This window comes from Spirabiliibacterium falconis, from assembly GCF_014885015.1.
Classification (GTDB): domain Bacteria; phylum Pseudomonadota; class Gammaproteobacteria; order Enterobacterales; family Pasteurellaceae; genus Spirabiliibacterium; species Spirabiliibacterium falconis.
In genome coordinates, this window is sequence record NZ_JABMIJ010000012.1 from 1 (window position 1) to 57,671 (window position 57,671).

General features: G+C 42.6%; 54 protein-coding genes, 6 tRNA genes and 2 other RNA genes (1 of these 62 running past the window's edge). 23 read left to right on the top strand and 39 right to left on the bottom strand.

The window, feature by feature from the left end; all coding sequences use genetic code 11:
* Positions 1–18 precede the first annotated feature (18 nt).
* The 3 genes from thrC to thrA are packed head-to-tail and all read right to left on the bottom strand — an operon-like array spanning position 19 to position 4,708.
* Positions 19–1,296 carry a threonine synthase gene (gene thrC / locus HPC40_RS07250; RefSeq protein WP_208118835.1) on the bottom strand — a complete coding sequence of 426 codons (1,278 nt, stop codon included), beginning with the start codon at positions 1,294–1,296 and terminating at the stop codon, positions 19–21.
* A gap of 8 nt (positions 1,297–1,304) precedes the next feature.
* On the bottom strand, positions 1,305–2,249 hold the full coding sequence (gene thrB / locus HPC40_RS07255; protein WP_208118836.1) for a homoserine kinase: 945 nt from the start codon (positions 2,247–2,249) through the stop codon (positions 1,305–1,307).
* On the bottom strand, positions 2,249–4,708 hold the full coding sequence (thrA, locus tag HPC40_RS07260; protein WP_208118837.1) for a bifunctional aspartate kinase/homoserine dehydrogenase I: 2,460 nt from the start codon (positions 4,706–4,708) through the stop codon (positions 2,249–2,251). The genes thrB and thrA overlap by 1 nt, the downstream gene beginning before the upstream one ends.
* Before the next feature lie 377 nt (positions 4,709–5,085).
* Between thrA and HPC40_RS07265 the strand changes: the two genes are divergently transcribed.
* Both HPC40_RS07265 and putP read left to right on the top strand, forming a co-directional pair.
* Positions 5,086–5,787: a YggS family pyridoxal phosphate-dependent enzyme gene (locus HPC40_RS07265; protein WP_208118838.1), complete on the top strand. Its 702-nt coding sequence runs from the start codon at positions 5,086–5,088 to the stop codon at positions 5,785–5,787.
* An 11-nt stretch (positions 5,788–5,798) separates the two neighbouring features.
* The gene (putP, locus tag HPC40_RS07270) at positions 5,799–7,301 is read left to right on the top strand and encodes a sodium/proline symporter PutP (RefSeq protein WP_208118839.1); all 1,503 of its coding nucleotides are present in this window, start codon (positions 5,799–5,801) and stop codon (positions 7,299–7,301) included.
* A gap of 62 nt (positions 7,302–7,363) precedes the next feature.
* On the opposite strand, the gene HPC40_RS07275 is transcribed toward putP, so the two are convergent.
* The 6 genes from HPC40_RS07275 to nagB form a co-directional block, all read right to left on the bottom strand.
* Positions 7,364–7,448, bottom strand: a tRNA-Leu gene (locus HPC40_RS07275).
* A 23-nt stretch (positions 7,449–7,471) separates the two neighbouring features.
* Positions 7,472–7,546 (bottom strand) — tRNA-Gln (locus HPC40_RS07280).
* Between the two features lie 26 nt (positions 7,547–7,572).
* A tRNA-Gln gene (locus HPC40_RS07285) sits at positions 7,573–7,647 on the bottom strand.
* 24 nt (positions 7,648–7,671) lie between these two features.
* Positions 7,672–7,756: transfer RNA gene (locus HPC40_RS07290), tRNA-Leu, on the bottom strand.
* 4 nt (positions 7,757–7,760) lie between these two features.
* Positions 7,761–7,837: transfer RNA gene (locus HPC40_RS07295), tRNA-Met, on the bottom strand.
* A gap of 188 nt (positions 7,838–8,025) precedes the next feature.
* Complete coding sequence (gene nagB, locus HPC40_RS07300; RefSeq protein WP_208118840.1) at positions 8,026–8,841, bottom strand: glucosamine-6-phosphate deaminase; 816 nt, start codon at positions 8,839–8,841, stop codon at positions 8,026–8,028.
* Positions 8,842–9,043: 202 nt separating this feature from the next.
* Between nagB and HPC40_RS07305 the strand changes: the two genes are divergently transcribed.
* From HPC40_RS07305 to HPC40_RS07325, 5 genes are all read left to right on the top strand, one after another.
* On the top strand, positions 9,044–9,445 hold the full coding sequence (locus tag HPC40_RS07305) for an NUDIX hydrolase (RefSeq protein WP_208118841.1): 402 nt from the start codon (positions 9,044–9,046) through the stop codon (positions 9,443–9,445).
* 87 nt (positions 9,446–9,532) lie between these two features.
* Positions 9,533–10,270: a pyruvate formate lyase 1-activating protein gene (gene pflA / locus HPC40_RS07310; protein ID WP_235972356.1), complete on the top strand. Its 738-nt coding sequence runs from the start codon at positions 9,533–9,535 to the stop codon at positions 10,268–10,270.
* 183 nt (positions 10,271–10,453) lie between these two features.
* On the top strand, positions 10,454–11,743 hold the full coding sequence (hflK, locus tag HPC40_RS07315; protein WP_208118842.1) for an FtsH protease activity modulator HflK: 1,290 nt from the start codon (positions 10,454–10,456) through the stop codon (positions 11,741–11,743).
* Entirely contained in the window at positions 11,743–12,633 is an 891-nt protein-coding gene (hflC, locus tag HPC40_RS07320; protein ID WP_208118843.1) for a protease modulator HflC, read from the top strand. The genes hflK and hflC overlap by 1 nt, the downstream gene beginning before the upstream one ends.
* Before the next feature lie 133 nt (positions 12,634–12,766).
* The gene (locus HPC40_RS07325; protein ID WP_208118844.1) at positions 12,767–14,065 is read left to right on the top strand and encodes an adenylosuccinate synthase; all 1,299 of its coding nucleotides are present in this window, start codon (positions 12,767–12,769) and stop codon (positions 14,063–14,065) included.
* A 97-nt stretch (positions 14,066–14,162) separates the two neighbouring features.
* Here the strand turns inward: HPC40_RS07325 and nanQ are convergent, their stop codons facing one another.
* Both nanQ and HPC40_RS07335 read right to left on the bottom strand, forming a co-directional pair.
* Positions 14,163–14,636, bottom strand: coding sequence for an N-acetylneuraminate anomerase (nanQ, locus tag HPC40_RS07330; RefSeq protein ID WP_208118845.1), 474 nt, complete (start codon positions 14,634–14,636; stop codon positions 14,163–14,165).
* Positions 14,633–15,526, bottom strand: a complete 894-nt coding sequence (locus tag HPC40_RS07335) for an N-acetylmannosamine kinase (protein WP_208118846.1) — start codon at positions 15,524–15,526, stop codon at positions 14,633–14,635. Before HPC40_RS07335 ends, nanQ begins: the two co-directional genes overlap by 4 nt.
* Before the next feature lie 350 nt (positions 15,527–15,876).
* On the opposite strand from HPC40_RS07335, the gene HPC40_RS07340 reads away from it, so the two are divergent.
* Positions 15,877–17,307 carry an alanine/glycine:cation symporter family protein gene (locus tag HPC40_RS07340; RefSeq protein WP_208118847.1) on the top strand — a complete coding sequence of 477 codons (1,431 nt, stop codon included), beginning with the start codon at positions 15,877–15,879 and terminating at the stop codon, positions 17,305–17,307.
* A 35-nt stretch (positions 17,308–17,342) separates the two neighbouring features.
* Here HPC40_RS07340 and HPC40_RS07345 read toward each other — a convergent pair.
* The 4 genes from HPC40_RS07345 to rpsU all read right to left on the bottom strand — a co-directional run bounded on the left by HPC40_RS07345 (position 17,343) and on the right by rpsU (position 21,558).
* Positions 17,343–17,419: transfer RNA gene (locus HPC40_RS07345), tRNA-Ile, on the bottom strand.
* Positions 17,420–17,544: 125 nt separating this feature from the next.
* Positions 17,545–19,401 carry an RNA polymerase sigma factor RpoD gene (gene rpoD / locus HPC40_RS07350; RefSeq protein ID WP_208118848.1) on the bottom strand — a complete coding sequence of 619 codons (1,857 nt, stop codon included), beginning with the start codon at positions 19,399–19,401 and terminating at the stop codon, positions 17,545–17,547.
* Between the two features lie 77 nt (positions 19,402–19,478).
* Positions 19,479–21,233, bottom strand: coding sequence for a DNA primase (gene dnaG, locus HPC40_RS07355; RefSeq protein ID WP_208118849.1), 1,755 nt, complete (start codon positions 21,231–21,233; stop codon positions 19,479–19,481).
* Positions 21,234–21,342: 109 nt separating this feature from the next.
* A complete protein-coding gene (gene rpsU, locus HPC40_RS07360) occupies positions 21,343–21,558 on the bottom strand; it encodes a 30S ribosomal protein S21 (RefSeq protein WP_013745715.1) in 216 nt (71 codons plus the stop codon).
* 213 nt (positions 21,559–21,771) lie between these two features.
* Between rpsU and tsaD the strand changes: the two genes are divergently transcribed.
* Positions 21,772–22,785 (top strand): tRNA (adenosine(37)-N6)-threonylcarbamoyltransferase complex transferase subunit TsaD, encoded by a 1,014-nt coding sequence (gene tsaD, locus HPC40_RS07365; protein WP_208118850.1) that lies wholly within the window; start codon positions 21,772–21,774, stop codon positions 22,783–22,785.
* A 17-nt stretch (positions 22,786–22,802) separates the two neighbouring features.
* Positions 22,803–23,309, top strand: coding sequence for a DUF308 domain-containing protein (locus HPC40_RS07370; RefSeq protein ID WP_208118851.1), 507 nt, complete (start codon positions 22,803–22,805; stop codon positions 23,307–23,309).
* A 23-nt stretch (positions 23,310–23,332) separates the two neighbouring features.
* On the opposite strand, the gene plsY is transcribed toward HPC40_RS07370, so the two are convergent.
* A complete protein-coding gene (gene plsY, locus HPC40_RS07375; RefSeq protein WP_208118852.1) occupies positions 23,333–23,947 on the bottom strand; it encodes a glycerol-3-phosphate 1-O-acyltransferase PlsY in 615 nt (204 codons plus the stop codon).
* A 95-nt stretch (positions 23,948–24,042) separates the two neighbouring features.
* On the opposite strand from plsY, the gene folB reads away from it, so the two are divergent.
* Positions 24,043–24,399 carry a dihydroneopterin aldolase gene (gene folB, locus HPC40_RS07380; RefSeq protein WP_208118853.1) on the top strand — a complete coding sequence of 119 codons (357 nt, stop codon included), beginning with the start codon at positions 24,043–24,045 and terminating at the stop codon, positions 24,397–24,399.
* On the opposite strand, the gene HPC40_RS07385 is transcribed toward folB, so the two are convergent.
* Positions 24,394–25,104: an HAD-IA family hydrolase gene (locus HPC40_RS07385; RefSeq protein ID WP_208118854.1), complete on the bottom strand. Its 711-nt coding sequence runs from the start codon at positions 25,102–25,104 to the stop codon at positions 24,394–24,396. The genes folB and HPC40_RS07385 overlap by 6 nt on opposite strands.
* 138 nt (positions 25,105–25,242) lie before the next feature.
* Positions 25,243–26,661 (bottom strand): aspartate ammonia-lyase, encoded by a 1,419-nt coding sequence (gene aspA / locus HPC40_RS07390; RefSeq protein ID WP_208118855.1) that lies wholly within the window; start codon positions 26,659–26,661, stop codon positions 25,243–25,245.
* A gap of 180 nt (positions 26,662–26,841) precedes the next feature.
* On the opposite strand from aspA, the gene HPC40_RS07395 reads away from it, so the two are divergent.
* The 3 genes from HPC40_RS07395 (at position 26,842) to groL (ending at position 29,387) form a co-directional block, all read left to right on the top strand.
* Positions 26,842–27,312 (top strand): FxsA family protein, encoded by a 471-nt coding sequence (locus tag HPC40_RS07395; RefSeq protein WP_208118856.1) that lies wholly within the window; start codon positions 26,842–26,844, stop codon positions 27,310–27,312.
* Positions 27,313–27,418: 106 nt separating this feature from the next.
* Complete coding sequence (locus HPC40_RS07400; RefSeq protein ID WP_208118857.1) at positions 27,419–27,709, top strand: co-chaperone GroES; 291 nt, start codon at positions 27,419–27,421, stop codon at positions 27,707–27,709.
* A gap of 34 nt (positions 27,710–27,743) precedes the next feature.
* Positions 27,744–29,387: a chaperonin GroEL gene (gene groL, locus HPC40_RS07405; protein WP_208118858.1), complete on the top strand. Its 1,644-nt coding sequence runs from the start codon at positions 27,744–27,746 to the stop codon at positions 29,385–29,387.
* Between the two features lie 46 nt (positions 29,388–29,433).
* On the opposite strand, the gene HPC40_RS07410 is transcribed toward groL, so the two are convergent.
* Genes HPC40_RS07410 through HPC40_RS07420 form a run of 3 tightly spaced genes read right to left on the bottom strand, consistent with a single transcriptional unit; the run spans position 29,434 to position 32,275 of the window.
* Complete coding sequence (locus tag HPC40_RS07410) at positions 29,434–30,714, bottom strand: TRAP transporter large permease (protein ID WP_208118859.1); 1,281 nt, start codon at positions 30,712–30,714, stop codon at positions 29,434–29,436.
* Positions 30,711–31,238: a TRAP transporter small permease gene (locus HPC40_RS07415; protein WP_208118860.1), complete on the bottom strand. Its 528-nt coding sequence runs from the start codon at positions 31,236–31,238 to the stop codon at positions 30,711–30,713. The genes HPC40_RS07410 and HPC40_RS07415 overlap by 4 nt, the downstream gene beginning before the upstream one ends.
* 41 nt (positions 31,239–31,279) lie before the next feature.
* Positions 31,280–32,275 carry a TRAP transporter substrate-binding protein gene (locus HPC40_RS07420; RefSeq protein ID WP_208118861.1) on the bottom strand — a complete coding sequence of 332 codons (996 nt, stop codon included), beginning with the start codon at positions 32,273–32,275 and terminating at the stop codon, positions 31,280–31,282.
* A 238-nt stretch (positions 32,276–32,513) separates the two neighbouring features.
* Between HPC40_RS07420 and HPC40_RS07425 the strand changes: the two genes are divergently transcribed.
* The 3 genes from HPC40_RS07425 to HPC40_RS07435 are packed head-to-tail and all read left to right on the top strand — an operon-like array spanning position 32,514 to position 35,167.
* Positions 32,514–33,653 (top strand): cupin domain-containing protein, encoded by a 1,140-nt coding sequence (locus HPC40_RS07425; protein WP_208118862.1) that lies wholly within the window; start codon positions 32,514–32,516, stop codon positions 33,651–33,653.
* Positions 33,654–33,655: 2 nt separating this feature from the next.
* Complete coding sequence (locus HPC40_RS07430) at positions 33,656–34,462, top strand: HpcH/HpaI aldolase family protein (RefSeq protein ID WP_208118863.1); 807 nt, start codon at positions 33,656–33,658, stop codon at positions 34,460–34,462.
* Positions 34,463–34,465: 3 nt separating this feature from the next.
* The gene (locus tag HPC40_RS07435; protein WP_208118864.1) at positions 34,466–35,167 is read left to right on the top strand and encodes an alpha/beta fold hydrolase; all 702 of its coding nucleotides are present in this window, start codon (positions 34,466–34,468) and stop codon (positions 35,165–35,167) included.
* Between the two features lie 35 nt (positions 35,168–35,202).
* On the opposite strand, the gene HPC40_RS07440 is transcribed toward HPC40_RS07435, so the two are convergent.
* Together HPC40_RS07440 and HPC40_RS07445 are read right to left on the bottom strand one after the other, a co-directional pair.
* Positions 35,203–35,793, bottom strand: coding sequence for an FMN-dependent NADH-azoreductase (locus tag HPC40_RS07440; protein ID WP_235972357.1), 591 nt, complete (start codon positions 35,791–35,793; stop codon positions 35,203–35,205).
* Between the two features lie 8 nt (positions 35,794–35,801).
* On the bottom strand, positions 35,802–36,197 hold the full coding sequence (locus tag HPC40_RS07445) for a DoxX family protein (RefSeq protein WP_208118865.1): 396 nt from the start codon (positions 36,195–36,197) through the stop codon (positions 35,802–35,804).
* 106 nt (positions 36,198–36,303) lie between these two features.
* Between HPC40_RS07445 and HPC40_RS07450 the strand changes: the two genes are divergently transcribed.
* Complete coding sequence (locus HPC40_RS07450; protein WP_208118866.1) at positions 36,304–37,137, top strand: LysR family transcriptional regulator; 834 nt, start codon at positions 36,304–36,306, stop codon at positions 37,135–37,137.
* 34 nt (positions 37,138–37,171) lie between these two features.
* Here the strand turns inward: HPC40_RS07450 and HPC40_RS07455 are convergent, their stop codons facing one another.
* The 15 genes from HPC40_RS07455 to ffs all read right to left on the bottom strand — a co-directional run bounded on the left by HPC40_RS07455 (position 37,172) and on the right by ffs (position 53,641).
* Entirely contained in the window at positions 37,172–37,387 is a 216-nt protein-coding gene (locus HPC40_RS07455; RefSeq protein ID WP_235972358.1) for a DUF1107 family protein, read from the bottom strand.
* Between the two features lie 151 nt (positions 37,388–37,538).
* Positions 37,539–38,621, bottom strand: a complete 1,083-nt coding sequence (gene aroG / locus HPC40_RS07460) for a 3-deoxy-7-phosphoheptulonate synthase AroG (protein ID WP_208118867.1) — start codon at positions 38,619–38,621, stop codon at positions 37,539–37,541.
* A gap of 12 nt (positions 38,622–38,633) precedes the next feature.
* A complete protein-coding gene (gene lolE, locus HPC40_RS07465; RefSeq protein ID WP_208118868.1) occupies positions 38,634–39,893 on the bottom strand; it encodes a lipoprotein-releasing ABC transporter permease subunit LolE in 1,260 nt (419 codons plus the stop codon).
* Complete coding sequence (gene lolD / locus HPC40_RS07470) at positions 39,890–40,597, bottom strand: lipoprotein-releasing ABC transporter ATP-binding protein LolD (RefSeq protein WP_208118869.1); 708 nt, start codon at positions 40,595–40,597, stop codon at positions 39,890–39,892. The genes lolE and lolD overlap by 4 nt, the downstream gene beginning before the upstream one ends.
* On the bottom strand, positions 40,590–41,780 hold the full coding sequence (locus HPC40_RS07475) for a lipoprotein-releasing ABC transporter permease subunit (RefSeq protein WP_208118870.1): 1,191 nt from the start codon (positions 41,778–41,780) through the stop codon (positions 40,590–40,592). Before HPC40_RS07475 ends, lolD begins: the two co-directional genes overlap by 8 nt.
* Entirely contained in the window at positions 41,780–42,733 is a 954-nt protein-coding gene (locus tag HPC40_RS07480) for a 2-hydroxyacid dehydrogenase (protein ID WP_208118871.1), read from the bottom strand. The genes HPC40_RS07475 and HPC40_RS07480 overlap by 1 nt, the downstream gene beginning before the upstream one ends.
* Positions 42,734–42,750: 17 nt before the next feature.
* Positions 42,751–43,569, bottom strand: coding sequence for a SirB1 family protein (locus HPC40_RS07485; protein WP_208118872.1), 819 nt, complete (start codon positions 43,567–43,569; stop codon positions 42,751–42,753).
* 2 nt (positions 43,570–43,571) lie between these two features.
* On the bottom strand, positions 43,572–44,456 hold the full coding sequence (gene prmC, locus HPC40_RS07490) for a peptide chain release factor N(5)-glutamine methyltransferase (protein ID WP_208118873.1): 885 nt from the start codon (positions 44,454–44,456) through the stop codon (positions 43,572–43,574).
* Between the two features lie 34 nt (positions 44,457–44,490).
* Positions 44,491–45,573 (bottom strand): peptide chain release factor 1, encoded by a 1,083-nt coding sequence (gene prfA / locus HPC40_RS07495; protein ID WP_208118874.1) that lies wholly within the window; start codon positions 45,571–45,573, stop codon positions 44,491–44,493.
* Between the two features lie 81 nt (positions 45,574–45,654).
* Entirely contained in the window at positions 45,655–46,971 is a 1,317-nt protein-coding gene (gene hemA / locus HPC40_RS07500) for a glutamyl-tRNA reductase (RefSeq protein ID WP_208118875.1), read from the bottom strand.
* 90 nt (positions 46,972–47,061) lie between these two features.
* Positions 47,062–48,498 carry an efflux transporter outer membrane subunit gene (locus HPC40_RS07505; protein ID WP_208118876.1) on the bottom strand — a complete coding sequence of 479 codons (1,437 nt, stop codon included), beginning with the start codon at positions 48,496–48,498 and terminating at the stop codon, positions 47,062–47,064.
* Between the two features lie 8 nt (positions 48,499–48,506).
* Entirely contained in the window at positions 48,507–49,634 is a 1,128-nt protein-coding gene (locus HPC40_RS07510) for an ABC transporter permease (protein ID WP_208118877.1), read from the bottom strand.
* A gap of 1 nt (position 49,635) precedes the next feature.
* Entirely contained in the window at positions 49,636–52,383 is a 2,748-nt protein-coding gene (rbbA, locus tag HPC40_RS07515; protein ID WP_208118878.1) for a ribosome-associated ATPase/putative transporter RbbA, read from the bottom strand.
* 24 nt (positions 52,384–52,407) lie between these two features.
* Positions 52,408–53,376, bottom strand: a complete 969-nt coding sequence (locus HPC40_RS07520; protein WP_208118879.1) for an HlyD family secretion protein — start codon at positions 53,374–53,376, stop codon at positions 52,408–52,410.
* Between the two features lie 172 nt (positions 53,377–53,548).
* An RNA gene (gene ffs, locus HPC40_RS07525) (signal recognition particle sRNA small type) lies at positions 53,549–53,641 on the bottom strand.
* A gap of 160 nt (positions 53,642–53,801) precedes the next feature.
* Between ffs and tesB the strand changes: the two genes are divergently transcribed.
* Positions 53,802–54,668, top strand: coding sequence for an acyl-CoA thioesterase II (gene tesB, locus HPC40_RS07530; protein WP_208118880.1), 867 nt, complete (start codon positions 53,802–53,804; stop codon positions 54,666–54,668).
* A gap of 46 nt (positions 54,669–54,714) precedes the next feature.
* Here tesB and rnpB read toward each other — a convergent pair.
* Positions 54,715–55,092, bottom strand: an RNA gene (rnpB, locus tag HPC40_RS07535) — RNase P RNA component class A.
* 148 nt (positions 55,093–55,240) lie between these two features.
* Here rnpB and HPC40_RS07540 point away from each other — a divergent pair.
* The 4 genes from HPC40_RS07540 to fumC all read left to right on the top strand — a co-directional run.
* On the top strand, positions 55,241–56,173 hold the full coding sequence (locus HPC40_RS07540) for a KpsF/GutQ family sugar-phosphate isomerase (protein WP_208118881.1): 933 nt from the start codon (positions 55,241–55,243) through the stop codon (positions 56,171–56,173).
* Between the two features lie 10 nt (positions 56,174–56,183).
* Positions 56,184–56,726, top strand: a complete 543-nt coding sequence (locus tag HPC40_RS07545; RefSeq protein ID WP_208118882.1) for a KdsC family phosphatase — start codon at positions 56,184–56,186, stop codon at positions 56,724–56,726.
* Between the two features lie 130 nt (positions 56,727–56,856).
* On the top strand, positions 56,857–57,402 hold the full coding sequence (locus HPC40_RS07550) for a carboxymuconolactone decarboxylase family protein (protein ID WP_208118883.1): 546 nt from the start codon (positions 56,857–56,859) through the stop codon (positions 57,400–57,402).
* Between the two features lie 164 nt (positions 57,403–57,566).
* Positions 57,567–57,671, top strand: partial view of a class II fumarate hydratase gene (fumC, locus tag HPC40_RS07555; RefSeq protein WP_208118884.1) — the start only. The gene runs 1,290 nt beyond the window's last position; only the first 105 of its 1,395 coding nucleotides appear in the window; its start codon is at positions 57,567–57,569; its stop codon lies beyond the right edge, outside the window.

Here is a 57,671-nt window from a genome sequence, read left to right on the forward strand (position 1 = left end):
GGTCTGACCGCACTTTTATTACGCATCAAGCAAAAATCTACGCAACGTTGCGAAATCGTTCGCCATCTCGACACTCAACAAAGGCAATTTGTTGTGTTTATCAAGTGCCTCTGGCAGTGGTAAATCAAGGGATAAAATGCGATCCACACTTTCTTTAAATTTAGCAGGATGTGCGGTACAGAGAAAAATGCCCGTTTCATCGGCTGCCAGATCATCACGCAATGCTTGGTAAGCAATGGCACCATGAGGCTCGCACACATAGCCCAGTGTTTGCATATCGCAAAGTGCGGTTTCAGTTTGTGCGTCATTTTTCGCTGTCGCATGCAACGAACTCAACGCCCAATTATTGCGTTTAAATAACTCTTCAACCCTTGGCCAGTTATTTGGACGGCTCACATCCATTGCGTTGGACAGTGTTGCCACGGTTGGATTAGGCGACCAGTTGCCACTTTGCAAATAACGTGGCACGGTGTCGTTGGCGTTGGTTGATGCCACAAAACGTTTGATAGGCAAGCCAAGCGTTTTCGCAATCAGCCCTGCGGTCAAGTTACCAAAATTACCACTGGGTACGCTAACCACAACATTTTGGCGTTTATCTAACGGCAGCTGTGCAACAGCTTCAAAATAGTAACACACCTGTGCAAGCAAACGGCTAATATTGATAGAATTAGCCGAGTTTAGCCCGATCTCCTCCCGCAATTCTTTATCATCAAAGGCTTGTTTCACTAATGCCTGGCAATCATCAAAATCACCTTGAATCGCAACTGTACGAATATTATCGCCTAATGTGCAAAATAATTTTTCTTGCAATGGGCTGATTTTGCCTTTCGGATACAAAATAACCACATCAATGTTGTCAAGCCCATGAAACGCATGCGCCACTGCGGCTCCCGTATCGCCCGAGGTCGCCGTCAAAATTGTGATTTTGCCGTTTTTCCGTACCGCTGCCAATGTGCGCGCCATAAAACGCCCGCCGAAATCTTTAAAGGCCAGTGTCGGCCCATGAAACAATTCTAGGGCATAAATATCGTCACTGACGTGTACTAATGGCGCAGGGAAATTAAATGCCTGTGCGATGATGTCATTAAGCACCGCACTTGGCAATTCATCACCAATCAACGCACTTAAAATGCGTTGGCTACGCTCAATGAGTGGCAGTGCAAGCAATTGGTCAATGTTGTCAAAGTGCGGTAAGTTTTCAGGGAAAAATAGCCCTTGATCCTTACCTAAACCTTGTTGCACAGCTTGCGCAAAACTGACTTGTTCATCGGGGTGTTTAATATTGTATAATTTCATAGTTTTCCTTAATCGATTACCCGTGCGCCTTGCATATCCAGCTGGCAAATATGCACGAAACCTTCATTATTTTGTAGATACTCTTTTTCTAAAAATTGGCTCACTTTGGTGGCTGTGAGCAAATCTGGCGTAATAGCAAACATGGTCGGACCAGAGCCTGAAATGCCGCTGGCAAGTGCGCCCAAATCACGACAGCCTTGTTTAACGAAAGCATAATTTGGCAATAATTGCTCACGGTAAGGTTCTGCAATCACATCTTTCATCATTAATGCCGCCAAATTCTCTTGCCCTGTGTGGCAAGCATGCACGAAACTGCCAAGATAACGCCCGTGATCAATCACATCTTGGCGGCTATAACTTTTTGGCAAAATGGCACGTGCCTCGGCGGTTGATACTTCAATGCCAGGATACGCCAACACCCAATACCACTGTTCAAAAAATGGCAAACTTTGGCTGATATTGCCGAGTGATTGCACCATTAATTGCATACCACCTAAAAAGCAAGGCGCAACGTTGTCATAATGAACAGAGCCTGAAATGCGTCCTTCAAGTTCGCCCATCATCTCCAATAATTCCATTTTAGAAAATGGTTGTTGATGAAATTCATTCAATGCCACCAATGCGGCAACAATCGAACACGCACTTGAGCCAAGCCCAGAGCCGATCGGCATATTTTTCTCAAGTGTTAAGCGCAATGACCGCACTTTGCGATTTTGCAACGCTAAACGCTCACTAAATAGCACATAGGCTTGATACACAATATTTTTTTGCGGCTCTTTGGGTAATTTACGGACAAAATAGCCCGCACTTTCAAGTTCAAAACCTGAAGTAATTTCTTCAATTTGCACCACATCGCCGAGTAACGCCCCATCAATGGGGGATACCGCCGCCCCAAGGGTATCAAACCCAACGCTGACATTGGCACTTGATGCGGGGGCATAAATGCGTAACATTAGTTTGCCCCTCCATTTTGTACGGTGCGCAGAATATCTGCAAAAATTCCTGCTGCGGTTACATCGTTGCCCGCACCATAGCCACGCAACAATAATGGGATCGGGTTGTAGTAACGAGAATAGAACGCCAACGCATTTTCGCCATTTTTAACTTTATACAATGGGTCATCACCATCAACCGCAACAATTGACACCTTGCATTTGCCATTTTCTAGCCGTCCAACATAACGAAGCACCTGCCCTTTTTCTTGCGCTGACCGCACTTTTTGTGCAAAGGCGTCATCAAGCTGTGGCAACTTCTGTAAAAACGTATCCACATCGTCCCCTTCGGCAAAGCCTGCTGGCAATACACCTTCCACCTCTACATCACTTAATTCCATATCTAAACCCGATTCACGGGCTAAAATTAACAACTTTCGTGCCACATCACTGCCTGACAAATCATCACGCGGATCAGGCTCAGTAAACCCCTTTTCTTTCGCGAGTTTAGTGGCCTCAGATAGCGTCATCCCCTCTTCTAACTTACCAAAAATAAATGATAACGAACCGGACAAAATGCCATCAAATCGCTGAATTTCATCCCCTGCGGCAAGCAATTTTTGTAAGTTATCAATCACGGGTAACCCTGCCCCCACATTGGTGTCGTACATAAATTGGCGATGATGACGTGCTGCAACATCACGCAATTGGTGATAGTACGCCATATTAGAGGTGTTCGCCTTTTTATTTGGTGTCACCACATGAAATCCGCCTGCCAGTAAGTCAGCGTAAGCATCGGCAATGGCTTGGCTTGAGGTACAATCCACAAACACAGGATTAACAAGGTGGTTTTCTTTGATAAAGTGAATTAAACGCTCAAGGGATAACACATCTTGTGCATTATCAAGCTGGGTGCGCCAATTGGTCAGATTGAGCGGTTTTGAACTCAGTAACAATTTTTGTGAATTTGCCAATGCAAACACGTTTAAGGCAATATTTTTTTGCTCAAGATAACGTTGTTGACGTTCAATTTGATCGACTAATTCACCACCGACCCCGCCTGTGCCCACGATAAATACATCAAGTTCACGATACTGCGAAAATAGCGCACGATGTGTAGCACGCACGGCTTGTACTGATTTCTCCTGCGGTACAACCACGGAAATAGAACGTTCAGATGAACCTTGTGCAATAGCAACAATATTAATGCTCGCCTTAGAAAGTGCGGTGAAAAAGCGGGCTGCGATGCCTTTTGCTTTTTTCATGCCATCCCCAACAACGGATACAATCGACAAATCACTGATAATATCTAACGGTTCTAGTTTTTTATGCGAAAGCTCTTGTGCAAATTCTAACTCAAGTGCGGTTTTGGCTTGTGATTCAAGTTTGCTCGGCACACAAAAACTAATGCTATATTCCGATGAGGATTGCGTGATCAAAATCACTGAAATGCCCGCTTTCGACATCGTGGAGAAAACCCGTGCTGCCATGCCAACCATGCCTTGCATGCCTGGTCCTGAAATATTGAACATGCTTACATTATCAAGGTTGGTGATCCCTTTTACTTGCAGATAATCTGATTGTACATCATTATTAATATACGTCCCAGGCGCGTGAGGATTCGCCGTATTTTTAATCACACATGGGATATTGGTTCGCACTAATGGACCAATCGTACGGGGGTGAATGACTTTCGCCCCAAAATAGGCAAGCTCCATCGCCTCTTGATAGCTTAAGCTGTCCAACAATTTCGCATCTGGCACCAAGCGAGGATCGCAAGTGAACACTCCATCTACGTCTGTCCAAATCTCACAAACATCGGCTTCTAAACACGCTGCTAACACGGCGGCTGAATAATCTGAGCCATTGCGCCCTAATAACACTAATTCGCCGTCTTCATTGCGTGCAGTAAAGCCCGCCATTAATACAATATGCTGTTTTGGAATAGAGCCCGCATCCACTAAGGCTTTTGATTGACTAATACTGACTGATGACTCAAGGTAAGAGCCTTGTGCAATTAATTTTTCCGCAGGATCAATTTGTGTTACCTGATAGCCTTTTGCCTCAAACCACGCACGCATCATCGCAATCGAGAGTTTTTCACCACGACATAAAATCGTGGCATTTATGCGATCTGGGCATTCTCTGTGTTGCTTGATGTCATCTAAAATGCTGTGTAATTGCTGAAATTCGGTATTGATGGTGTTTAAAAGTGCGGTTTTATCTAATTTTGGATTGGCTTGATGAAGACCATTGATGATAACGTGGAAGATATGTTGTGCACTGTGGAAGTCATCTTCAAAATCCTCGCCTTGACATGCCTTATCTACCAACGCCACAAGAAAATTGGTGATTTTGGCTGGAGCCGACAACACCCCCGCCGCCTGATCAGCCAAATGGGCTTGCTCAATCAACTCAGCCGCCTGCAAAAATCGTTCAGGGTTGGCAAGAGATGTTCCACCAAATTTAAGCACTCGCATAGTCTACTCCTTCAAGCTTGTTATTTTTCAATTTTATCAAATCATAAAAAAACCCGCACTATGTTGTGCGGGTTTTGCTAAATTTTATCAATGCTAGCCCGCCACCGAACAGATGGTAATAATAGTCATGGTGATAGGCATTAAAAATTGTTGCATTGCATTGTCATATTGTGTTTTCGATAGCATAGATTTACAAAATTCTTCTATCCTTGTCAACAAAAAAGTGATGACGTGTTTTATTTTCTCAATTTCATTTTTATTTTGATAAAAATCGCCCAAATAAAATCACTTTCTTGCAATTTTTATGCCGTTTTTGATGACATTTCTACGACAACTCGCTATGCTTTATCCTTTTCATGCAACTATCTCATTAAAATATGTCAATCAGCGAGAACATCGCCCACATTCAAGGGCAAATCCAACAGGTGTGTCAGCATACTGACCGCACTTTAGGTTCTGTTACATTACTTGCGGTGAGTAAAACCCAACCTGTGAGTGCCATTCAAGCGGCTATTAACGCTGGGCAAACGGCGTTTGGTGAAAATTATGTGCAAGAAGGTGTGGAGAAAATTCAATATTTTCAAGGGCAATCAGTCCCGCTTGAGTGGCATTTTATTGGTCCACTCCAATCAAATAAAACCCGTTTAGTCGCAGAACATTTTGACTGGGTCGAAAGTGTTGATCGTGAAAAAATTGCACAACGTTTAAGTGAACAACGTCCTGCAACAATGCCTGATCTCAATGTTCTTATTCAAGTAAATATCAGTCATGAACGCTCAAAATCAGGCATAGCCCCTTGCGATGTGCTCGATTTTGCCCAAAAAATAGTAACATTACCGCGAATCACTCTGCGGGGATTAATGGCGATCCCAGCCCCAGTAACAACACGCACTGAACAAAATCCCTTTGCCCAGATGAAAACGCTTTTTACCCAGTTACAAACCGCACTTCCTGACTGTGCGATTGACACACTTTCAATGGGTATGAGTGATGACATGCAAGATGCCATTAAATATGGCTCAACCCAAGTTCGGATTGGCACAGCCATTTTCGGTGCTCGCCACTATACTACTAAGTAGGAGTTGTTAAAATGTTTGGTTTTGACCCAACCATTATTACCTTTGTCGTTTATATTGTCGGCATGCTACTCATCGGCGTGCTGGCCTATCGCTACACGCAGAACCTCTCCGATTATATCCTCGGTGGACGCAAGCTCGGTGGATTTGTTACAGGCATGTCTGCGGGTGCATCCGATATGTCAGGCTGGTTATTAATGGGACTACCAGGCGCAATTTATGCCGCTGGCTTAGTCAAAGCATGGATTGCCATTGGTTTAACCTTAGGGGCGTATTTAAACTGGTATTTCGTTTCAGGGCGATTGCGTATTTTCACCGAATGCTATGACAATGCACTCACCTTGCCTGAATATTTTCAAGCACGCTTTGGCACAAAGCACAAATGGCTCAAAATCATTGCTGCTACCACCATTTTGGTTTTCTTTACGATCTACTGTGCTTCCGGTGTCGTGGCAGGAGCGCGATTATTTGAAAACCTATTTAGCACCCCCTATGCAACCGCACTTTGGTATGGTGCACTGGCAACCATTGCCTACACGTTTATCGGCGGTTTTTTAGCCGTTAGCTGGACAGACACCGTACAAGCAACCTTGATGGTTCTTGCTCTCATTATCACTCCGATTATCGTGCTATATAGCATTGGGGGCAGCGAACGCTTACCTGATATTATCGCTCACGCTGGCAATGCGAGTGGCAAAAATTTTACCGACATGTTTACTGACACATCACTTATTGGTCTTCTAAGCCTTTCTGCATGGGGGCTTGGCTATTTCGGTCAACCGCATATTCTAGCCCGTTTTATGGCAGCTGATAGTGTCAAGTCTCTCACCAGTGCACGGCGTATTGGTATTGCATGGATGATTTTCTGCCTGATTGGCGCGGTGGCAATCGGCTTTTTCGGCATTGCTTATTTCTACGTCAATCCAAACGAAGCTCAGGTAGTAAACGCCAACAGTGAGCAGATTTTCATTGAACTGGCGCGTAACTTATTCAACCCTTGGATTGCAGGCATATTACTCTCCGCAATTCTCGCCGCTGTAATGAGTACATTAAGTTGCCAATTATTAATCAGCTCCAGTGCAATTACCGAAGATTTCTACCGTGGTTTTATCCGCCCGAATGCCAGCGAAAAAGAACTGGTCTGGCTCGGTCGAGCAATGGTGCTATTCATTGCCGTCATCGCCATCATCATTGCCCACGATCCCAATAGCCAAGTCCTAAACTTAGTAGAACACGCATGGGCTGGCTTTGGCTGTGCTTTTGGTCCAATCGTCTTATTCTCCCTCTTTTGGAAACGCACTAATGCTACAGGGGCCATAGCAGGAATGCTGACTGGCGCACTCATTGTGATTTTTTGGAAAGTTATATTCCCTGATAGCCAAATTTATGAAATGATTCCTGGCTTTATTGGCTCTAGCCTTGCGATTATCGTAGCGTCGCTTATCACGCCGAAACCACAAGATGCAATAACACAACGCTATCAACGCGCCAAAACCACTTATAAAGCAAGCCTATAACGACAAAGTGCGGTCTTATTAACCGCACTTTTATTTTTATTTCAATGTGTCTTATCACACAGTGGTGCGGACGGTGGGACTCGAACCCACACACCTCGCGGCTCTAAAACCTGAATCTAGCGCGTCTACCAGTTTCGCCACGTCCGCAATATCAAATAAAAAGAGAATAATGGCTGGGGTACTAGGATTCGAACCTAGGAATGCTGAGATCAAAACCCAGTGCCTTACCGCTTGGCGATACCCCAATCGAAAATAGTTAGAAATGTAAAGATGGCTGGGGTACTAGGATTCGAACCTAGGAATGCTGAGATCAAAACCCAGTGCCTTACCGCTTGGCGATACCCCACCTGTTGAATACGATTAAGATGAATGGTGCGGGAAGAGGGACTTGAACCCACACACCTCTCGGCGCCAGAACCTAAATCTGGTGCGTCTACCAATTTCGCCATTCCCGCAGTTTGGTGGCTATGACGGGATTCGAACCTGTGACCCCAACATTATGAGTGTTGTGCTCTAACCAACTGAGCTACATAGCCAAAAACGCTTGAACATCTCATCGTTTTGCGGACGCCATTATGCTAAGTTAGGTTCGATTCGTCAACCTCTTTTTATGAATTTTTCTAAATTTTTATTTATTCGGATACAGATTAACCAGTTTAAAGCTATTTTCGATCTAAAACAACATTTTTTGCGCAAAATCTGATTGCATTTTATACAAAAAAGATCAAAGTGCGGTCTGCTGCATCCGCTTAATTTCATCAGCCTCTAAATTGGTGAAATATTTCACCGTTTTCACTTTCAATTCTTGTGTGGCTGGTTCATCACACACAATAATTGCTTTGGCGTGCATTTGTAATGCACTGATTGTCCACAGATGATTCACGGCACCTTCCACACCTGCTTGTAATGCGAGGGCTTTGCTGTGTCCTGTCACTAAAATCATAACTTCTTCTGCGTCCATCAATGTTTGTACGCCAATAGTGAGTGCATATTTTGGCACTTTATTGATGTCATTATCAAAAAAACGTGAATTGGCGATTAACGTGTCTTCGTTAAGCGTTTTAATTCTGGTGCGCGATGTCAGTGATGAACCTGGCTCATTAAATGCAATATGTCCATCACTACCCACGCCCCCCATAAAGAGATGGATTTTACCATAAGCACGAATTTTCTCTTCGTATAAGCGACATTCAGTAAGATGATCTGGATTATTACCATTGAGAATATTGACATTTTCCTTTGGAATATCAATGTGACTGAAAAAATTCTTCCACATAAATGTATGATAACTTTCAGGATGATCTTCAGGCAATCCCACGTATTCATCCATATTAAACGTAACAACATTTTGAAAGCTCACTTTGCCTTGTTGATACCGTTTTATGAGTGCTTCGTAGGTTTTTAATGGCGTGCCGCCTGTTGGTAATCCCAATACAAATGGACGCTCTGGGGTTGGGTTAAAGGCATTAATTTTATTCACAATATAGTCAGCAGACCACCAACAAACTTGCTCAGCGGTTTGTAAAGGGAGTAATCGCATACATTATCTCCATAGCAATATTTATTGTAACGTAGTTAATCACTTTTACCGTTTGGACTCAAGCAGATACTCAAACGAAATAATCATATTGTGATATAGCTCAAACCTTCTTTTTCTTGCATAACAAACTCATATTTTAGTTTGCAATGACAAGGTGTCTTCCTTAAAATCATACATAATCAATACTGAAGAGTGATCACTTATGGCTGGCAATATTGATAAATTGGCATTAATTGTGCTTGAAAACCGCAAATTATTAGTCACCCTTTCCCATCATAAATCCGCCTACTATCTCCCTGGCGGCAAGCGTGAAATGGGTGAAAGTGATGAGCAAGCCCTTATTCGTGAAATCCAAGAAGAGCTTGATGTCGCCTTAATCCCTGATAGTTTGCGCTATGTACACACATTTTCTGCACAAGCTGATGGTAAACCTGAGGGCACGTTAGTGGTTATGACCTGCTATCAAGGTAAATTTGAAGGCTTGCCTAAAGCAAGCAACGAAATTGCAAAATTGAGTTGGATAACGTCTGCTGATCGCTCCCAATGCTCAAAAGCGGCTGCGTTGGTTGTCGATTATCTGCATCAAAAACACCTCATTGATTAATCAAAAGTGCGGTTTGGCAAATTGAACTATCGCCATAGACCGCACTTTGCGTTAAAATGCAGCTTATTTTTTTATGTTGGACAGATTATGACTATCGGGCGTATTCATTCTTTTGAATCTTGTGGCACTGTGGACGGTCCTGGGATTCGCTTTATTCTTTTCTTGCAAGGCTGCCTTATGCGTTGCAAATATTGCCACAACCGCGATACGTGGGACCTCGATGGCGGACGCGAAATTACCGTTGAAGAGTTAATGAAAGAAGTGGTAACGTATCGCCACTTTATGAATGCGTCTGGCGGTGGTGTTACGGCATCTGGCGGCGAAGCCATTTTACAAGCTGCATTTGTACGCGATTGGTTTCGCGCCTGCAAAGCGCTTGGCATTCATACCTGTTTAGATACTAACGGCTTTGTACGCCGTTATGATGCGGTGATTGACGAATTGTTAGATGTAACCGATTTGGTCTTACTGGATTTAAAACAGCTCGATGACACCATTCATCACAACTTGATTGGCGTACCCAATAAACGCACATTAGAATTTGCACGCTATTTGCAAAAACGCAATCAGAAAACGTGGATTCGTTATGTGGTTGTCCCTGGATACACTGATGATGATCACTCTGTCACCTTATTAGGTGAGTTTATTAAAGACATGCAAAATATCGAAAAAGTCGAACTATTACCTTATCATCGCCTTGGTCAACATAAATGGGAGGCTTTGGGTGAAAAATACGAGCTTGAGGATGTTAAACCGCCAAGCAAAGAAAAAATGGATCATATACAACACATTCTGCAACAATACCACGCTAATGTAACTTACTAACAGAAAACCGTACTTTTACCATGATAAGTGCGGTTTTGTGCTAAAAAGCTGGAAATCACTGGCTGAAATCGTTACAATCAACGCATTACATTTTTAACAAAAATGTAATAAATTAAAACAGTTACTTATTTTTTGACCGCCGTTAGTGTTCACACTCGGCTTTTAACTGGAGAGAACAACATTATGTCGTGGAATGGTTCAGACAATAACCATCAATCAGATCAAGACCCATGGGCTAAACCAGGGCAATCAAGTGGCAAAAAGCCTGAGCCTGAACGTGGCGATGAGCGACCGCAACAAGGGCATTCTCAGCGCACAAACGAACAAGGTCCACCCGATTTAGAGGCTGTTTTTAACTCCCTATTGAAAAAAATGGGAGGCGGAAAATCAGGTCATAATGGCGGAAATAATAGCTTTTCGGGTCTTGCAAAACTACTGCCTGTTGTTGGTGTAATAGCTCTCATTGTATGGGCAGTGAGTGGTTTTTATACCATTAAAGAAGCTGAGCGTGGTGTTGTATTGCGTTTTGGAAAAGTGAATTCCATTGTGCAACCAGGGCTTAACTGGAAACCGACCTTTATTGACCGTGTTCTGCCCGTCAACATTGAGCGCATTAGTGAATTACGTGCTCAAGGCAGTATGTTGACGCAAGATGAAAATATGGTCGTGGTTGAAATGACAGTACAATATCGTATCAACGATCCTGTTAAATATCTCTTCAGTGTGACCAATCCAAACGACAGCCTTTCACAGGCAACAGATAGTGCCTTGCGTTATATTATCGGTCATATGAATATGGACGAAATTCTGACCACAGGCCGCTCTGTGGTGCGGGAAGACACATGGCGTTATTTAGAAAAAGTGATCAAACCTTATGATATGGGATTAGAAGTGATTGATGTTAACTTCCAATCTGCCCGCCCACCTGAGCAGGTGAAAGATGCGTTTGATGATGCGATCAAAGCACAAGAAGATGAGCAACGTTTTATTCGTAATGCCGAAGCCTACGCCCGTGAAGTTGAGCCAATTGCACGTGGTAATGCACAACGCATCGTAGAGCAAGCCACTGCTTATCGTGAGCAAGTGGTACTGGATGCACAAGGGGAAGTGGAACGTTACCAACAATTATTGCCTGAATATAAAGCAGCACCAGAACTCTTGCGTGAGCGGATGTACATTCAAGCAATGGAAAATATCATGAGCAAAACCCCGAAAGTTATGCTCGATAATGCTGCGGGCAACAGCCTCAATATTTTGCCGCTTGAGCAGTTATTAAAAGGTAAAACATCGTCAGCCAATAAATCGGATAATAACGCCAAAGCCGAACATAAAAGTGCGGTCGGAAAAGCAACTGAAAAAGAGAGTGCTCCTGCGTCACGCTCGAGTAACCCAAGTAATGCAATGGAAAACTACATTGGTTCACAATATGATGAACAACTGTTTAACAATAACCGTCAAGGGAGATTTGAATAATGCGTAAATTTTTATTACCTGTCGTCATTGTTCTCGCTGCGGTTCTTTATTCAAGCCTCGTGGTTATTAATGAAGGCTCGCGTGGCATTATGTTGCGCTTTAGCAAAGTCCTGCGAGATGATGATAACAAAGTGAAAATCTATCAACCTGGATTACACTTTAAAATCCCATTTATTGATAACATTAAAATTTTAGACGCTAAAATCCAAACGCTCGACGGTCAAGCGGATCGTTTCGTGACCGTCGAGAAAAAAGATTTATTAGTAGATTCTTACGTGAAATGGCGCATCAGTGATTTTGGGCGTTTTTATACCAGTACTGGCGGTGGCGACTATACCCATGCGGAAAACTTGTTACGTCGAAAGGTCAATGATCGCCTACGGAGTGAAATCGGTGCTCGTACTATTAAAGACATTGTGTCAGGTACGCGCGGTGAATTAATGACTGGTGCATTAAATGCCCTCAACACGGGTGCTGATAATGCCTCCGATTTAGGGATTGATGTGATTGATGTACGCGTAAAACAAATTAATCTGCCTGAAGAAGTCTCTTCATCTATTTATCAGCGTATGCGGGCTGAACGTGATGCAGTAGCGCGTGAGCATCGCTCTCAAGGACGTGAAAAAGCGGCGTTCATTCAAGCTGATGTGGATCGCAAAGTGACCCTCATTTTGGCAAATGCTAATAAAAAAGCCCAAGATTTACGCGGTAACGGGGATGCTACCGCAGCAAAATTATATGCTGATGCCTTCAGCAATGAGCCAGAATTTTATAGCTTTGTACGCAGTATGAAGGCTTATCAGCGTAGCTTTAATGATGAACACAATATGATGATTCTCAAACCTGGCGATGACTTCTTCCGCTATATGCAATCACCAACGCAAAAATAGCGACCGCACTTTTAATGATGCCCCACTGTTTTGGGGCATTTTTATGGCAAAATCTTGATTGTGGATTGTAGTTCAGCGTAGAAAATAGTAAAGTAAACAGTTGCGAACTAAACTAGCTAAAAGGTAAAACATTATGGGCAAAAGTGTTGTTATTCTCGGCGCACAATGGGGTGACGAAGGGAAAGGCAAAATCGTCGATCTCTTAACCGATCGCGTCAACTATGTGGTACGTTATCAAGGTGGGCATAATGCAGGTCATACCCTCATTATCAATGGTGAAAAAACGGTATTACGCCTAATTCCATCTGGCATTTTACACGATAACGTCACCTGCTTAATCGGCAACGGCGTGGTATTGTCACCAACCGCACTTATGCAAGAAATGAGCGAGCTTGAATCTCGTGGTGTAAACGTGCGTGAACGTCTGCTCATCTCTGAGGCCTGCCCATTAATTTTATCTTATCATGTCGCAATGGATCAGGCGCGTGAATGCGCACTAGGTAAAAAAGCCATCGGCACGACTGGGCGCGGAATTGGACCAGCCTATGAAGACAAAGTGGCTCGTCGTGGGTTACGCGTAGGTGATCTTTTTGATCGCAAGGCTTTTGCAGAAAAACTCAAAACTATTGTTGACTATTACAATTTCCAACTAGAAAACTACTATCATGTAGAGCCTGTCGATTATCAAAAAACCCTTGATGACATTATGACCATTGCTGATATTATTACCGCAATGGTTGCAGATGTACCAACTATCTTGTCGAAAGCTCGCCAAAACGGCGATAACATCTTGTTTGAAGGCGCGCAAGGCACAATGCTTGACATCGATCATGGTACCTATCCATTTGTAACCAGCTCCAACACCACTGCTGGCGGCGTCGCCACGGGTGCTGGCTTCGGACCTCGCCATATTGATTATGTTCTCGGCATTATCAAAGCGTACTGCACTCGCGTAGGTGGAGGCCCTTTCACCACGGAATTATTTGACGAAACAGGTGCTGCAATTGCGAAGAAAGGGAACGAATTTGGTGCAGTTACTGGTCGCCCTCGCCGTTGTGGCTGGTTTGATGCCGTTGCCGTTCGCCGTGCAGTGCAACTCAACTCCATCACTGGCTTTTGTATGACCAAACTCGACGTGCTCGACGGCTTTGATGAACTCAAAATCTGCGTAGGCTACAAAATGCCAAACGGCGATGTGGTGGAATACGCCCCAACCGCCGCTGAAAACTGGGAAAACGTCGAACCAATCTACGAAACCCTGCCTGGCTGGAAAGAGAATACCTTTGGCGTGACTGACATCAATCAACTACCAGATACTGCGCGTGCGTATATCAAACGCATTGAAGAGGTTACAGGTGTACCAATCGCTATCCTCTCAACAGGCCCAGATCGTGTACAAACGATGATTTTAGACGATCCATTTGCAGTATAAGATATCAAAAAACCGCTGATTTTCAGCGGTTTTTTAAATGAGAATAAATAGCTATAACAGCTCACCATAAGGGGAATTTAATCCCTCCTTATGGTTTTTATACCAACAACTCAGATGGAATTTTCACGACCAATTTTTTAATTTTCTCAGCTTTACCACCCACCCAGCAGGTTGGGGTATGTTCTTCGTATGGGAAAAATACGGCGAACATTTTGGGTTTCAGCACAATCGTATTTTTATATGGGATGGCGGCTGGGGTAAGTTGGTAATCATTCTCTTCATTATAGGGCTCATAACTGTCGAGATTGGGATTACCAACACCGTATTCCATCGCTTCTTGCCCGCTGATCAACACTTGAATATCGGTATGTTGGCGATGTAATTCAGGCTTACGGGTACTCGCTTCTTCCGTTTCAGGCGTCATGACATTCATAAAAATTTGATCATCAATATCATATCGTCCTACGTCTAAAGCCTCTAGATCCAAAGTACAAAGATAATCACACACGCGTTTAATCACTGGGTGCAATCCAAATGCGTAGTCTTTTTTTGTTAAATCACCTAAAATCATTTTTTCGTCCTATTTGCTAGATTTTCATTCAACCACAGCGCAGCTCCAATGAGACGTTCATCTTGTACTGTGCTGCTTTTCACAACCTCACAATGATAAAAGTGCGGTTGCTCAATAAGATATGTTTTTACAAGCGAGAGATAGCCATCAGATAGCCCAACACTGCCCCCGAGTGCGACACATTCTACGTCATCAACCACGACCAGGTCAGCCACTAAATTAGCAATGACTTGTGCGGATCGTTTTAACATGGCAACCGCTTCAGGATCGCCTTGCTGGTATTGTGCAAAAATATCTTCAACCGCACTTTGTGCACCTTGCATATTGGCAAAATGAACCATTGCATTCGCGGATGCCATCGCATCAACACAGCCTCGGCGACCACAAGCACAGGTTGGACCATTCGGATCAGCAAGCGTATGCCCGATATGTCCTGCAATGCCTTTAGAACCAATTTGCAACTCACCGCCGAGCACTAAGCCCCCTCCCACTTCTTTATCCACATCAATATAGGCAAAGTTTTTCACCTCTGTTGGTGCATTTAGACGATATTGCGAATACGTTGTGGCTTGCAAGCGTGTTACTATTCCCACAGGATGGTGATAACTACATTGGTGAAGTGTATGCTCTAATGGGAATGTCGCTAAACCCGCAGGCTTGTTGGGATTAAGGGCACTTAGTGGACCATCTTGAACATTATCACTCACCACAGCGACTGCATCAAACATGCCTTTATAATGCTGAAAAATGGCTTTTAATGTCTGCTCTAGTGCCTCATTTTGCTGCCCTTGTGGTAAAGGAAACTGTTGACGATCTTCTAAAATCTGTCCCGTTACCAACGCACTATCAATGTTCTCTTTTCCAATATCAATCGCCAAACAACATTTCATAACTCTACCTCAACCCTCAGTGAATACTGATGATGACACAGTATAAACATTATTAAAAAGGGATTTCAATAAATATATTGCTACTGTAATACGCCGCACAACGCACGACAACCAGTTCATCTGAAAAATGAGATCTCAAGCAGAATTTTTCTTCTCAACCGCACTTTTACCGCCCATAACAACTTTAAAAATAAAATAAAGTTTTAATTAAAATATTGATTATTTAACAACAGTATTGCCATTTTACTATATAATATTTTGCTAACAGCACCATTTCTTACACTTTTAAATTGACTTTACACCGCACTTTGATAAGATGCTTGCAACTTAAAGCATTCCCTTAATAAACGATGGATTATATAAAACAATTTTTTGATTTAGTCGGTGATCTCACATGGGGTTGGGCCCTCATCCCGATGCTAATTATTTTTGGATTACTATTTAGCATTGTGAGTAATTGGGCACAATTTCGCTATTTTCCGCGTATGTTCCACTTCCTACGCACTGATACACAGGTTTCTAATAAAAATGCTATCAGCGGTCGCCAAGCACTTCTGCTATCAATAGGTGGTCGTGTTGGGGGCGGCAATATTGCAGGCGTTGCCGTCGCTATATCCCTTGGCGGACCTGGTGCCGTATTTTGGATGTGGATTGTGGCGATGATTGGTATGGTAACCAGTATTATTGAGTGCACCCTCGCTCAATTATACAAACACAAAACGGCAGATGGGCATTTTCGTGGCGGTCCCGCTCGCTTTATTCTCCACGGATTGGGCGAAAAATACCGCTGGATGGCCGTTGTCTATTCTATTTGCCTCATGCTGTCATTTTCAATCGGCTTTAATGCCTTTCAAGGCAATACTGTAGCTGGTGCCGCACTCGATAGCCTCGGCATTGAACGCTTATGGACAGGCATTGCGTTAGCTATTATTGGTGGCTTAATTATTTTTGGCGGGATTAAACGCATCTCAAAAGCGGCTGATGTCATCATTCCTATTATGGCTGTATCCTACTTTATATTAGCCCTTATCGTCATAACCATGAATATCACTGAACTACCTGCAGTGATGATGAGCATTATTAAGAACGCATTTGGCATCGACTCGGTTGTAGGGGGTGGTATGGGCGTTGCAATCTCGCAGGGTATGCGACGAGGCTTATTCTCCAATGAAGCTGGTCTCGGCTCTGCACCTAACGTAGCTGCCACAGCCACTGTAAAACACCCTGTTACCCAAGGTATTGCACAATCGCTATCTGTATTTATCGACACAATCGTAATTTGCAGTTGTACTGCGTTCATTATTCTACTCGGCCCAGTTTATGTACCAGGTGCTGAAATTGATGGCGTAGTGTTAACACAGCAATCGTTAGTTTACCATCTTGGTGAATGGTCCAAATATCTCCTCACCGTTGCAATTTTATTATTCTCATTTAGCTCTATTATTTATAATTATTACTTAGGCGAAAATGCCCTCAGTTTCCTCTTTTTTGGAAAACATGAAAAACGCCCGATTTTCCTACTGCGCATAGCTGTTATTGCCATTCTCTTTCTTGGTGCAACGGCAAAAGGTGCGACCGACGTATTTTTCTTTGCTGATCCACTCATGGGATTATTGGCCTTACTTAATTTGCTCGCCCTTATTATGCTCTTTCCTATTGCCTCTCGCTTGCTACAAGACTACCGTCAACAACTCAAGCAAGGCGTACAAGAACCTATATTCGATCCAGATAAATTTTCCGATCTCGACATTGACAAAAATGCGTGGAAAAAACAGTCCTAAACGTAAAAAGACCGCCAAAGCGGTCTTTTCTAAACTGGTGGCCCCAACAGGACTTGAACCTGTGACCAATCGATTATGAGTCGACTGCTCTAACCAACTGAGCTATGGGGCCTTGGTGAGAGTTTGCGATTATAGAGCAATGTATCGCCGTTGTCTAGAAGTGGGCGAATAGTTGTCGAAAAAATAACGTGCTAAAGTGCAAAGTGCGGTCCAAGCCAACCGCACTTTTCATTTCCGTTACTCATCTAAGAAACTTTTTAGATTCTCTGAACGGCTTGGATGACGTAATTTACGTAATGCTTTTGCTTCAATTTGACGAATTCGCTCACGGGTAACATCAAACTGTTTGCCAACTTCTTCAAGTGTGTGATCCGTATTCATATCAATCCCAAAACGCATTCTCAGCACCTTCGCTTCGCGTGGCGTTAAGCCATCAAGCACTTCTTGTGTTGCCATTTTTAGGCTTTCAGCAGTGGCAGAATCCAGTGGTAGTTCAAGCGTGTTATCCTCAATGAAATCACCTAAATGTGAATCATCGTCATCGCCAATAGGCGTTTCCATTGAAATTGGCTCTTTAGCAATTTTCAATACTTTTCGGATTTTGTCTTCTGGCATATTCATTCGTTCTGCCAGCTCTTCTGGGGTGGCATCACGTCCCATTTCTTGTAACATTTGGCGGGAGATACGATTAAGCTTATTAATCGTTTCAATCATATGTACAGGAATACGAATAGTGCGAGCTTGATCGGCAATCGAACGAGTAATCGCTTGACGAATCCACCATGTTGCATAAGTGGAGAATTTATAACCACGACGATATTCAAATTTATCCACCGCTTTCATCAAGCCAATGTTACCTTCTTGAATTAAATCAAGGAATTGCAAGCCACGATTAGTGTATTTTTTCGCAATGGAGATCACAAGACGCAAGTTTGCCTCAATCATTTCTTTTTTCGCACGACGAGCTTTTAACTCTCCTTGCGAAATGCGTTCGCCAATTTCACGGATTTGTGTAATGGTTAAACTGCTGTCTTTTTCAATTACTTCAAATTCAGCAATAGCGGCTCGAATTTCACTCTCATAATTTCTTAATTTATCCGACCATGGTTTGCCTGCATTTAGTGCTTTTTCGAACCACGCATCACTGGTTTCTTTCCCAATAAAGCCTTTTGGAAAATGGCTTTGCGGAACTTTACTGTAATCATTAACCAAGCGGCGAAGTAGGCGTTCTTGCACCCGAATCCGTTTGAGCATACCACGCATTAATAATACCAAATTATCAAATTGCTTTGGCACTAAACGAAATTGTTGGAACACGCCTGATAAAATCACAATTTGCTCGCGTGCTTTTTTACTTGTGCGTCCATGTTTGCGAATCGCTTCCAATGTAACACTATATTGTTCTTTTAACTCTGTGAATTTTTGACGAGCGAATTCAGGATCGATACTATTATCAGAGTCGTCGCTATCTGCATTATCGTTGCTGTCATCTTCCTCATCTTCATCAATATCATCAACATCGTCGCTCGTGTCTTCTTCATCTGAAAATTCAGGCTCGAGCTCAGGCGTCTCATCATTGACGACTTCGCTGAGATCAACAAAACCTGTAATAATATCCGTTAGGCGCATTGTCCCAGCTTCAACCTGTTCATACTGCTCGAGCAATGAGGTGATCGCTTCTGGGTACTCCGCAACCGCACTTTGTACTTCGTTGATACCCTCTTCAATGCGTTTGGCAATATCAATTTCACCTTCACGAGTGAGCAATTCAACACTTCCCATCTCGCGCATATACATACGCACAGGATCGGTGGTTCGCCCCAGTTCTGCCTCAACGCTTGACAGCACTTGCGTTGCCTCTTCAACCGCATCTTCATCTGCAATATTTTCGTTTAGCATCAAATCATCAGCATCGGGTGCCGTCTCTAGCACTTGAATGCCCATATCATTGATCATTTGAATAATATCTTCGATTTGCTCTGCATCGACTAATTCTTCAGGCAAATGGTCATTGACTTCAGAATAGGTTAAATAACCTTGTTCTTTTCCCTGAGCAATGAGTAATTTAAGTTGTGATTTAGAGGTTTGCTCCATAAATTTGATATCCGCACTTATTGATAAATGAGTTATATATTAAGGCAAAAGCTAAGTATAACATAGATTTTGCTTTCTTACCCAGATGATTTCTGCACGATGAGAAGCTGCGCCAATTCGTATTTTTCGTCATCACTTAACGCTGAACTACGATCTTTAGCTATCAGCTCAGCCATGCGTTTATCAATCAATTGGCTATAAAGATAATTGAGATTATCTTTAAAAGTAGCTTCAATATTGTCATCACTGATTAAATGATCCCACATCGCCAATATTTCAAGGGCTTTACAGTGTTCTTTTCCGCGCCAATGCTCTAAAATTTGCCCTGTACTTAGCCCGACATGCTGCTGGCAAAGTTGCGCAAGTTGATATAATAACTGTGCGCCTGTGTCCTCAAGCGATTTCAACGGCTCAATATCTGGCACAAACGCAATTAATTTCGGGTTTTGCAGCAACAATGCTATCACTAGCCGCATAGGGGTGCGTTTCACACTCGGTTGCACATATTGACCATCAACCGCACTTTGCTTTTTTGTGATTAATAGAGAATTTAATTGCTCGCGATTGAAAACCCCCATTTTGCTGCCCAACATATCAAGCACTTGGCTTTGCAGTACTTTACCAGGAATTTTATTGATGATTGGCTCACAAAGTGCCGCCAATTTCGTTTTCCCCTCTTTGGAGCTGAGATCGACTTGCGAGAGCAGATGATCAAACAAAAAATCAGTAAAACTTTTCGCCTGCTGGACATAGGCTAAAAAAGCCTCTTTGCCTACACTACGAATATAAGAATCAGGATCTTCCCCATCAGGCAGAAAGACAAATTTTAACTGTCGCCCATCATGCAAATGCACTAAGGCATTTTCAAGGGCGCGCCACGCGGCATCTCGCCCTGCTCTATCTGCATCATAGCAACAAACGATTTGCTCACTTGCACGAAAAAGTTGCTGAATTTGCTCGCCCGTGGTAGCTGTTCCTAGTGCGGCAACCGCATTATCAACCCCAAATTGTGCTAATGCTACGACATCCATATACCCTTCAACAACCAGTAAAAAATCCGGATTTTCGTCACACTGCAATGCTTCATAAAGCCCATAAAGTTCATTTCCTTTATGGTAAATTGCCGTTTCTGGAGAATTCAGATATTTGGGTTTTTCATCGCCTAATACCCGTCCACCAAAGGCAATAACACGACCACGTTTATCACGAATAGGGAACATTAAGCGATGACGAAAACGATCGTATGTATTTCCGCGATCATTTTGAGACAACATCCCCGTTGCCAATAACTGCTCACGCTGCTCATGCCCTCTGCCAAATTGCTGAAGCACTGTATTCATCGAATTTGGTACAAAACCAATTTGATAGCGTGCGACCACATCGTCACTTAATCCACGTTGAGCAACATACGCCATTGCGTCTGCGTGCTGCGTTAGCAACTGAGCGTAAAACGTAGCAATGTCGCCCATTAATTGATGTAAATCACGCCGACGTTGATAATTCAAGTGCGGTTTGCCATCCTCTACACGATTTTCCCGTGGCACATCCACGCCCTGAATCGCCGCTAATTCCTCAATGGCTTCTGGAAATTCCAATTTATCAAATTCCATCAAAAAGGAAATCGCATTACCATGTGCACCACAACCAAAACAATGATAAAACTGCTTAGCTTGACTCACTGTGAACGACGGCGTTTTTTCATGGTGAAATGGGCAGCAGGCTTGATAATCACGTCCTGCTTTTTTTAATTTAACCCGAGTGTTGATGAGATCCACAATATCCGTACGGGCGAGCAAATCATCAATAAACGCTCTTGGAATAGAACCTTTCATTGCAAACTCCCAAATGTGAATCTCAAAAATGATAGCATACAATAAAACCGTGAAGCCTAAGCATTCACGGTTTCAATACAGCTTGCCGACAAGCGGCACACGCAATAAATTAGTAAAGACGTGTGTGGCGTGCGTTTTCGCGAGCTAATTTTTTAGCGTGGCGTTTCGCCGCAGATGCTTTTTCGCGTTTACGAATAGTTGTTGGTTTTTCGTAAAATTCACGGCTGCGAACTTCCGCTAAGATACCCGCTTTTTCGCAGGAACGTTTAAAACGACGTAATGCTACGTCAAATGATTCGTTTTCACGTACTTTAATTACAGGCATTTGCCAATCACCTCAAAGGAATTTTGTTATTTTTCATACACATCGCCAACAAATTGACGACAAGACTTGATTAAGGGTTGCAATTTTACTCCAAAATTGCCCGTAAAGTCAAAGCAAAAAGGCAAAATTTAGGCAAAATTCCGTTCATACATAGAGAATACGGCAAAATTTAGTGTAGAATAGCACACTATGAAAACTCATTTTGGACAAACTATGCGTATTCTTGGAATTGAAACGTCATGCGATGAAACGGGCGTTGCCATTTATGACGAAGCGCAGGGGTTGGTCGCCAACCAACTCTATTCGCAAATTGCACTACACGCAGACTACGGTGGCGTTGTGCCAGAACTTGCATCCCGCGATCATATCCGCAAAACCGCACCACTTATTAACGCCGCACTGGCTGAAGCGAATCTAAACGCAAAAGATATTGACGGCATTGCTTACACCGCTGGTCCTGGATTGGTTGGTGCATTATTAGTTGGCGCAAGTATTGCTCGCTCACTGGCATACGCTTGGCAAGTTCCAGCACTTGGGGTTCATCATATGGAAGGGCATTTACTTGCACCAATGCTTGAAGCAAATCCACCGCACTTTCCCTTTTTAGCCCTGCTCGTGTCAGGAGGGCATACGCAATTAGTGCGTGTTGATGGGGTTGGACAATATGAATTATTAGGCGAATCGATTGATGATGCGGCAGGCGAAGCTTTCGACAAAACCGCAAAATTATTAGGACTTGATTATCCTGGCGGTGCAGCACTCTCACGTCTTGCACAAAAAGGCAAAGTGCGGTTTCAATTCCCGCGGCCTATGACCGATCGACCTGGGCTAGATTTCAGCTTTTCGGGGTTGAAAACTTTTGCAGCAAACACCATTGCACAACATACACTTGATGAGCAAACCCGTGCTGATATTGCATTCGCGTTTGAGCAAGCCGTGGTTGATACGCTATTGATCAAATGTCGTCGTGCACTCAAACAAACAGGGCTTAAACGGCTAGTGATCGCAGGTGGTGTCAGTGCTAACCGCACTTTGCGTCAGGCGCTGGACAAGATGATGCAATCTCTTGGCGGTGCAGTTTATTATCCGCAACCGCAATTTTGTACAGACAACGGCGCTATGATTGCGTACGCTGGTTTCTTACGCTTAAAGTGCGGTCAGCAAACAGATTTAAGCATTCAAGTACAACCGCGTTGGGCGATGACTACCCTTGAACCGATTTCTTAAATAACAAAGGACAAATGATGAAAAATTGGCATATTTGGTTAGGTATTGGTATTTTATCCATTCTCTTTGGCATCTTGGCGATAATTAACCCTTTTGCTGCAAGCCTTGCAGTCGAACAATTAATCGCAGGCATTTTTATTGTCATTGGGCTTATTCAACTGTATTCAGCGTGGAAAACGCAGCGTTTTTCGTGGGTTATGCTAGCAGGCTTGGTTGGGCTGCTACTCGGTTTAGTTATGCTCAATAATCCATTGGAAAGTTTAGTGTCATTAACAGTGATGATATCATGCCTGCTACTCTTGCTTGGCACAGCGAAATTACTCGCATCGTGGCGACTACGCCAAACACCTTTTTTTGGCTTTGTCATGTTTTCAGGCTTACTATCATTGCTGATTTCACTGATCATTTTCGCCAATCTCGCTACTGCGGCGGCAACGCTATTAGGGTTACTTTTGGCACTGGAACTCATTTCTAACGGTATTTCACTGCTGACCTATGCCGTTATCATCAAAAAAATGCAATAAAAAAGTGCGGTCTGACCGCACTTTTAGTTGTTATTACCTATTTTCTTTTTTAATTTCGTCCACATTTTATCTTCTTGCCCTCGCCAGAGTCGCTGAATGTTATCGTGGTGACGATAAATCAATAAGCAGCATACCAGCGCAACAGGAAGCGTGAATTCTGGTTTGAAATAATAAACATAAAATGGCACCGTTAGTGCGGTGATAATCGCACTTAATGAGGAATAACCTGTAATCAAAAATACGGCGAGCCAAGTACCAAACATTGTGCCTGCCACTGACCACCCTATTGGTGCAATTGCACCCAATGCGGTCGCCACCCCTTTCCCGCCACGAAAACGGTAATACAACGGAAAAATATGCCCAAGACACGCACCTAATGCTACCATACCCAACTCAAATTGACTTAGCCCAAGATAATACCCCACCCACACTGGCAACATTCCTTTTAGCATATCAAAAATAAGCACTGCCAACGCTGGCACTTTCCCTCCAATACGCAATACATTTGTTGCACCTGGATTGTGTGATCCTGCCGTGCGTGGATCAGGTAATTTCAGTAAACGACAGACAATAATCGCGCTGGAAATAGAGCCGATTAAATAGGCGAAAATCATATAGGTAAGGGCAAATAAGCTCATAATGTTCGATTCCAATTAACGAATTGAGTGCATTATACCTAAATTTAGTGGCATAATCTTGCAAAATGTTGATTAACGTACATGCAGAGGAAAAAATGAACGATAGAGTGGTTATTGAAGGTTTAACCGTATTTGCAAGTATTGGTGTTTATGACTGGGAGCAAGAGATTAAACAACGCTTAGTGCTCGACTTAGAAATGTTATGGGATTGTCAACACGCTGCACACTATGATGATGTGCAGTATTGTTTAAACTATGCCGAAGTCAGCCAATTTATCACAGATTTTATCAATGCGCGCGCATTCAAGTTAATCGAACGCCTTGCCTATGAAATTTGCGATGCACTGCAAGCACGTTTCGGTATTCAAGCCTTGCGCCTAAAAGTGAGTAAGCCAACGGCTGTGGCAAATGCAACCAATGTCGCAGTAATCACCACGCGTGGGCAGTTATAAGAACATTTCTAACTCGGCAATGCGATCAATAACGAGGGTTGGTAATATTCTTGCCTGAGGTGTATTCAAAATATCTTGCGGCGTCAGTCGTAGCCACGCTGCTTGACAACCTGCATTGATTGCACCAGCCACATCGGTAATCAGGCTATCACCGACGTGTAAAATTTCATATGGTTGCACCGCAAAATAGGTCGCCGTTTGCCGAAATAAGTCAGCATGCGGTTTGGCTCTGCCATGCTGTCCACCTCGTAGATAAAGACTAAAGTGCGGTAAATTGATTTGGTGTGGTACAAGGTTACCATTACTGATTGCCGCCAAAGGAAAGCGCACTGCTAGCCGATCTAATATTGCCACAATCTCCGCACTGGCTTTAACCTTATGCCGCCAATGCACGAATTCTGTCATACAATCTAGAAGAATCTGTTGCCCACGCACACCACTAATGCCATGATGATGTAACATTGCCTGTATTGTTGCTACACGCCATTGCACAACATCTTCACACACTAACGGATTACGGCTAGCAATCCAGTTTTTCCATTTTGCCCAATAATTTTCATTAAGTTGTGCCAGCTCACTTTTTTGTTGCAACATCATCAAAAAAGCATGCTCTGCATCAACCATTACTGGCTGATTATCATAAAGGGTATCATCAAGATCAAAACTGATTATCTTAATAGGTGCCAATGTGCGGTAAAAATACATAAACTCCCCCTTCGCATTTTGTTTAGGGTAGCATATCTCCTATTGAGAATAAACGTTCATCCTGGCAGAGCGATTTTGTTTAATGCCATACAAAAAAGTGCGGTTAATACCGCACTTTGAAGATGTTATCAATACAATTTATTCAACATCTTTCGCTTTATACGTTGGGTTCATTAAATTTTCAGGTGAGAGAATGTCATCTAACTGTTCTTCACTTAATAACCCTTTTTCTAATACCACTTCACGCACACTACGTCCTGTTTGTGCACAAATTTTGCCAATGACATCGCCATTGTGATGCCCAATAAATGGATTAAGATAAGTGATAATGCCAATAGAATTAAGCACATAGTTTTCACACACCGCTTTGTTGACTGTAATGCCATCCACGCATTTATCTCGCAAATTGACACATGCATTTGCCAACAATGAAATCGTTTCAAACATGGCTTGCCCAATGACCGGCTCCATGACATTTAATTGTAACTGCCCCGCTTCCGCCGCAAAAGTTACCGTCAAATCATTACCAAAAACTTTAAAGCAGACTTGGTTGACAACCTCTGGTACCACAGGATTCACTTTGGCAGGCATAATGGATGAGCCAGCCTGCAACTCTGGTAAATTGATTTCATTCAACCCTGCACGCGGTCCTGATGACAGTAAACGTAAATCGTTACACACTTTCGACATTTTAACAGCTGTACGTTTCAATGCACCGTGCATCATCACATAAGCTCCGCAGTCCGACGTAGCTTCAATCAAGTTTTTAGACGATGTGCAAGGCAATCCAGTTACTTCTGCTAAATAGCGAGTCGCAAGTGCAGGATAACCTTTCGGGGTATTTACACCTGTACCAATAGCCGTTGCACCAAGATTGACCTCCAATAATAATTGTGCAGTGCGTTCAAGATTTGAGATTTCCTCTTCTAACAAGACAGCAAAAGCCTCAAATTCCTGTCCAACACTCATTGGTACGGCATCTTGTAATTGTGTCCGCCCCATTTTCATGACATTAGCAAATTCTTTGGCTTTATGTTCAAAGCCTTGTTGCAAATAACGGATTTTTTCCACCAATTCCATTAATGAGGTGTACACCGCAATGCGAAAACCTGTTGGATACGCATCATTGGTAGATTGGCTGGCATTCACATGATCCATTGGATCAAGATATTGATACTCGCCTTTTTTATGCCCTAAAATTTCCAATGCGAGATTGGCAATAACCTCGTTCGTATTCATATTCACCGAAGTTCCCGCACCACCTTGATAGACATCTGATGGGAATTGATCTAAACATTTTCCTTCTTGTAATACTTGATCACAGGCTTTGATGATGGCGTCACCAACTGCTTTTGGAATCACTTTTAATTCCATGTTCGCTTTCGCCGCCGCTTTTTTCACCATCACCATACCACGCACAAATGCTGGAATATCTGAGATTTTCGCATTGGAAATCTTGAAATTTTCAACCGCACGCAACGTATGAATCCCCCAATACACATCAGCAGGCACATCACGCTCACCCAAAAGATCTTTTTCTTTTCTAAACTCTGCCATAGCCACTCCTTAATGTTGTTATAAATTAACTCGTTATGAGTACCATTTTACTCAGATTTTTTGCTTGGTCATTCGACATTAATTTATTTTATCCATTATTTTTTTTAATCCAAACTCACCTTGAAAACCGCACTTTTATCCCCATTTATTAATAATGACTATTCAAAGGAGTAACCGCCCATGCCATTTTTGATTTTTTTCTCCATCATCGCGCTTTATATCTATTTAGAATTAACGCTATTAGTGGCCATTGGCAGTGCTATTGGCGTCATCCCGTTATTACTTCTGCTCATTGCCTCTTCTCTGCTTGGATTATTTTTAATTCGGATGCGTGGCTGGTATACCATGATGAAGCTACAACAACAGTTGCGTGCTGGCGAAATTCCTTCGCGGAGTTTATTTCAAGGTGCAATTTGGATTACTGCGGGCGTGTTGTTTTTTATTCCTGGCTTTGTCAGCGACATCCTTGCCATTTTACTACTTCTGCCAACCACGAGCTTATGGCTAGAACATTGGCTCATAAAACGAGTGAAAGGCTTTCGCATTGTGCAACGTTTTGGGCAATTTCAACAAAGGGCAGATGACAATAATGACACTGTTTTTGAAGCAGAATATGCAAAAAAAGCCGATGATGACCGCACTTTAAAATAATTTTATTTTTCCCCTTGAAACTTGTGCAGTATGCCCATATTAAAGTGAGTATCAAAAATTTGACGCATAGCGTCTTGTCTTTTCAACCTATTTAAGGAGTTTTTAAATGAATATTCGTCCATTACATGATCGCGTAATTATTAAACGTGAAGACGTTGAAACAAAATCGGCAGGCGGTATTGTACTGACAGGCTCTGCGGCAACCAAATCTACTCGTGGTAAAGTCCTCGCAGTAGGTAAAGGTCGCATTTTGGACAATGGTCAAGTGCAACCACTTGATGTTAAAGTGGGTGATACTGTGATTTTCAACGAAGGTTATGGTGTGAAAGCAGAAAAAATTGACGGCGAAGAAGTGTTAATTTTATCTGAAAATGATGTATTAGCAATTGTAGAATAATTAAACATAACGAAATCAAAAAGGATTAAAGATTATGGCAGCAAAAGACGTAAAATTTGGAAACGATGCACGTATTAAAATGTTAGACGGCGTGAACGTGTTAGCAAACGCAGTAAAAGTCACGTTGGGACCAAAAGGTCGTAACGTTGTATTAGATAAATCTTTCGGCGCACCAACTATCACAAAAGATGGTGTCTCTGTGGCACGTGAAATCGAATTAGAAGATAAATTCGAAAATATGGGTGCTCAAATGGTGAAAGAAGTTGCCTCTAAAGCAAACGACGCAGCAGGTGACGGCACCACTACCGCAACGGTACTCGCACAAGCAATCGTAACTGAAGGTTTAAAAGCCGTTGCCGCTGGTATGAATCCAATGGATTTAAAACGTGGTATTGATAAAGCCGTGAGTGCTGGTGTGGAGGAATTGAAAAAATTATCTGTACCGTGTGCGGACTCTAAAGCGATTGAGCAAGTGGGTACAATTTCAGCAAACTCTGATAACACTGTCGGCAAATTGATTGCGCAAGCCATGGATAAAGTGGGTAAAGAAGGCGTGATCACCGTAGAAGATGGCAGTGGCTTAGAAGACGAATTAAATGTTGTTGAAGGTATGCAATTTGATCGTGGCTACCTATCACCTTATTTCATCAACAAACCTGAAACAGGCAGTGTTGAATTAGATAATCCATATATCTTATTGGTAGATAAAAAAATCTCTAATATTCGCGAATTACTTCCAGTATTAGAAGCTGTTGCCAAAGCAGGTAAACCGCTCTTTATTATTGCAGAAGATGTTGAAGGCGAAGCATTAGCGACCTTAGTGGTTAACACCATGCGCGGCATTGTGAAAGTAGCTGCAGTGAAAGCACCTGGCTTTGGGGATCGCCGTAAAGCAATGTTGCAAGATATTGCTATCTTAACTGCTGGCACTGTGATTTCAGAAGAAATCGGTATGGAACTTGACAAAGCCACATTGGCGGAACTTGGTCAAGCGAAGCGTGTTGTCATCACCAAAGATAATACCACTATCATCGACGGTATTGGTGAGCAAGATCAAATCAGTGCACGTGTAACACAAATTCGCCAACAAATCGAAGAGTCGACTTCAGATTATGATCGCGAAAAATTACAAGAGCGTGTTGCAAAACTTGCAGGTGGCGTAGCAGTCATTAAAGTTGGCGCAGCAACAGAAGTTGAAATGAAAGAGAAAAAAGCACGCGTAGAAGACGCACTTCACGCAACACGTGCTGCGGTTGAGGAAGGCGTGGTTGCTGGTGGAGGCGTTGCCTTAATCCGTGTCGCAAGCGAACTTGCCAATTTAACTGGCGACAACGAAGAACAAAATGTCGGCATTAAATTAGCACTGCGTGCGATGGAAGCTCCACTTCGTCAAATTGTAACCAATGCTGGTGAAGAAGCGTCAGTCGTTGCACGTAATGTGAAAGATGGCAAAGGCAACTATGGCTATAATGCAGCAACTGAAGAATACGGCGATATGGTGGAAATGGGTATTCTTGACCCAACCAAAGTAACCCGCTCAGCACTTCAATTTGCAGCCTCTATCGCAGGCTTAATGATCACCACCGAATGTATGGTGACCGAACTACCAAAAGCAGATGCGCCTGATATGGGTGCCGCTGGTATGGGTGGAATGGGCGGAATGGGTGGCATGATGTAATCCACTCCTATTGAAAAAAACCGCACTTTAAAGTGCGGTTTTTTTGTTATTGGAAAAGTGATGGTAAAAATAAGGACAGTTGTGGAATATAGGTAATAAGTAGCAATGCGATTAACATAGCTCCCAGCCAACCTAAAATTGATTTTGATAGCTCTGAAAATGCTACATTTCCTACTTGCGAAGCCATAAATAAATTTGCTCCTAATGGAGGTGTGATAAATCCAATAGCCAAATTTACCACCATGATAATTCCAAAATGAACGGGACTGATTCCTAATGTAGTGACTATCGGTAATAGAATAGGTGTTAGAATGACAACAGCGGCCAATGTTTCTAAAAATGTACCTACAATTAAAAGTAAAATATTAATTGCTAATAATATAAAAATTTTATTATCTGTTAATGATAATATAAATGTTGCGATTTGCTCAGGCACTCGATCAATTGTTAGTATCCTTCCAAATGCAACAGATGCCCCGACAATGACTAAGACCGTTGATACTAAAATAGCAGATTCTAAAATGATTTTAGGTAAATCAGATAAATTAAGCTCTTTATAAATAAAAAAACTTAATATTCCACCATAAATAACTGCTACTGCTGCCGATTCTGTTGGTGTAAATTGTCCTGAATAAATTCCTCCTAAAATAATTACTGGTAATAATAATGACGCTTTAGCTTTATTTAAAGCTTGAATTTTTTCCTTCCAAGAGAATTTTGTTAGATGTCCTGAATAGCCCTTATTATATGATTGATAAATAGAATAAGCCAATAAAACCAATGCTACAACTAAGCCAGGAATAATACCCGCCATAAACATCGCAGTTACTGATTCGCCAGCAATGATCGCATAAACAATCATAACCACACTGGGAGGAATAATAACACCAATACCACCTGCTGTTGCAACCATGGAGGCTGCATAAGCTCGATCATATCCACTTTTAGCCATAGCTGGAATCATAGATAATCCTATCGCGGCAACTGTCGCCGAACCTGTTCCTGATATAGCACTAAAAAATACACAAGCAATAATTGTGACAATACCTAAACCTCCTGTATAATGCCCAAAGAAAGCCTTAGCGACATGCAATAATCTTTCTGATATACCACCATGACTCATTAAATTTCCAGCAAGAGTAAACAAGATTACAGCCAATAATGTAAAAGAGTCTAAACTAGATATTAATCCTTGAACAAAAAATTGAAAATTAAGAAACGGCATAAATAAGATCGCAATAATACTAGCACTACCTAATGCGATGCCGATGGGAACACCAATTAACAACAAAAGTAAAAATGAACCAAATAATATTTCTGCTGTCATAATTCCCCCTGATGATAAATACTATGTTTATTATTATCAGCCTGACTTAGTATTAATTTTACTTTTTTAGCAATTTTTGGAGCTAATCTTAAAACACATAAAACTGCACTAATAACTACTGAAGCATACAAAAACACAACCGAAATTTCCATTGCAGGTGCTATTTGCCCCAATGAAATACTTTTTATACATATCAAATAACCAAAATAAGCAACAATAATTGAATATAGCATAAAAACAATATCAGCCAACATCAATAAAAACTGTTGTAACTTATACGGTAATAAGTCTAAAAATAGAGTTACTCTTATATGACGTTCATCCCTAATAGCATAACTAATGCCTAAATATATCGCCCATACAAACATATATCGCGACAACTCACTAAACCAAGCTATACTAATATCAAACGGTCTTAAACCAACCATCAAAAAAACAAGAATTGTTAATAGTCCTACAGATAGTACTATAAAAAAAGGCTCAAAAAATTTTTCAATAATAAAAAAAATCTCTGATATTTTCATATTGCAATAGGCTCAGTTACTGAGCCCCCTCCACAATTATATTATTGTTCTGAATTTATTTTTTTTAAAACATAATCATATAATTCTTTTCCTGCTTTTTCCTTAACTTGTTTAGAGATCGAACTATTCAATTTTTCTTTAAGAATTTCTTTCGTGTCTTCAGGAACGTCATTAATCTCCATTCCTTTATTTTGTAACACATTAAGCGTTTCTTGATTTTTTTCTTTAGATAATCTTCTCTGTAATTTGATAGTATTTTTAATTTCGCTACTTAATAAATTTTTCTGCTCTGGGTTTAAGCTTTCCCAAAATTCAAGACTTGTAAAAAACACATGATTTGTATAAATATGCTTTGTTAATGATAAATATTTTTGTGACTCATAAAAACGCTGAGTTAATATTGAAATAAGTGCGCTTTCTTGTCCGTTAATTAAACCTTGTTGTAAGGAAGTGTAAATTTCTCCCCACGCCAAAGGAATCGGTAAAAGGCCAATAGATTTCCATGCGATAATTTGTGTAGGGTTATCAGCAGAACGAATTTTCAGTGTGTTAAAGTCGTCTAGTGTTTTTAAAGGATGAATATTATTAGAAAAATTTCTAAAGCCAACCTCTCCATAGCCAAGCCCATAAAAATGTTTTTTTTCCATAGCTTTCAGTAGCTTTTGACCAACTTCACCATCTAATACTGCATGAGCATGTTCTTCATCTTTAAATAAATAAAATAAGTCTAATACATTAAATTCTGGGATATATGGTGATAATAAAACAGAAGCCGCTGTTGTCATTTGGATGTTATTATGTTGTACCATTTCTGTGGTTTCTCTCACTCCACCCAATTGCCCAGAAGGATAAATTTGTACATTAAATTCGCCATCAGATTTTTGCTCTAACTGTTGTTTAAAAAATAACAATGATTCATGAAGTGGTGAATTTTCTTGGCTATCATGTGCTATACGAAAATCAATTGCTGAATATACATTCATTGATATTAATGAGCCTAATAGTGCCAAACACATTGATATAACTGATTTTTTCATAAGTTGTCTCCCTTAATTAACCATATGATTTATCAATAAAATTGAGAATAACCTAACACTCTAATCTAAAGTCTAGTAACATTCTCAAAAAAAGGATATACCACAAAATGTTAATTTTTGTTACATTTTTATGTAATTAATTAAATTAATGTTAATTTGATCACATTTTTTAACAAAAAGACTTCTAAAAATATCGTTTTATGTTTAAGTTAGAAAAAAACATAAAAAAGGAGACAAAATGAAACTATCTCAACAACAAGCTAACGAACGATTGATAAGAAAACAAGATTATTCCGCATGTACAGAAGCATTCTTAGATTGTAGATTACCTGGATCTGTACCAAAGGAGAATTATTCATTGATTGGACCTGGCGTTACACAAAGTAAATCCCAAGTGATTAATTTAAAAGAACCACATGGGTTTAATATCGGTGCAGCTGCAATGCCTCATGGTATAACCAATAATTTGCATATTCACTTTACTGCTGAAGTTTTTATGTGTTTAAGAGGACAATGGAAGTTTCGCTGGGGAGCCAAAGGAGAACAAGGCGAATTTATTGCTAATAAATTTGATATTTTATCCGTTCCTACATGGATATTTAGAGGTTTTACAAATGTAGGAGATGATAATGGTTGGTTATTTACCTGCTTAGGTGGTGATGACACCGGGGGTGTAATCTGGAGTCCTGATATTATGGAAGCAGCAAACAAAACAGGACTCTACTTAAGTGAAACAAATGAGCTTATAGATATAAAAAATGGAGATAAACTCCCAGAGGGAGTTTCATACATAAAACCGTTCCCTAAAACTGAAGTATCAAAATTGCGTAAGTTTTCTTTCGAAGAAATGAGTAGTTATATTGTTACTAAAAATGAACGAGTTTTTTCACATAATGCGCTTTTAGATAGTATTCTAGAAGGACACAAAAGCGAGATAGCTCCAGTAATTGGCTTTGGTATAACACAAGATAGAAACCAGCAGCCAAAAATTGTTAACCCTCACGGATTTACTATTGAATGGCTAAGAATTAAGCCAAAGCAAAAAGTTGGACCATTTAAAATAGAGCCAAAAATGGTTTTAATTCTTATGAGTGGTAATGCTCATTTAACTTTTAATATAGATGAGCCTACTGCTCATGTCAGTATGTCAGAAGAAGATACATATTCTATCCCGCAGAATGTCTGGAGAACGATAGAAAATATCAGTGAAGATCATGATGCTGAATTTATTGTGATTACGACTGGAGATTCTCGAAAAAGACCTGAATTTTCACCTTCTATTGTCCAAAGTGCACAAAGATCAGGCTGGGAAACGGATGCAAATGGCTATATTGTTCCAACAGGATTGATAATAAATAATCATTTATTAAAAGGCTAATTATGCGAGAAAACTCTCTTTTAACAAAATTTAAGCACAATAAGGCATGTTCCTTCATAAATGGTTGGCTATCTTTTCATGATGCATATAGTGCAGAAGTGATTGCCCATAGTGGCTTAGATTCTGTTACCATTGATATGCAACATGGTATGTTAGATTTTGAAAATGCCATACATATGCTACAGGCTATTTCTACATCATCAGCCGTACCACTGCTAAGAGTTTCATCATGTGAAAGTGCTGAAATCATGAAAGCATTAGATGCTGGTGCCTATGGCATCATTTGCCCACAGGTTGATAATCAAGCTATCTGTGAAAAATTTGTCAACTCTTGCTTATATCCACCTCTTGGAAACCGATCTTTTGGTCCAAGTCGAGGCTTATTATATGGAGGAACTGATTATATATACTATGCTAATGATGAAATTCTAACATTGGCAATGATAGAATCGGTAGAAGCCATCAATAACCTAGACTCTATTTTGTCTGTAGAACACTTAAAAGGGATATACATCGGTCCAAATGATCTTGCTTTAAGCTTAGGTATAGAGCCAGGGAAGCCTAGTGAAAAACTAGAACAAAATATCAATTATATACTTAACAAAGCAAAAGAAAGAAACCTACTAACGGGCATATTTTGTTCAACTGCACAAATCGCCAAACAAAGAGTTAAAGAAGGGTTTAATCTTATTACACCGGGAAACGATGCGAATATTCTTAAGCAGGCATATATTAGCATAATAGAAAATATAAGAGCTGATATTTCAACTAAAAAAGAGCCATCTTTAACAACTAAGTCTGGATACTAAGCTATGCCAAATATAGTGATGATTCCCGGCACACTCTGTACTAAAAAATTATGGGTGCCACTTATATCTGAATTAAACAGTATAAATGTCATAACACCTGAATTAGGAAGATATAATCACTGGCACAGAGAATGTCACTATTTACAAAAATACATAGTAAACGATACTTTTTTACTTGGATTTTCTCTTGGTGGCATCGCATCATTAAACTTAGCACAATATTTAGAAACACTAAACAAACTAACACGCATAACTGGATTAATATTGATCGCATCAACAGCAAGAGCTGACCCTATATTTTCTCAAAGAAATCGTAACGCTTTTTTTAATGAAGCGATAAAAAAAGGGTTGCTGAATAGTTATAGTCAGCAAATACAAGAACCTGACTCTTCACTTTTATCAGCTAATCATCACATTCTTATGAAAGAAATGGCTAATGACATGCCTATAACACAATTTAAAAATCAAACGATCCTCGCATGCAACAGACCTTGTAGCCTGTCATGGTTATCGACAACTAAAATTCCCATCTATCTTATTTATGGAAAAAAAGATCCTTTTTGTACTGAAGAAATACAACAAGAAATGGCAAATCAAGCTAATCATATCGAATTATATCCAATAGAAAATGCTGGGCACTGGCTACCTTTAACACACACTAAAAAAGTTGCATCAATCATTAATCATATTTTAATGAAAGGTTGAAAAGAAAAAACCGCACGTTAAAGTGCGGTTTTTTGTTAAAATAAAGTATCAATCGTAGTCTGAGCGGTAGTGAGAGCCTGTTCTCTTTGGGTTGCCGTATTTTCCACCTGAATCACGTTGACATTAGTTAAACCAACGAATCCTAATACCTGTTTAACCCACCCTGTCATGAAGTCATAAGGCTGCCCTGCATAACTGCCGCCGCTCGCAATCACCACGGTAACAGGCACATTCGGCAATAACCCCTCTGGTCCATTTTCACCATAGCGAAATGTTATACGTGGGCGTGCAATATAGTCCACATAGGCTTTAAATGTTGCGGGCACGGTAAAATTATAACGAGGCAATCCAATCACAATATGATCAGCATGCGTTAACTCATCAATTAATTCATCTGCTAATGCAGTAGCTTGCTGTTGAACCGCACTTTCATTTTTTCCTGCTCGAATTGCTGCGACCGTTTCACTGGTTAAAACAGGAACAGGATTAGCATTTAAATCACGCTCAATTACCTTCACGTCAGGATATTTCGCTACACTACGTGCAACAATAGCATTCACAACCTGATTGGAGATACTTTGATCGCCATTCACTGATGTTTTTAAAACCACGATATTTTTCATCATACTACTCCTTATTTATTCAATTTATTATCAATCGCCAACGCGCCTGCGCCTGAAAACACAAGATAGAAAAAGACGAAACAGAACAATACCGCACCTTCTCCACCGTTCAATAACGGCAAGAATACCGTGTCGGTACTCGCATGTGCCATAAAATATGCCACAGCCATTTGCCCTGATAATAAAAATGCGCTGATGCGAGTTAAAAATCCAACGAAAATAAATAATCCGCCGACTAATTCTAACACGCCAGCCAAGCCATATAATGAGAAAAGCTGTAAGCCATCAAACATCGCAACATGCGGCAACCCTAATAATTTTGCGCTGCCATGGAGTAGAAAAAGATAAGCTGTAACCATACGCAATAATGCTAAAACATAAGGTTGATATGTGGTTAATTTCGACATTGAATAATCCTTTATGTGTTATTAAAAAAGAACGTCAGTATATTGCCTTTCTAAATAATTAACGATACTATTTTTCGCAACACATTATTTCTTAATTGGAAACAATATGGATACCTTAAAAAGTATGAATGTGTTTCGACACATTGTGGAAAACGGCAGTTTTACCCTTGCCGCGGAAAGGCTTGGAATTTCAACAGCGATGGCAAGCAAGCACTTACGTCATTTAGAGCACCATTTACACGCCAAATTACTCAATCGCACCAGCCGGCGAATCAGTCTAACAGATGTCGGCAAGCAGTATTATCCCACTTGTGTACAAGCACTTGAGATCCTAGACGGTGCACGAAAAAATGCACAACAAGACACCACTACCCCCAGTGGTGAATTGAATATTACCGCACCAATGTGGTGTTCCACACCGCACTTTACTCAACTTTTAGCTGGCTATCAAAAAGCCTATCCCAAAGTGCGGTTACGTTTGCACCTTGATAGTGAACATACTGACCTGATTTCTCACGGCATTGATTTAGCATTGCGCGTCACGAACACCCCTGATGAGCATCTTATTGTTAAGCCACTGACACAAATTCCGTTCACTTGGGTTGCCGCCCCCACTTATCTGGCGCAATACGGTATGCCTAATGAGGATAATTGGCACCAGCATCTTGGTTTGCTTGCAACATACATTACACACTCAAATAAACTGCAGGCTCACGTTTCAAGTAACAGTGCTTATTTATTATATCAATTTGCTATACTGGGCTCTGGCATCGCCTATCTGCCGCATTGGTTAATCGCTGATGATCTAAAAACAGGACGACTTCGCATTATCCACTCGCCACAAAATGAGGAAAAAACACTGTATGCCGTTTATCTTGATCGGCAATTTTTAAGTGCAAAAGTCAGAAGTTTTATCGATTTTCTCACCAATAAAGTGTGAAAAACCGCACTTTTACGATAAAGTGCGGTCAATATTAAGCAAGAGCTTGAGCAGAAAGTGATTTTATTTGTTTATTAACCTCGCTCATCACGCTGAATTTTTTCAGATTTTTCACTCTAGGGGAAATGATTTTGCCTTGATGAAATTCAAATAAGCCAATACCACGAATAAAAAACGTACCAGTAAATAGAATTTTTACATAACGTGCAATTTGACGAGGATTATAACGCTTAAAAACACGAATTTGCATAGTACACTCCTGTTTTTACAGTTTGCTGTATTTGCTTGTTTTTATTGTCTATTCCCTGCTATATTCCTTAGACACAGTATAAAACAAAAAGTGCGGTTTATTATCATTTAATTTACCGCACTTTGAATGAGATCACATTATTGTTGCATAATTATGTATTTTTTGCCCGACGTGCTCGCACCGCATGTGCCAAATCACGCAATGCTTGTTCGCTATCTTCCCAGCCAAGACAACTGTCAGTAATACTCTGCCCATAAACCAATGCTTTTCCCTCCACCAAATCTTGTCGCCCTTCGACTAAGTGGCTTTCAATCATCACACCAAAAATGTGTGTTGATCCTGCTGATAATTGAGCACATACATCTTTACATACCGTAAGCTGCTGTTTAAATTGTTTTCGGCTATTGGCATGACTGAAATCAATCATCACATGGGCTGTTTTACCTTTTTGTGCTAAATGTTCACACACCTGCGCAATAGAATCGGCATCATAATTGGTTTGTTTATCGCCACCACGCAAAATGATATGGCAATCCTCATTACCTTTCGTTGTGACAATCGCAGAATGCCCAAACTTCGTTACTGATAAAAAGTTGTGAGGTGCCTGCGCAGCTCCAATGGCATCTAGTGCGACCTGCACACAACCATTGGTGGCATTTTTAAACCCAACGCCACACGACAGCCCCGACGCTAATTCACGATGCACTTGTGATTCCGTCGTGCGTGCACCAATTGCCCCCCAGCTCATAAAATCAGCCATGTATTGTGGGGTAATCATATCTAAAAATTCACCCGCAGCTGGCACTTCTAGGTCATTAATGTCTGATAATACTTTACGTGCGATGCGCAACCCATCATTAATCATAAAGCTATCATTGAGGTAAGGATCGTTAATGAGCCCCTTCCAACCTACTGTGGTGCGCGGTTTCTCAAAATAGACACGCATAATAATTTCCAACTCATTGCCCAATTCTTGGCGCATCGCTTTAATTTTATGAGCATATTCAAGTGCCGCTTTAGGATCATGAATTGAACACGGTCCAATAATTACCAATAACCGATCATCGTTACCTTGAATAATCTGGTGCGCTTTTTCCCGTGCTTGAGCGACCGTATTCGCCGCAATTTCACTCGCAGGATATTTTTCTAATAACGCAACGGGCGGTAATAACTGTTGAGTTTTTTCAATGCGTAAATCATCATTTTTATAGTAAGGTTTATTTTTACTGTTCATTTTTTTCTCTTTTTAATAACTACTCAAAACCTGTGCAGGCGAAAGTTTCGCCGCACGAGATGCAGGATAAAGGCTTGCCAATAAACTTAACACTAAGGCCGAAATAAACACCATCCCCACGTCAAGCCAGTGTAATTGACTTGGCAGAAAATCAACAAAATAGATGCCATCTGACAAAATATGAATGTGAAAAAGATTTTCGATGCCTTGGATAAGTGCGGTCAAATTTAATGCAACCAACACGCCTAATACAATGCCATAAAAGCAACCTTTCATGCCAGCAAGCATACCATAATAAATAAAAATACGACGGATAAAATGCCCATTAGCTCCCAGTGTTCGCAAAATAGCAATATCGCCTTGCTTATCTTTCACCGCCATAATAAGCGTGGAGACAATATTAAAACACGCCACGCCAATCACCAATACCATCGCAATGTACATAATACTACGAATTAATTGAATATCGCGATACATATACCCAAATTTGCCTTGCCAACTGCTTGCCCATAATTGTTGAGGATAATTCGCAAGCCTTTGATAATCCACCTGATTCACGGCAAAAGGATCTTTCAGTGCAATCTCAATTCCACTCGCTTGTTTTTCAGATAAATGCAGTAAACTACGTAATTGGTTAATCGGCATGAGTGCAAAGCTATGATCTAGCTGACCATCAAGACGCAAAATGCCATCCACACGAATGCGCTCCCGTTTACTTTGTGCCATTGTGTTGCCATTTTCCGCTTGTTGGGATAAAAGTAATGTCACCCAATCGCCTTTATTAACCCCAAGATCGTGTGCAATTCCAGCACCTAAAATCAGCCCTGAATCCGCATTAAAGGCCTGCCACGCCCCTGCTTGCACAAACTGCCCAAGCGCACTCACATTATCTTGTGCTGCTTTCTCGACACCCCGCACTTGAACCACTTTCAGGCGATTACCATTTTCCACAAGTGCGGTCGTACTCACATAAGGTGCAATGCCTTTAACTATTTGTTGATCTGAAAACTGTGCAGCTAAATGTGCCCAATCATGAAGGTAGTTTTCCGTCCCTGCTGCAGTGGTATAGGCATTAATCTCTACATTAGGCACTACCGCTAGCACCCGCTGACGCAGCTCACGTTCGAACCCATTCATTGCGCTTAGTCCGATGATTAACACAGCAACCCCGAGTGCAATCCCCACCGTTGAAAATGCCGAAATCAGACTGACAAGCCGATTTTTCTGCTTGCCACGCTGATAACGCCATGCCATCATCAAAGGCGTATTCATAAATGCTCTCCTGCTTGCAATATGCCATCTTTCATGACCATTGTGCGTGACAATTTTTGTGCTAAAGTGCGGTCGTGGGTAACGAGTAAGAATGCGATTTTTTGCTCCGCATTCAAGGTTTGAATTAATTCAAAAATACTTTCTGTCGTTTTATGATCCAAATTCCCCGTCGGCTCATCGGCAAGCACTAAATCAGGTTGATTAACCAATGCCCGTGCAATCGCAACCCGTTGCCGCTCCCCACCTGAAAGTGCGGAGGGACGATGGCTCAAACGGTGAGCAAGCCCAACCGCACTTAACATTTTTTCTGCCCTATCTTGCGCTTCACGCTTGTTCACTCGGCCAATTAACAGAGGCATCATGGCATTTTCCAATGCGGAAAAGTCCGCCATTAGATGATGAAATTGATACACAAAACCGAGATGGCGATTGCGTAATTGTGCTTGTTGGCTCGCAGAAAGGTTAAACAAGTCTTGCCCACACAAATTCACTTGCCCACTATCGGGTTTATCCAAACCGCCAAGTAAATGTAGCAATGTACTTTTCCCTGAACCAGAGCTGCCGACAATCCCAACCAGCTCTTGTGCTTGCATAGCAAAGCTCACCTGCTTGAGTACTTCGGTGGTTTTGTCTCCCTCTTGATAAGATTTACATAATTGCTGGCACGATAGCAATGTCAGAGAGGTTGTTGTTAACTTATTCATAACGTAGTGCATCCGCAGGTTCAATTTTTGCTGCCCGATAGGCAGGATAAAGGGTTGAAAGCAATGTTAACGACAAGGTCATTAATGCAATAAAAATCAATTGGTTACTATCAAACAAAATCGGCAAATGGATCGTATTTTGCATAGGTAAATAACCCATAATCTCATTTATGTGTGCCGCTACACTGATCCCAGCCACAAGTCCAATGAGTGTGCCACTTACCCCCACCAATAATCCCTGCAAAATAAAAATTCCCATAACATCACGCTTTTGCATGCCTTGTGTTTGCAAAATGGCGATTTCCCCTTGTTTGTCTAACACCATGAGGCTCAGACTGGTAACAATATTGGCAATGGCCACAATAATAATAAGCCCAATCAGTAGCCCCATCATATTTTTTTCCATCGCAACAGCTTGAAAAAATTCACCTTTTTGTTCTCGCCAATCCGCAATCTGCCATTTATCCTCAGGAAAATGATGAGAAAGTGCGGTAACCTTAAACGGATCATCTAAAAATAGACGCATACCTTGTACTTCATTCGGGGCAATGCGTAATAACCGCCCTACATCAGCAAGATGAGCAAAAGCACTATGCCCGTCATTTTTTGCATTGCTATGCAAAATCGCCGAGACCACAAACAAACGCTGCACAGGCACTCGACCAAATGGCGTATATTGGCTATTCGCCGCCAACATCACCCGCACTTTATCGCCCACATTGAGATTGAGCTGCTGCGCAAGTTGATAAGGCAACGCAATATGATAGCCCCCCGCCGGCAAAGTGCGGTCAAAATCCTGTGTTTCCTCACTGAGGATAGGATCGTCTTGCCAGCTTTTTACACCCAAGAGACGAGCTGCACTCAAGCCTGATGCCGTTTGCAAAATCACATCACTTTGATTGATAGGCACCGCATGCGTAACATCTGCAAGCTTGTCTTGAAAGCGAAAATCCGCTGGCAGATGCCCTGATTTTGGCATAATGATGGCATGCGGGAGGCTTGATAGCACGTTAACTTTCTGCTGGTGTTGCAAGCCATTCATCACAGAAAGCACAATGACTAACGCCATAACGCCCAACGTGATGCCAATACTACCAAGCCACGTTACAATACGACCAAAGCGATCCGCACTTTTTGAACGCCAATATCGCCACGCCACAAAGAGAGAAACATTCAGTGCCATTATGCCATCTGCTCTTTCACAAACGTTTCAATATTATCGCGCACTTTATGCAATAGGGTATCAATTGCGCTATCTGATGCCCATGCAATGTGTGGCGTAATGAGCAAATTCGGGAGTTCTTTTGCCGCTTGCATAATCACATTGCCCTTTTCTGGCGGCTCTTTAATCATAACATCTAATGCTGCACCACCGAGCTGACCGCACTTTAATGCTGCAACCAGTGCGTGTTCATCAACTAACGGACCTCGCCCTGTATTGATTAAAAATGCGCCTTTTTTCATTTTATTAAGCACATGAGCATTGATGATATTTTGGGTATCTTCCGTTAATGGGCAGTGCAAACTGATAAAATCTGCCGTCGCTAGCACCTTGTCAAAAGGGCTATATCCTTCACGACACTGTGTTGCAGGGATATTTGGACGTTCAGCAAATAACACATTCATGCCAACCGCACTGGCTAAGCGTGCCACTTCTGAGCCAAGATTACCTTTACCAATAATGCCCAATGTTGAGCCACGAATATCGGTAATGGGGTAATCAAAATAGCAGAATTGTTTATTGTCCACCCAGCGATCTGTGAGCTGATCACGATACCAACCCATTAAACTGTGTTTTAACGCAAATATCATCCCCAAAACGTGTTCCGGGACACACGTTGATGAATAACCCGCCACATTTTTCACGCAAATGCCAAACTCTTTTGCTGCCACTAAATCGACGTTATTCATTCCCGTTGCAGTAATCGCTATCATTTTCAAACGTGGCAATTGCGCCATTAACGCTCGGTCAAGCACCACTTTATTACTCACCGCAATATCCGCATTTTTCAATCGTTCAAGTCTCTCTTGCGGATCGGTAAACGGATAGGCAACCCATTCGTGCGGGATGCGTGGTTTTGGCACTTCTACGCCTTGAGGGAAGGTGTCAGCATCAAGATGCACGATTGTTAACATAATCTCTCCTTTTCTACCTAGTGATAAATATGGCTAATTTGCTCCAATTGGCTAATCTTATCACGCAAAACCTGACTATTGGGATCTTCTGGGCATTTTTTTACAAAATTGTTAAAATCATCACGCGCCAGCTGAGTACACCCTAAATTGGCCAGCACAACACCGCGGTCTAATAATTCATACGGATTTTCAGGATAACGCTGCATGCACCATTCAATTAGACGCAAGGCTTGTTCATCTTTCTCCTCACGCATTAATGCCATTTTAGTCAGTTGCACGAGACGAGCTTCTAAGATGCCAGGTTCGGCTAACATCACATCGCGTGGATCTAGAGTGGCACCAAAGCCGAGATGCCCTTGAATTAATTTATCCAAATGTGCAAGGCTTATATAATCTCCATTCCAAGGATCAATAAATGCCACTTCATCATCGACTTGTGCCTTTAAAATTAATTGGGTTGGAAAATTCACGGGAAACAGCGGTAACGCAAAGCGGTTCGCCAAAAACAGTAAAATAGCACCAAGCGATACGGGCATGCCTTGTTTGGTATCCAAAATGGTGGATATTTTGAGATTATCAGATAAATAATAACGTTCTGGATCGCAAAAAAAACCTAATTCGCGATAAAAAATCTGCAATAATTGATCAAGCTGTGCCTTAATAGGCAAAGTGCGGTCCAGCTTAGCATTTACAGTACGCACTAAATGCCCCAATCGCCCATAAATACGGCTTGGCTTTAATTCCCCACTGAGTACGTTTTCCAATGTAATCATCACATTGATTAGCAAACGCTGAGCATGAGATTGTGCTTTACTTACTGGTTGTTGTGTCTGCATCATTATTTCCTTGCCAACGTTACACGCTCATTGCCAGCATAATCCTCATTAGTTTGGATAGCCTGCCACTGGTTGCGTGCAAATAATTCTCGTACCGCACTGCCTTGCTGCCAGCCGTGTTCTAACAACAAATATCCACCAGCATTTAAATAATTTTTAGCATTCATGATAATCTGTTCAAGATCCCCTAAACCGCACTTTTCCGCCACCAATGCACTGCGGGGCTCAAAGCGAACATCGCCACGCTGCAAATGGGGATCATGCCCATCAATATAGGGCGGATTGCTTACAATCAAATCAAAACGTTGCCCGTCAAGGGCGGTGAACCAATCACTGTGCAAAAACGTAACCCCAGACAGGGCATTTCGCTGCTGATTATGTTCGGCAAGAGTAACCGCACTTTTTATTTTATCCACACCGACAATACGCAACGTGCAATCATAGTGCTGACAATAAGGCTGCAATTCATATGCCAGTGCAAGGGCGATGGCTCCTGTGCCAGTGCCTAAATCAAGAATCGAAAAGTGCGGTAAATTCAGTTGGGCAATATCTGCTTTGGCAAGCTCCAACGCACATTCCACCAGCACTTCAGTATCAGGGCGTGGAATCAAGGTGTCAGGTGACACAGTTAACGTTAACGACCAAAATGCCTTTTCTTCCAAAATATAGGCCATCGGCTCACCCTGCATACGGCGATGTAAAAGTGCGGTCAACTGCGCTAGCTGTGCGTTATTTAACGGCGTATCTGAAAACGCCATAATCTGCGCGCGAGAGCAATTTGTAACGCGCTCAAGCAACAAAACACTGTCCAGTTTAGCACTTTCATTCACCCCGCACTGTTGCAATGCGACAACCGCACTTTTAAGCCAATCGGCATAGCTTGTCATGTAGTCAACTCCGTCAACATCTAAATGCTATGCGTTAATTTTCGTCTGATAACGCTGCGAGTTGATCAGCTTGATATTCCGTGATGATAGGCTGGATTAATTCGTCCATTTTGCCGTTCATCACCTCATCTAAACGATAAAGCGTCAAATTAATTCGGTGATCAGTCACCCGCCCTTGTGGGTAATTATATGTACGGATTTTATCGCTTCGATCACCACTTCCAAGCAAATCACGCCGTGTATTGGCGGTTTCCGCAGCCTTACGCTCCTCTTCCGCTTTAACAATGCGTGAAGCCAAAACTGACATGGCTTTCGCTTTATTTTTATGTTGTGAACGCTCATCTTGACACTCCACCACAATGCCCGTTGGCAAGTGGGTAATACGCACCGCAGAATCGGTTGTATTTACATGCTGACCACCTGCGCCAGAAGAACGATACGTGTCAATTTTAAGATCGGACGGATTGATTTCAGGCAATTCAGATTCAGGCAATTCAGGCATTACCGCCACCGTACAAGCAGAAGTGTGAATACGCCCTTGCGATTCCGTTTTCGGTACACGTTGTACACGATGCCCACCTGATTCAAACTTTAATTGTCCATAAACGCCTTCACCACTAATTTTGGCAATCACTTCCTTAAAGCCGCCTTGTTCACTTTCGTTTGCACTCATCAATTCTACACGCCAGCGTTTGATTTCCGCATAACGGCTATACATTCTAAATAAATCACCACAAAAAATACCTGCCTCGTCACCGCCTGTACCTGCACGAATTTCTAAAAAACAGTTATATTCATCATTCGGATCTTTCGGCAAGAGTAAAAGCTGCAAACGTTGCTCTAGGGCTTCACTTTGAGTTTTACATTGTTCAATTTCTTCTTGCGCCATTTCTTTCATGGCGGGGTCGTCTAGCAACAATTGTGCTTGAGAAAGATCATCTTGCTGCTTTTTCCACGCACTGAAGCACTCAACCACTTCACCAAGTTGTGCATATTCTTTAGAATAAGCCCGAAATTTGTCTTGATCGTTAATCACCTCAGGTGAGCCAAGCAGAGCTTGTAGCTCTTCATGGCGTTCATTTAAGCTGTCTAGCTTTGCGATAATAGAATCTTTCATAATATCTACATGTTGAAAAGTTGGATTGATAACGGGCTATTTTAGCCTACTTTGTTGGATTTTGCTTAACTAAAATTTAAGCTAGTGCTCTTGCTCATCATCAAGCCCAAGCGCACTCGAAAAAAGTTGCAATGCCTTTGTATCGCCTTGCTTGACCAACTGAGTAATCGCGTAAGTAGGGCTATGCAACAAATGGTTTGTCAGTTTATAACTCATCTCTTGTAGCACAGTTTCGACCGCTTGCCCTTGTGCCAGTGCAAGCTGTGCTTTGGCAAGTAACATTTGGCGCGTTGCTTCTGCTTGTGCACGATACTGACGGATTAAATTTGAAGATTGATGCAATTTTAGCCATTGAAAAAAATCTTGTGCCTCTTGTGCCACAATCAGTTCCGCTTGTTGTGAAGCCTGCTGGCGTTGAGCCTTATTTTGCTCGATAATGTGTTGCAAATCGTCCACACAATAATGATAGACAGAATCAAGTTCACCCACCGCCTCTTCCACATCACGAGGCACCGCAATATCAATAATCAACATTGGGCGATATTTCCGTGCTTTTTGGGCTGTTTTCACCATTGTCACATCAATCAACGGAACGGGGCTTGCAGTGGAACAAATTACAATATCCGCCTGATTTAATCCCGCTTGCAATTGGTCAAGCCCCATCACTGTCATAGGCGCAACCCGCTGAGAAAGGGCGTTAGCACGCTCTAAAGTGCGGTTAGCAATCAAGACATTGCTCGCCCCTTGTTGAGATAGGTAACGGCTGACTAATTCAATTGTTTCACCCGCGCCCAATAACAAAATAGTAAGTGGCTGAAAAGAATCAAAAATTTGGCGTGCAAGACTGGTGGCGGCATAGGCGACTGACACCGCACTGCCACCAATCGCTGTTTCACTACGCACACGTTTTGCACTAGCAAAACTTTTTTGAAAAAGGCGTGAAAATTCACTGCTCAGGTTTAGCCCTTGCTGATGATAAAACTGCTCACTGGCACCAAAGGCTTGCTTTACCTGCCCTAAAATTTGGGGCTCTCCCAAAATCAGCGAATCCAGCCCACATGCTACGCGCATCAGATGTTTTGCTACTTGGAGATTTTGTTGAAGATAAATACTTTCTCGCACCTGTTTTTCATTTATCCCGTGCAGGGTAATAAACCAGCGCAGAACATTTTCGATCCAAGTGCGGTTTTTCTCATCTGCTTCATCGGGCGGAATATGTCGGGCGTGGAGATACACTTCAGTGCGGTTACAGGTGGAGAGAATCACCGCACTTTCACCTAACTGTTGTGCCTGAATTTGTTGCAAGGCAAGTGTGCGCTTTTCATCACTGAAAGCGACCTGCTCGCGTAGCTCAACTGGTGCTGTTTTATGATTAATCCCAAGCAATAAAATGGTCATTTTTGGGCTTGCCCCACTCCCACAAAACCGCAAAGTGCGGTAAAACGCAACATTTTAATCAATTGTGCTGCATTCGGCAACCATTGTGATTTATCTCTGCCAGCCCGCACCAATCGCTTTGTATAAATTCAGTAGGTTCTGCCCTTTAGCCAGCTGCAATTCAAGCATTTTTTGTTCTAAATCCAGTGCATCAAGACGTGCTCGCAAAGCGTGATCCAGTGTTTTTTCACCATAGCTAAACAGGCGATTTCCTTGGGTGGCTTGACGTTTAGCCAGCACAACCGCACTTTGCAATTTTTGAGCTTGTGCAATGAGTGCATATTGTAGCTGATAACTACTTTCCACCTCACTTAGGGTACGCAGTAATGTTTGATCATACTCCAAAAGTGCGGTTTTCAAACGTGCATCCGCTGCGTCAATGTTGGCTTGAATGCGCCCATTGGTGAACAGCGGCAACTGAACACCCACGCTGACAAGCCCGCCTATTCCTTTTAACGTCGGTAAATCGCCGTCGAGCTCAATCCGACCACCTTGCCCAAGAAAGCGAATATCAAAGCGAGGCAATAAATCCGCTTTTGCACTCGCCAGTTTGGCGGCATAGGCATCCACGGCAGCTTTTTTGCCTTGAATATCTGGGCGATAATCAAGTAACTGACTTGGTTGCACGCCCGTTGGTGGCAATGGTAAGCGATTGAGTAGCGAATGCTGACCTAACAATACGCGTCGATCGAGTTGAAATGCTTGCGGTGTTTGCCCAATCAGCACCGCAATACTGCGTTCATAAGCACTAAACTGGGCATTTAGGCTCATTGCTTGTGCTTGTACCGCATGTAATTTAGCCTCTACTTCACTCACTTCGTACGCTGTGACCTGCCCTGCCTCAAACCGCCCTTTAACATACTGCTGCAGTTTACGCAATGTTGTTGCCATTGCTGTCAATGTTGAACGTTGTTCAAGCGTATATGCGGCGTTGAGATAATTTTCAGCAATGGCTGTGGTCAACATCATTTGACTGCCATACACGCGTGCTTGTGCACCGCGTGCAGCGGCACTGGCGGCATCGGAATCACTTTTCTTTTGCCCGAAAATATCCACCTCCCAGCTTGCCATCACGCCCACATTCGCACCATAGCCTTTGCTGTTGATGTGATCATCTTGCCCCAGCAAAGTGCGGTATGGCTCATCAATTGGATTATTAATTTGGCTACGCTGCCCGCCAATATTACCACCTATGCCGACATTTGGACCAAGGTCGCTTTGCGCCAGTTGTGCGATGGCGCGTGCTTCATTCAGGCGAGATTGCGCAATGGCGATATCAGGGCTATTTTTAAGCCCTTGCTCAATCAAGCTCGCAAGTTGTGCATCGTGCCAATATTGCCACCACTGTTGCATATTCTGTGCCTGCCCAGCCTTAACTTGCTCAAATTGCGCAGGTAACTTAATGTTGGAATTTATTGGTACTTGCGTTTGAGAACAGGCTGTCAAAAAAAGCACAAGTGCGGTGAATACACATTTGGAATGCGGCATAATAACTCCTAATTTTGTCTGGCTAGCATTGAGCGGAAACTGGCGATGGCTAGGGCAACAAATATCGCACCAAGCACGGCCATGATCAGCACGCGGTGCCAAATGGTCTCCCACCCCGCACCTCGGAATAACACATCTTGACTGATGGCAACAAATTGGGTCAGTGGTGAGAGCTGCATAACATCTTGCACGCCTTGCGGCATGTTTTCAAACGGCGACGGCGCACCAGAGAGCAAATACAGCACGATATAAACTGGCAAACACAACAGGCTAAATTGCGGCATGGTTGGCGCTTGGGTAGCTAAAAAGAGCCCTAAGCCCGCGATGGAAAAGAGATAAACCACCTCACTGGCAGCGAACAGCCAAATGGAGCCGTTAATCGGCGCCCCCAAAAATTGATGCACCACAAAATAGAGCGACAGCATGGCGGAAACCAAAATCACCAAGCCATTGGCTAAAATTTTAGAAAAGGCAATTTCGCTGGCACTCACGGGCATCACCAATAGATGCTCAATTGTGCCGTGTTCACGTTCGCGAATGACTGCAGCCCCTACGAGAATTAATGCTAATAAACTCGAATTGCCTGTGATTTGCGTCATTGGCATAAACCACTCACTGCGCAAATTGCTGTTGAACAACACATTCACCACAGGTTTGAGCGGCAAAATCTCGCTCATCGACGGCTGGTGTAAAAATTCGCTGATTTGGCGATTGATGATTTGGCTTAAATAACTCGCCCCCACTCCCGCTTGTGTCATGGCGGTGGCATCAACCAATAGCTGAATTTGCGGCTGCTCTCCTGCCAGCATTTTTTGCTCAAATTCAGGCGGAATGGTCAGCACAAAAATAAACTCCCCCTCATCCATTGCCTTATCAATTTGTGCTGGTGAAATACTTTTTACCTGCTTGAAATAGGGAGGCAAGATTGCATCACGAATTTGATAAGACAGCGTGGATTGGTCTTGATCCCACACCGCCACCGACGCATTTTTAACCTCAGTTGTAATGCCTTTTGCAATAGAATAGATGGTAAACGTAAACATAATCACCACCAACCCCATCAACGTGTAATCACTAAATAAACTGCGCAGTTCTTTGACAGATAGAAAATAAACATTCTTCAACCAGCGTAACACCTCACACCTCCTGCTTTTTCAGCATTAAACTGGCCAAAACCAGATAGGTAATGAAAAAAAGCAATAACACGCCATAAATAGCGATAAAACTCGAAAACCCAAGCCCTTTAGTAAATGTGCCAAGACTAATTAAATTATACCAACTAGTTGGAAAACTCCATCCGATCCAATACCCTACCCCCGTTAGCGTTGACATCGGATACAACAGCCCTGAAAAGTTCAGTGCAGGCACCATAGAAATGATTGCAGCAGCAAAAATAGCGGCCACTTGCGATTTCACAAAGGCTGAAATTAATAAACCAAACGCCGTTGAAGCAAGTATCAAACATAATGCGCCCAAACTCATCGCCCAAAATGATCCTTTCATTGGCACGCCAATCAATGCAATCGTCAACCCAATTAAAACAAAATAACTTGCCATCGCTAACATGGCGTAAGGTAATTGTTTGCCAAGTAGGTACTGCCATGTCGCCGCAGGTGATGAGTACAAATTGGTAATTGAACCAATTTCTTTCTCACGCACGACCCCAAGTGCGGTCATCATACAGGGGATCATCATCAATGTGAGCATAATCAATCCAGGCGAGATCGCATTTACACTGCGAAATGATTGATTATAAATAAACCGCACTTCAAGATCATAAGCTGTTGGCAAACTATAGCCTTGCTGTGCGTAATAATCTTTCACATATTGCGCCATAATGCCTTGAATATTGCCAACAATATTTTCCCCCGTAAATGGCATAGAGCCATCAACATAAAAGGCGACTTCAGGCTTTTGACCTTGCAATAATTTTCGTCCAAAATCAGGGGGGATATCCAGTGCCAAGCGGGCTTTACCACTGCGTAAACTGTCAAACAACGCATCTCGCGTGCGAATTTTCCCCACTTCGTGAAAATAACTCGAGCCTTCAAATTGCTCTACTAAACGGCGACTTTCTTGAGTTTGATCCTGATCCCATACGGCAAAGCGTAAGTTACTCACATCAAATGAAATGCCATAACTGCCTGCCAGCAGCAAAATCACGGGGCCGAAGATCGCAAACAGTAAACGAATTTTATCACGCAGTAACTCTTTACCTTCACGAATCGCAAAGGTCATCACAATCATAAACCAATACGCCAGCCCCGTCGGATTACCTTTCGTCTCACTTAAGCCGTCGTTTTCCAGTGCCTCATCGGCGTGATTAACCGCACTTTGCTCGCCGTCTTTCTCTTCTTCTTGCTCCAAAAAGAGAATGAACGCTTCTTCCAACGTATCGGCGTGTTGTTCTTGGCGCAATTCCTCAGGCGTGCCTACCCCTAATACCCGCCCTCGATGCATAAATGAAATCCGATCACAACGCTGTGCCTCATTCATAAAATGAGTAGAGACAAAAATCGTAATGCGATCATCTCGCGAGAGCTTCAGTAAATATTCCCAAAACATATCCCGAGCTGCGGGGTCAACTCCAGAGGTGGGTTCATCTAAAATGAGTACCTCAGGGTGATGCAAACACGCCGCCGCAAGCTGCAAACGCTGACGCACGCCAAGAGACAATGAGGCAGGGATAGTCTCAACTACATCATTAAGTTCAAATTGCTTGATGGCCTGCTCAACCGCACTTTGCCTTTCTTTGCCTTCTAATTGATACAATTTCGCATGCAAATCCAGATTTTGACGTACGGTTAGCTCTTCATATAATGAAAAGGCTTGCGACATATAACCAACCCGCTTGCGTGTTTGCATATCGCCCGCAGCAACACGTTTACCAAGCAATTTCGCACTGCCAGAGGTGGCATCCAAAAGGCCTGTTAGCATTTTCATTGTGGTAGATTTCCCGCACCCATTTGAACCCAAGAAACCGAAAATTTCCCCTTTAGGGATACTAAAACTCACATCATTTACCGCTGTAAAATCGCCAAATTTTTTGACCAAATGGTGTGCTTCAATCGCTGGCGGTTCATCGGGATTTGCTTGAAATGGGGGAATTTGACTATCGTCCCAGTGAGTTTGTTTATCTTCTGGCAACAACCGAATATAGGCTTGCTCTAGATTTTTGCTACCTGTATTAGCAAGCACATTTGCCGTTTTATCGTTCACCAGCAACTTACCATCATCCATAGCTAACAGATATTCAAACTGTTCTGCCTCATCAATATACGCCGTCGCGACAAGCACAGTCATATCTGTAATTTCTTGGCGTAACGCATTCACTAGCGTCCAAAATTGACGACGTGAAAGCGGGTCAACCCCTGTGGTAGGCTCATCTAAAATAAGTAAATCAGGATTATGAACAAGCGCACAACATAGGCTGAGTTTTTGCTTCATCCCTCCTGACAATTTCCCCGCAGCACGATCGGGAAAAGGAGAAAGCCCTGTCGCACGCATTAAACGCTCAATACGCTGCTTTCGCAGTCTGCTGTCTAACCCATAAAGACGGGCATGAAAATCAATATTCTCATACACCGACAACGTTGGGTAAAGATTTTTACCTAGTCCTTGCGGCATAAATGCTACTTTGGACGAAAGCACTTGGCGATCGGATTTTTTGTGAAGCTCACATCCTAATACCTGCACGTGACCATCTTGAATTTTCTTCACGCCCGCAATCAAAGACAATAAAGTCGATTTACCTACGCCATCAGGACCAATCAGTCCAATGGTTTTTCCCATAGGGAGGGTTAGTGATACATTATCTAACGCAAGCGTTTTCCCATAACGGTGAGAAACCGCCTCAACACTAACAGCATTATTTTTATCATTCATTTCAATGCCCAATGAAAAGTGCGGTTACTGTGGCAGTTTCACCGCCAACTCAGGTGGAAAACTAGCGTTCGGTGCGGTCAACACATAGCCATTGCCCGTCATCCCACCTTTCAAATAAGGGGCTATTTTCGCAACCGTTTCGTTATCTATCTTGAGCTTAACTTTAAAGACCAATTTTTCACGCTCTTCTGCCGTTTCCACAAATTTTGGCGTAAATTGCGACTGTGCGGCGATATACACCACTTTCGCAGGAAATACGCTATCTAAGCCATCAAGTACAATGCGTGCCTCACTATTCAGTGCAATCTTATTGACCACAGGTGCTTGAAAAAAGAGATTCATGCTCACATCATTTAGATTAAGCAAGCTCACCACTTTTCCGCCCGCAGGAATGACATTGCCCACTTCCGCAATAGTGTACTCTACACGCCCTGCTTGCGGTGCCCGCACTTGCATATCTTCATTAACGCTACTGGCTTGTTCGACTTGTGCTTTCGCGGCGTCCACTGCGGCACTGGCTTCCCATTGTGCGGCTAACGTGACGTCAACCGCAGCCTTTGCCGCATCCCGTGCAGCAATGCGTTTTTCTAATTCAGATTGTGAAATTAACCGCTCCTGACGCATTTTTTTCGCATTATCCAGCTCTAATTGTGCGACAGTTAACTGCTGTTTACGGGCTTGCACTTCTGCTTGTGCACGGCTTACTGCTTGTTCGGCACGCACCTGTTGTGCTTTGGCGGCTTGCAGTTGGCTTGAACTAGTGCTGGAAGAAAGCTCAGCAAGAATATCGCCTTGCTGCACATGTTGCCCTTCACTCACAGTAAGACGTTCCACTCGCCCTGGATAGAGACTAGCAACATCCATTCGGGCAAACTCCAGCCGCCCATTGCTATAACTCACACCTTCATATTGCGTACTTTTGTCTTGGGTAAAATACCAATATGCACCGCCAGCGACTGCCAGCAACAGCAAAACGATTACAATCTTTTTCATTTTTTACCTGCCACGCCTATAAAATTAGTAACCATAGTGATTAATACTATAAAGTGCGGTATAAAAGATCAAGCGTGAGCAACCACTTTAGGCAAAATAACGCCGAAAAGGGCGACTAGATCATAACAAGAGGAAACTATAACGCAGAAGAAATTAAAAGGGTGGATTCTCCCCCAGCTTGATCTCGGCACACAGTAATTTAACTTGGGCTGCTTTCTTCCGAACCTGACCCAGTGAGCTAAACCCTGTTGCGAGGAACCAAGGGAGAACCCATAGAGGACTTGAAAAATCAAGTGCAAGCATTGTGCTATAAAAGTGCGGTGAATGCAAGTTTTCTCCTGATAATTGCTGATTTATCCGCCGTTTTCATTGTATTGTGATTTCAACTTTGCTATAACCATAAAAAACAATCAAAAAGGACTGCCATGAACGCCTCAATTTTAGACAAATTAATTGCACTACTTCAGCTTGAAATGATCGACGATCATTATTTCCGTGGTCAAAGTGTCGACATGGGCTTGCGCCAAGTATTTGGTGGGCAAGTGATCGCTCAAGCACTTTATGCCGCCATGCAAGTCGCACCTAAAGAACGCATGTTGCACTCCGCACACGCCTATTTTCTGCGCACTGGCGATGCCGCTCATCCAATTTTGTATGATGTCGAAGTGCTCCGCAATGGACATAATTTTAGTGCATTGCGCGTAAAAGCATTGCAACACAATGAACCTATTTGTCATATTACCGCCTCATTCCAAACGCCCGAAAACGGCTTTGAACACCAAGTTGTGATGCCACAGGTTGAGCCGCCTGAGGCACTAACCGATGAGCTTGCCGCGGTGCGTGCTGTTTCGCCTTATCTGCCTGACGCCATTCGGGATAAACTGACCGCTGAGCGTCCATTTGATGTGCGCACAAAATATCTAAATAATCCGTTCAAAGGCATTGAATTTCCACCTGAGCAATATGCGTGGTTTAAAGCTAATGGAAACGTGCCTGATGATATGGCGATTAATCAATGTTTGCTGGCCTATTTCAGTGATTTTCACTGTCTTCTGACCGCACTTCATCCTCACAAAAAAGGCTTTTTAGAGCAAGGCATGAAAGTCGCCACCATCGACCATGCCATTTGGTTTCACCGCCCATTTGATCTCAACAATTGGCTGCTGCACGCGGTGGAAAGCAATAATGCGTTCGGTGCACGCGGATTAGCACGAGGTCAAATTTTTGACCAACAAGGGCGACTGATTGCCAGCACCGCACAAGAGGGCTTAATCCGTTTCACCACACCTTAAAACGCAAAAGTGCGGTCAAGTCATGGCTTAACCGCACTTTTAAAAAAACATGAGTTGGTCGATAAGCCGGGTTCTGTCGTGGACAATCATTCCTCTAGGCGTGCATTCACACACACGCTCAAGCAACCTACCCGAACGCTGCGCGGGCCACGCATTGCGTTCCTATTTGGTCTTGCTACGAGTGGAGTTTACCTTGCTGCAAACTGTTACCAGTTGCCCGGTGCGCTCTTACCGCACCCTTTCACCCTTACCTGTGGCATATAGCCCATCGGCGGTCTGCTCTCTGCTGCACTTGTCGTAGGCTCGCGCCTCCCAGACGTTATCTGGCACTCTGCCCTATGTAGCCCGGACTTTCCTCTCATCTATTTGTCCCCTCCACAATGGGTAAGGGCTTCAATAAACCAGCGATTGTCTGACCAACTCATCCTACATTCTACGTTAAATTGCCTCTTTATGCTAATAAAACTGTCCATAACGCTGAAAAAGTGCGGTTTTGCACAAAATTGCGATGTTCTCATTTATCCTCATACTCACTTACGTTACAATACTGAAAAAATTTGTGGGAGAATGCTATGGATTATCTACACATTGCACGGGAAACACTCACCATTGAAGAACAAGGGCTTGCCACGCTCCGTGACCGCCTTGACCGCACTTTTAATGACGTCGTCGAGTTGATATTGCAAGGTCAAGGGCGGCTAGTGGTATCAGGCATTGGCAAATCGGGCTTAATTGGGCAAAAAATGGTGGCGACTTTTGCCTCCACGGGTACGCCGAGCTTTTTCCTGCATCCAACGGAAGCTTTTCATGGCGACCTTGGGATGCTGAAACCCATTGATATTGTGATATTGATTTCATACAGCGGTGAAACTGACGATGTCAATAAATTAATCCCCAGCTTACACAATTTTGGTAATAAAATCATTGCGATGACAGGCAATCCGCATTCCACTTTAGCCAAAAACGCTGACTTTGTGCTGAATATTGCAGTTGAACGAGAGGCCTGTCCGAATAATCTCGCCCCAACAACTTCTGCTTTAGTCACGCTTGCGCTGGCAGATGCGCTGGCGGTGGCGTTGATAAAAGCACGCAATTTCCAACCACAAGATTTTGCTCGCTTTCATCCTGGCGGTAGCCTTGGACGACGTTTACTGACACGCGTACGCAATGCGATGCAAACGAAATTACCTGTGGTAGCCCCCGATACGCCATTTAGTGAATGTATTACCACGATGAATGAAGGGCGTATGGGGGTGGCCGTAGTTATGGACAACACGCAACTCGCTGGCATCATTACCGATGGCGATATTCGCCGTGCTTTTTCGGCTAAAGGCGTAAAATGTATCCGCTTAAATGCACAAGATATTATGTCACGCAATCCTAAAACGGTAGACGCTGACACATTTTTAAGTCAAGCGGAAGACTTTATGCGTGAGCATAAAATTCACTCACTGATTGTCACTGAACATAGCAACGTCGTTGGCTTAGTGGAATTTTCAAGTTAAAGGCAACAACATGAATGACAAACTCAAACAAATTAAATTGCTCATCACCGATGTGGACGGCGTACTAACCGATGGCGCACTCTATTATGATGCCAACGGCGAAGCCCTCAAATGCTTTAATGTGCGCGACGGGTTGGGCATACGCATGCTGATCGAAAATGGAATACAAGTCGCAGTGCTGTCAGGGCGCGATTCCGCTATTTTACGCAAACGCCTCGCCGATCTTGGCATCACGCTTTTTCAGTTGGGCAAACTGGAAAAACGTACCGCCTGCCAGCAATTAATGGCGCAAGCTGGCGTCAGTGCAGAGCAAACCGCGTATGTTGGGGATGATAGCGTTGACCTGCCTGCCTTTGCCTGCTGCGGCTTAGCCGTTGCTGTGGCAGATGCACCAGAATATATTCGTCATGCTGCAGATTTAACCCTTAACACTGCAGGTGGAAAAGGTGCCGTGCGTGAATTAAGTGACGCAATTTTGCACGCACAAGGTCATGACGCGATTTTCACCAGTGCCGAAGGCTTCCTAAAAACCGCAAAAAAAATGGCACAATAAGGACTGACCGCACTTTTAAACCACAAAGTGCGGTTATACCAAAAAAGCATAAGCTATAACCCTTCATTCTTTTACACCACTGCCGTATCCCATTACGCTAATGAAAAACAACATAAAAGAGGATACGATAATGGCACGACTAACCATTCATGATACACAAACCGCCCCTGAAGCGGCTCGCACCCGCGTAGCATTAGTCGAGAAAAATAACGGCTTTATTCCTAATTTAATCGGTGTGCTTGCCAACTCACCGCAGGCTCTGGCCTTTTATCAAGATGTTGGCAAACTCAACGGGCAAAATAGTCTTGATAAATTTGAATTGGAAGTAGTGCAAATCACCGCAGCGGTCAACAACGGCTGTGATTTTTGTGTGGCAGGGCATAGTAAAATCGCAACGCTCATCGGCTTGCCAGAAAACGTGCTACACGCACTACGCAACCGCACTTTGATTGGGGATAACCCTAAATACCATGCTTTAGCCCTGTTTACTCAACAATTAATCGATACCCGTGGCAAAGTCAGTGATGCGCAACTGGCTGATTTCAAAGCAGCAGGTTATAACGATCAAAACGTGCTCGATGTGATAATGGGAGTAGCACTGGCCACTCTGTGCAATTATGCCAACAATGTGGCACAAACTGAGATCAACGACCAGCTCAAAGCCTTTGCACCTTAGTTTGCATTCCGATTAAAATCAATTTTTGCTGATAATTCATGCAGTTATGTTTTATGATCTATATCACAAAAATTGATTTTTTTCCGCGCACGAGAATTTCATTTAATCCTATCGAGTGATACACTTTGTTGTATTATTTTTCGTTTATAGTTAAGGATAAAATCATGGATTATCGTATTGAAAAAGACACAATGGGCGAAGTGAAAGTGCCAGCAGACAAATATTGGGGTGCGCAAACTGAACGCTCACGCAACAATTTCAAAATTGGA

Excerpts from the sequence above, each read along its gene's own strand:
- thrC (WP_208118835.1), bottom strand. The coding sequence starts at position 1,296 with ATGAAATTATACAATATTAAACACCCCGATGAACAAGTCAGTTTTGCG.
- thrB (WP_208118836.1), bottom strand. The coding sequence starts at position 2,249 with ATGTTACGCATTTATGCCCCCGCATCAAGTGCCAATGTCAGCGTTGGG.
- thrA (WP_208118837.1), bottom strand. The coding sequence starts at position 4,708 with ATGCGAGTGCTTAAATTTGGTGGAACATCTCTTGCCAACCCTGAACGA.
- HPC40_RS07265 (WP_208118838.1), top strand. The coding sequence starts at position 5,086 with ATGTCAATCAGCGAGAACATCGCCCACATTCAAGGGCAAATCCAACAG.
- putP (WP_208118839.1), top strand. The coding sequence starts at position 5,799 with ATGTTTGGTTTTGACCCAACCATTATTACCTTTGTCGTTTATATTGTC.
- nagB (WP_208118840.1), bottom strand. The coding sequence starts at position 8,841 with ATGCGATTACTCCCTTTACAAACCGCTGAGCAAGTTTGTTGGTGGTCT.
- HPC40_RS07305 (WP_208118841.1), top strand. The coding sequence starts at position 9,044 with ATGGCTGGCAATATTGATAAATTGGCATTAATTGTGCTTGAAAACCGC.
- pflA (WP_235972356.1), top strand. The coding sequence starts at position 9,533 with ATGACTATCGGGCGTATTCATTCTTTTGAATCTTGTGGCACTGTGGAC.
- hflK (WP_208118842.1), top strand. The coding sequence starts at position 10,454 with ATGTCGTGGAATGGTTCAGACAATAACCATCAATCAGATCAAGACCCA.
- hflC (WP_208118843.1), top strand. The coding sequence starts at position 11,743 with ATGCGTAAATTTTTATTACCTGTCGTCATTGTTCTCGCTGCGGTTCTT.
- HPC40_RS07325 (WP_208118844.1), top strand. The coding sequence starts at position 12,767 with ATGGGCAAAAGTGTTGTTATTCTCGGCGCACAATGGGGTGACGAAGGG.
- nanQ (WP_208118845.1), bottom strand. The coding sequence starts at position 14,636 with ATGATTTTAGGTGATTTAACAAAAAAAGACTACGCATTTGGATTGCAC.
- HPC40_RS07335 (WP_208118846.1), bottom strand. The coding sequence starts at position 15,526 with ATGAAATGTTGTTTGGCGATTGATATTGGAAAAGAGAACATTGATAGT.
- HPC40_RS07340 (WP_208118847.1), top strand. The coding sequence starts at position 15,877 with ATGGATTATATAAAACAATTTTTTGATTTAGTCGGTGATCTCACATGG.
- rpoD (WP_208118848.1), bottom strand. The coding sequence starts at position 19,401 with ATGGAGCAAACCTCTAAATCACAACTTAAATTACTCATTGCTCAGGGA.
- dnaG (WP_208118849.1), bottom strand. The coding sequence starts at position 21,233 with ATGAAAGGTTCTATTCCAAGAGCGTTTATTGATGATTTGCTCGCCCGT.
- rpsU (WP_013745715.1), bottom strand. The coding sequence starts at position 21,558 with ATGCCTGTAATTAAAGTACGTGAAAACGAATCATTTGACGTAGCATTA.
- tsaD (WP_208118850.1), top strand. The coding sequence starts at position 21,772 with ATGCGTATTCTTGGAATTGAAACGTCATGCGATGAAACGGGCGTTGCC.
- HPC40_RS07370 (WP_208118851.1), top strand. The coding sequence starts at position 22,803 with ATGAAAAATTGGCATATTTGGTTAGGTATTGGTATTTTATCCATTCTC.
- plsY (WP_208118852.1), bottom strand. The coding sequence starts at position 23,947 with ATGAGCTTATTTGCCCTTACCTATATGATTTTCGCCTATTTAATCGGC.
- folB (WP_208118853.1), top strand. The coding sequence starts at position 24,043 with ATGAACGATAGAGTGGTTATTGAAGGTTTAACCGTATTTGCAAGTATT.
- HPC40_RS07385 (WP_208118854.1), bottom strand. The coding sequence starts at position 25,104 with ATGTATTTTTACCGCACATTGGCACCTATTAAGATAATCAGTTTTGAT.
- aspA (WP_208118855.1), bottom strand. The coding sequence starts at position 26,661 with ATGGCAGAGTTTAGAAAAGAAAAAGATCTTTTGGGTGAGCGTGATGTG.
- HPC40_RS07395 (WP_208118856.1), top strand. The coding sequence starts at position 26,842 with ATGCCATTTTTGATTTTTTTCTCCATCATCGCGCTTTATATCTATTTA.
- HPC40_RS07400 (WP_208118857.1), top strand. The coding sequence starts at position 27,419 with ATGAATATTCGTCCATTACATGATCGCGTAATTATTAAACGTGAAGAC.
- groL (WP_208118858.1), top strand. The coding sequence starts at position 27,744 with ATGGCAGCAAAAGACGTAAAATTTGGAAACGATGCACGTATTAAAATG.
- HPC40_RS07410 (WP_208118859.1), bottom strand. The coding sequence starts at position 30,714 with ATGACAGCAGAAATATTATTTGGTTCATTTTTACTTTTGTTGTTAATT.
- HPC40_RS07415 (WP_208118860.1), bottom strand. The coding sequence starts at position 31,238 with ATGAAAATATCAGAGATTTTTTTTATTATTGAAAAATTTTTTGAGCCT.
- HPC40_RS07420 (WP_208118861.1), bottom strand. The coding sequence starts at position 32,275 with ATGAAAAAATCAGTTATATCAATGTGTTTGGCACTATTAGGCTCATTA.
- HPC40_RS07425 (WP_208118862.1), top strand. The coding sequence starts at position 32,514 with ATGAAACTATCTCAACAACAAGCTAACGAACGATTGATAAGAAAACAA.
- HPC40_RS07430 (WP_208118863.1), top strand. The coding sequence starts at position 33,656 with ATGCGAGAAAACTCTCTTTTAACAAAATTTAAGCACAATAAGGCATGT.
- HPC40_RS07435 (WP_208118864.1), top strand. The coding sequence starts at position 34,466 with ATGCCAAATATAGTGATGATTCCCGGCACACTCTGTACTAAAAAATTA.
- HPC40_RS07440 (WP_235972357.1), bottom strand. The coding sequence starts at position 35,793 with ATGATGAAAAATATCGTGGTTTTAAAAACATCAGTGAATGGCGATCAA.
- HPC40_RS07445 (WP_208118865.1), bottom strand. The coding sequence starts at position 36,197 with ATGTCGAAATTAACCACATATCAACCTTATGTTTTAGCATTATTGCGT.
- HPC40_RS07450 (WP_208118866.1), top strand. The coding sequence starts at position 36,304 with ATGGATACCTTAAAAAGTATGAATGTGTTTCGACACATTGTGGAAAAC.
- HPC40_RS07455 (WP_235972358.1), bottom strand. The coding sequence starts at position 37,387 with ATGCAAATTCGTGTTTTTAAGCGTTATAATCCTCGTCAAATTGCACGT.
- aroG (WP_208118867.1), bottom strand. The coding sequence starts at position 38,621 with ATGAACAGTAAAAATAAACCTTACTATAAAAATGATGATTTACGCATT.
- lolE (WP_208118868.1), bottom strand. The coding sequence starts at position 39,893 with ATGAATACGCCTTTGATGATGGCATGGCGTTATCAGCGTGGCAAGCAG.
- lolD (WP_208118869.1), bottom strand. The coding sequence starts at position 40,597 with ATGAATAAGTTAACAACAACCTCTCTGACATTGCTATCGTGCCAGCAA.
- HPC40_RS07475 (WP_208118870.1), bottom strand. The coding sequence starts at position 41,780 with ATGGCACTGAATGTTTCTCTCTTTGTGGCGTGGCGATATTGGCGTTCA.
- HPC40_RS07480 (WP_208118871.1), bottom strand. The coding sequence starts at position 42,733 with ATGTTAACAATCGTGCATCTTGATGCTGACACCTTCCCTCAAGGCGTA.
- HPC40_RS07485 (WP_208118872.1), bottom strand. The coding sequence starts at position 43,569 with ATGCAGACACAACAACCAGTAAGTAAAGCACAATCTCATGCTCAGCGT.
- prmC (WP_208118873.1), bottom strand. The coding sequence starts at position 44,456 with ATGACAAGCTATGCCGATTGGCTTAAAAGTGCGGTTGTCGCATTGCAA.
- prfA (WP_208118874.1), bottom strand. The coding sequence starts at position 45,573 with ATGAAAGATTCTATTATCGCAAAGCTAGACAGCTTAAATGAACGCCAT.
- hemA (WP_208118875.1), bottom strand. The coding sequence starts at position 46,971 with ATGACCATTTTATTGCTTGGGATTAATCATAAAACAGCACCAGTTGAG.
- HPC40_RS07505 (WP_208118876.1), bottom strand. The coding sequence starts at position 48,498 with ATGCCGCATTCCAAATGTGTATTCACCGCACTTGTGCTTTTTTTGACA.
- rbbA (WP_208118878.1), bottom strand. The coding sequence starts at position 52,383 with ATGAATGATAAAAATAATGCTGTTAGTGTTGAGGCGGTTTCTCACCGT.
- HPC40_RS07520 (WP_208118879.1), bottom strand. The coding sequence starts at position 53,376 with ATGAAAAAGATTGTAATCGTTTTGCTGTTGCTGGCAGTCGCTGGCGGT.
- tesB (WP_208118880.1), top strand. The coding sequence starts at position 53,802 with ATGAACGCCTCAATTTTAGACAAATTAATTGCACTACTTCAGCTTGAA.
- HPC40_RS07540 (WP_208118881.1), top strand. The coding sequence starts at position 55,241 with ATGGATTATCTACACATTGCACGGGAAACACTCACCATTGAAGAACAA.
- HPC40_RS07545 (WP_208118882.1), top strand. The coding sequence starts at position 56,184 with ATGAATGACAAACTCAAACAAATTAAATTGCTCATCACCGATGTGGAC.
- HPC40_RS07550 (WP_208118883.1), top strand. The coding sequence starts at position 56,857 with ATGGCACGACTAACCATTCATGATACACAAACCGCCCCTGAAGCGGCT.